We start from the raw sequence: 55257 nt of genomic DNA, 5'->3' as shown, positions 1-55257 counted from the left end.
GGGCATGCCCAGGCTGACGCCCCGCTCCGAGGAACTGGTGGTCACCGGTCGACGCCTCCCATCACGGGGTCGATGGACGCAACGGCGACGATGACGTCGGCGACCTGGCCGCCCTCGCACATCGCCGCCATGGCCTGCAGGTTGGTGAAGGACGGGTCACGGAAGTGGACCCGGTAGGGACGGGTGCCGCCGTCGGAGACGGCGTGCACCCCGAGTTCGCCCTTGGGCGACTCGACGGCCGCGTACGCCTGTCCGGGCGGGACACGGAAGCCCTCGGTGACCAGCTTGAAGTGGTGGATCAGGGCCTCCATGGAGGTGCCCATGATCTTCTTGATGTGGTCGAGGGAGTTGCCGAGTCCGTCCGGTCCGAGGGCGAGCTGGGCGGGCCAGGCGATCTTCTTGTCGGCGACCATGACCGGGCCGGGCTGGAGCCGGTCCAGGCACTGCTCGACGATCCTGAGCGACTGGCGCATCTCCTCCAGGCGGACCAGGAAGCGGCCGTAGGAGTCGCAGCTGTCGGCGGTCGGGACGTCGAAGTCGTACGTCTCGTAGTCGCAGTACGGCTGGGCCTTGCGCAGGTCGTGCGGCAGGCCGGTGGAGCGCAGGATCGGGCCGGTGGCGCCGAGGGCCATGCAGCCGGCCAGGTCGAGGTAGCCGATGTCCTGCATACGGGCCTTGAAGATGGGGTTCCCGGTGGCGAGCTTGTCGTACTCCGGGAGGTTCTTCTTCATCTTCTTCACGAACTCACGGATCTGGTCCACCGCCCCGGGCGGCAGGTCCTGGGCGAGTCCGCCGGGCCTGATGTACGCGTGGTTCATGCGCAGGCCCGTGATGAGCTCGTAGATGTCGAGAATCATTTCACGATCACGGAATCCGTAGATCATGATCGTGGTGGCGCCCAGCTCCATGCCGCCGGTGGCGATGCACACCAGGTGGGAGGACATCCGGTTCAGCTCCATCAGGAGCACCCGGATGATCTTGGCGCGCTCGGTGATCTGGTCCTCGATGCCGAGGAGCTTCTCGACGGCCAGGCAGTAGGCGGTCTCGTTGAAGAAGGACGTCAGGTAGTCCATGCGCGTCACGAACGTGGTGCCCTGCGTCCACGTGCGGTACTCGAGGTTCTTCTCGATGCCCGTGTGGAGGTAGCCGATGCCGCAGCGGGCCTCGGTGACCGTCTCGCCCTCGATCTCCAGGATCAGACGGAGCACTCCGTGGGTGGACGGGTGCTGGGGGCCCATGTTGACGACGATGCGCTCGTCGTCGGCGCGGGCCGCGGACTGGACGACCTCGTCCCAGTCGCCGCCGGTGACCGTGTATACGGTGCCCTCGGTGGTCTCGCGCGCCGAGGCGGCGGAGGCCGCGGATGCTGACTGCGTGCTCACGAGTACGACCTCCGCTGGTCCGGAGCCGGGATCTGGGCGCCCTTGTACTCGACGGGGATGCCGCCGAGGGGGTAGTCCTTGCGCTGCGGATGGCCCTGCCAGTCGTCCGGCATCATGATCCGCGTCAGGGCCGGGTGACCGTCGAAGACGATCCCGAAGAAGTCGAAGGTCTCGCGCTCGTGCCAGTCGTTGGTCGGATAGACGGAGACCAGGGACGGGATGTGCCGGTCGCTGTCGGGGGCGCTGACCTCGAGGCGGACGAGCCGGTTGTGCGTGATCGAGCGCAGGTGGTACACGGCGTGCAGCTCGCGGCCCTTGTCGCTCGGGTAGTGGACGCCGCTGACGCCCGTGCACAGCTCGAAGCGCAGGGCCGGGTCGTCGCGCAGGGTGCGGGCGACGCGGACCAGGTGCTCGCGCTCGATGTGGAAGGTGATCTCGCCCCGGTCGACGACCGTCTTCTCGATCGCGTTCTCGGGGAGGAGTCCCTGCTCCTCCAGGGCGCCCTCCAGCTCGTCGGCGACCTCGTCGAACCAGCCGCCGTAGGGCCGGTTCGCCGGTCCCGGGAGTCGGACCGAGCGGACCAGACCGCCGTAGCCGGAGGTGTCGCCGCCGTTGTCGGCGCCGAACATGCCGCGCTGGACGCGGATCTCCTCGCCGCCCTGGCCGCGCTGGCCGGGGAGGTTGGAGGCGGAGAGGTCCTTCTCGGGGTTCACCCCGTTCGCGGACCCGTTTGCGCCGTTGGTGCCGTTCGCGTCGCTCACCGCAGCAGCCCCTTCATCTCGATCGTGGGCAGGGCCTTGAGCGCCGCCTCCTCCGCCTCGCGGGCCGCCTCCTCGGCGTTCACACCGAGCTTGGAGGTCTGGATCTTGTGGTGGAGCTTGAGGATCGCGTCCATCAGCATCTCGGGCCGGGGCGGGCAGCCGGGGAGATAGATGTCGACGGGGACGATGTGGTCGACGCCCTGCACGATCGCGTAGTTGTTGAACATGCCGCCCGAGGAGGCGCAGACGCCCATGGAGATCACCCACTTGGGGTTGGGCATCTGGTCGTAGACCTGCCTGAGCACCGGCGCCATCTTCTGGCTGACCCGGCCGGCGACGATCATCAGGTCCGCCTGGCGCGGCGAGCCGCGGAAGACCTCCATGCCGAAGCGCGCGAGGTCGTAGCGGCCGGCGCCGGTGGTCATCATCTCGATGGCGCAGCACGCCAGGCCGAAGGTGGCGGGGAAGACGGACGCCTTGCGCACCCAGCCCGCGGCCTGCTCGACGGTGGTCAGCAGGAAGCCGCTCGGCAGCTTTTCTTCGAGTCCCATGTCTCTAAAGGCCCCTCAGTCCCATTCCAGGCCGCCGCGCCGCCATACGTACGCGTACGCGACGAAGACGGTGAGCACGAAGAGCAGCATCTCCACGAGCCCGAAGATCCCCAGGGCGTCGAAGGTGACGGCCCAGGGGTAGAGGAAGACGATCTCGATGTCGAAGACGATGAAGAGCATCGCCGTCAGGTAGTACTTGATGGGGAAGCGCCCGCCGCCGGCCGGCGTGGGGGTCGGCTCGATGCCGCACTCGTAGGCCTCGAGCTTGGCGCGGTTGTACCGCTTCGGACCGATCAGCGTGGCCATGACCACGGAGAAGATCGCAAAGCCTGCCCCGAGGGCTCCCAGTACGAGGATGGGCGCATAGGCGTTCACCGCTCCTCGCTCCTCTCAGTCGGCACTGACTGGTGGCGGTTGCACTGGGCTCACACCCGCCTCACCGGTCCCACGAGCCCCGCTCGTCCCGGGCGAAGATCGAGAACATGTGAAGCAGGTCACAAGCCCAACTGCCTCGCATCTTATGCCCGACGCTCTGTGATCTGCGACACGGGGTATTACACAAGCTTTGTGATCTCCACCACCTGACGAAGGATCATGAAGTCGGATGATGGGTGATCTTCGTACGCGAAGCGTTCAGGTGATCACCAGAAGTGACATTTTCGCTCGTCGCCGCAGGCCACAGGGGGCGTCTCCATATCAAGAGAGTTCCGCTGCATGCAAATTGGTGCTGGACCCGGCGCCCTGATAGAGGACCGCATTCACACATCAGGGGGAGCTCCGAGGCGGGATGTGGACGGGCGGCGAATGCGTGCACACGTTCACGAGCTCCCGCCCGCGCATGACGCCACCCATCCGGTAACCGTTCCGTGACCTCCGCCACATCCATGAGAGCGGCCTGAGAACCGGGCTTGGCCATCCATCCGAACCAGTGGTAGGTGCGGGGCAATTCGGACGTAATGATCAAAGACCGTGATCAAGGGCTTGATCACGGTCGTCCGTAATGTCCGTTACGGCGTCAATAAAGAGCGACACGCCCGGGCTTCGAGGTCTCGATTGAACAACTGTGGCGCAGCACACGTTTCTTGAAGATATGAAGGAGCCCCTGGTACCGGTTATTCCCATGTCCCACACCGCTCACATACGCAGCCACCGGAAGCCCCGCCGCAGCGGCGCGTCGACCATCGCCGTGCGGGCCGGAGTTGCCGGTGGCGTCCTCGGCACCCTGGCAGTCGCCGGGGCGTCCGGTTCGGCGAACGCTGCCGAGCCGGTGACGCAGACCCTCGAACTGCCCACCCTGACGGCCGACCTGGCCGCTCAGGTCGCCCAGTCCGCGGACGCCACGCAGCAGGCCGCCGCGAACTACCAGCTGCAGGCCGAGCGTGACCAGGCCGCCGCAAACGCCGCGAAGCAGGCCAAGGCGGACCTCGCGGACGCGAAGCAGAAGGCGGCGGAGGCCAAGAAGAAGGCTCAGGAGGCCGCCCGCAAGGCAGCCGCCGAGCGTGCCTCGCGCAGCGCGGAGCGGACGACGCTCTCCACCACGGCGAGCACCAGCACCTCCACCAGCACGTCCACGGCCACCGGTTCGGCCGCGGCGGTCCTCGCCTTCGCCAAGGCGCAGATCGGCAAGAGCTACGTTCTGGGTGCCTCCGGCCCCAACGCGTGGGACTGCTCCAGCCTCGTCCAGGCCGCCTTCAAGCAGGTCGGCGTCAGCCTGCCGCGCGTCTCCCAGGACCAGTCGACCCAGGGCACCCAGGTCTCGCTGAGCAACCTGCAGCCGGGCGACATCCTCTACTGGGGCAGCGCGGGCAGCGCGTACCACGTGGCGATCTACGCCGGCGACGGCATGTTCGTCGGTGCGCAGAACCCGTCCACCGGCATCGTGGAGAAGCCACTGTCGTACGACCCGCCGACCGGCGCCGTGCGGGTGCTCTGAGCACTCCGCACGCCACTCACGCGCGTAGGGCCGCAGCCGCTCGGGGGCAGCGGCCCTTCGGGCACATCCCGTGCCCTCATCCGCGATTCCGGTCATCTCCGGGGCGATCCGTGCGAATTCCCCCCATTGGGCTCATCCCAGGTCGAAGGTGTTGGGTATACCGAGCCGGTAGCGCAGCTCGTCGACGCGTTTGAGCGGTTCCATCTCGGGCGGGCGGAACAGCTCCCAGATCCGGCAGCGCTCGATGTCCGAATTGTCCGCGTCCAGGAGGGCGTTGACGGCTCGGCGCGCGGACTCGTTGGCGCCCTCCATCGTCGCCAGGTCCACATCCGTGCGGACGTAGTCGCCGGCGAGGAAGAAGTTGGGTACCGCCGTCCTCGCCGTCGGACGGTTGTAGAGCGTCCCCGTGGGGTGGATGAGGAGCTGTTCCCGGTTCTGCGGGTCGGGGCCGCCCAGGCCCGTGACCGCGGGGTCCATGAACCAGCCGAGCCGGTCCTCGTCCCTGAGCGTCGTCCTGCCGGAGTCATTCACCCCGTCCTTCAGCTGGGCCCAGAGTTCGGCGACGATCTCCTCTTTGGTGCAGGCGCGGGCCGTCTTGCCGTACAGGATGCCGGGCTTGTCCCATTCGGAGATGATCGCGGACAGGCAGTCGTGGGCCTGCCCGTCCCCGTAGTCGCGCGCGAAATCCCGCACGTCCCAGAACTGGGCCTGGCCGACGCCCGTCACCGCCCAGGGTGAGTCGAGGCAGTTGATGTGCCCGTGGACCACGGGTGTGGGCGTGCGCAGATAGAACTGGACGCCGGTCATCCAGTCGGTCTTCAGGGCGTCGCAGCGGCCGAGCCGAGGGTCGGCGGCGCGCAGGGCCCGGCCCCAGGTCTTGCGGGCGTGTTCGACGGGCAGCGCGCAGACGTACTGGTCGGCGGTGACCGTGCGCTCCTGGCCGCCGTCCCGGGCCGAGACGCGGATGCCCTCGTACACCACCTCCCGCACCTGGGTCCCGAGCACGAACTCGACACCGAGGGAGCGCAGGTGCTTCTCCCAGGGGTCGATCCAGGCCTCGCTGGTGGGGGCGTTGAGGACACGGTCGATGTCGGCGTCGCCGTCCATGCCCCGGCCGAGCAGACCCCACAGGAGCAGGGCCTCGATGATGACGCGGCCGACGATGGGGGCACCTCCCTGCTCGAGCGAAGCCGAGAGCTTGGGGGAGGGTGGAGGCGATCTCGGCGCGGGTGGCCACCAGGTTGCGGGTCTGGCCGATGCCGAGGAGAACCTGGTACTCCCTGCTCATCTCGCCGGCCCGGATGAAGTCCCACCACGCCGTCTTCTCCCACTGGTCCTCGCGGCGGGCGTCGCAGCTGGTGAGATGGACCAGGAGGCGGTCGGCGAAGTAGGCGGCCTCGTGGGCCGGCAGGCGGCCGCCGAGATCCAGGACGGACAGGATCTGGTCGCGGAGCCAGGACGGGGTGATGTCCCCGGGCGCGGGCGGGGTGGTGACCCGTCGCAGGGGGAAGTGCAGGTCCGGGCGGCCGGAGCCGCGGGCGAACAGGGCCTCGGTGCCGCTGCGGAGGTTGTCGTGGACGCCGTTCGCGTTGCCGGGGACGGGGATACGGCGCATCGTGTCCGGCAGGTTCCGGTAGAAACCGGGGAAGAAGCGGAAGCCGTGTTCACCCGGGAGCGGTCTGCGGCCGCCGGCGCCCGTGGCGGGGACGTCCATCGAGCGGGCCTTGCCGCCGAGGTGGTCGTAGTACTCGTAGACGGTGACGGCGTAGCCGCGTTCGGCGAGTTCGTGGGCGGCGCTGAGGCCGGAGACTCCCCCGCCGAGGACGGCGACCCGCTTGCCGGCGGCCGGGGTCGCCGCGGCCGCCGTCGAGGCCGCTCCTAAGGCGGCGGCACCGGCCACACCCCCGGCGACCGCTCCCCCGGCCGCCGTCAGGAAGCGCCTCCGGGAAGGGCCCACGTGTCCGGCGGGCCCCTATGACTGCTGCGCGTGTTCTGTTGTCATGAGTACCGGAGGGTAGGGAGGGGCGCCGGAGGCCGGAAGCCCGCAGCCCTGTCACCCACAGCATCCTCACAAACACAAGGAGACACAGCGATGCCACGCGTATTCGTCCAGGGCAGCCCCGCCGACCACTACCCGCGTCACGCCCCCGAGGCCAAGCGCGGTGCGGTGCGCCGTATCACCGAGGTCGGCGAGGAGGTCCTGCACAAGCCCTGCCGGGATGTCACGGAGTTCGGGCCCGACCTCGCCGCGCTCATCGACGACATGTTCCTCACCATGTACGTCGCCGAGGGGGCGGGACTGGCGGCGAATCAGGTCGGGGTCGATCTGCGCCTGTTCGTGTACGACTGCCCCGATGACGAAGGAAACCGGCATGTCGGACACATCGTCAATCCCGTGCTCGAGACGCCCCTGAGCGGCCGGCGGCTGCTGGACGAGGGCGAGGGGTGCCTGTCGGTGCCGGGCGCCGTCATGGCCGTACCGCGGCCGGACCGGGCCGTCGTGCGCGGGCAGGACAGGGACGGCAGTCCCCTGGTCATCGAGGGCACGGGGTACTTCGCGCGCTGCCTCGCCCACGAGACCGACCACACCAACGGGTACATCTACCTGGATCGGCTCTCCAAGCGGGAGAAGAAGGACGCGCTGCGGCAGATGGCGGACCGGCGGGAGGAGGTGTTCGCCCGCCGGACCGCCAACGCGGCGGCTCTCAGCGCCTGATCACGCCTTCGGGGCCACCTTGCTCAGGCCGTTGATGATGCGGTCCATCGCGTCGCCGCCCGTCGGGTCGGTGAGGTTCGCCAGGAGCTTCAGGGTGAACTTCATCAGCTGGGGGTGGGTGAGACCGCGCTGGGCGGCGATCTGCATGACCTTCGGGTTGCCGATGAGCTTCACGAAGGCGCGGCCGAGGGTGTAGTAGCCGCCGTAGGTGTCCTTGAGGACGCGCGGGTAGCGCTGCAGGGCGATCTCGCGCTGGGCGGGCGTGGCCCGCGCGTGGGCCTGGACGATGACGTCGGCGGCGATCTGGCCGGACTCCATGGCGTAGGCGATGCCCTCGCCGTTGAAGGGGTTCACCAGGCCGCCGGCGTCACCGACGAGCAGCAGGCCCTTGGTGTAGTGGGGCTGGCGGTTGAAGGCCATGGGGAGGGCGGCACCGCGGATGGGGCCGGTCATGTTCTCGGGGGTGTAGCCCCAGTCCTCCGGCATGGACGCGCACCAGGCCTTGAGGACCTCGCGCCAGTCCAGCTCCTTGAAGGCGGCGGAGGTGTTGAGCACGCCGAGGCCCACGTTGGAAGTGCCGTCGCCCATGCCGAAGATCCAGCCGTAGCCGGGCAGCAGACGGTCCTGGGGGCCGCGGCGGTCCCACAGTTCCAGCCAGGACTCCAGGTAGTCGTCGTCGTGGCGCGGCGAGGTGAAGTACGTGCGCACCGCGACGCCCATCGGGCGGTCCTCGCGGCGGTGCAGGCCCATCGCCAGGGACAGCCGGGTGGAGTTGCCGTCGGCGGCGACGACGAGCGGCGCGTGGAAGGTGACCTCGCGCTTCTCCTCGCCGAGCTTGGCCTTAACGCCGGTGATACGGCCCGTGCGGTCGTCGATGACCGGCCCGCTGACGTTGCACAGCTCGAAGAGCCGCGCTCCCGCCTTCTGGGCCTGGCGGGCGAGTTGCTCGTCGAAGTCGTCGCGCTTGCGGACGAGACCGTAGTTCGGGTAGGCGGCGAGATCCGGCCAGTCCAGCTGGAGTCGCGAGCCGCCGCCGATGATGCGCAGGCCCTTGTTGCGCAGCCAGCCGGCCTCTTCGGAGATGTCGATGCCCATCGCCACGAGCTGCTTGACCGCGCGCGGGGTGAGGCCGTCACCGCAGACCTTCTCCCGGGGGAACTCGGTCTTCTCCAGCAGGAGGACGTCGAGTCCGGCCTTGGCGAGGTGGTACGCGGTGGTGGAGCCGGCTGGCCCCGCGCCCACGACGATCACATCGGCGGTGTTGTCGGAGAGGGGCTCGGTCACGGCGGGATCTCCCCAAGGTTCGAAATCTGCGTGCCGACGGGCACTGGACATGGGCAGTCTATTCAGCAGAATTGATCACCGGCTGAAGGGCTGCCCCGTGAACCGAGCTCTCCCCGCAGTACAGCTGCGAGTGCCCACCGACGAGGACGCGTTCGCCTGGCACCGGGCCTTCGCCGACCCCGAGGTCATGGAGTTCCACGGCGGCAGGTCCGCCGAACTCTCGGTCTACGAGGAGCTGACCGCGCGCCAGCGCCGGCACGACGCGGAGCGGGGGTTTTGTCTGTGGTCGGTGCTGGACGACTCCGGTGACCTCGTCGGCTTCACCGGGGCCCAGCCGTGGCCGCACGAGTGGGGGCCGTCGGGCGAGATCGAGATCGGCTGGCGGCTCGGCCGGGCGCACTGGGGCCGGGGATACGCCACGGCGGCCGCCGAGGCGACGCTGGAGCGGCTGCGGGCGGCGGGGGTACCGCGCGTGGTGGCGATGGTCGACGCGCGCAACGAGCGCTCCATCGCGGTCACCCGGCGCCTCGGCATGCGGCTCGCGGAGACGTTCGTGACCCCGTCCTCGGCACGCGAAGGGCGCTGCTACCGACTTGATCTGTGACTCAGTGTAATCAAGTGTTACAGAAAGCCACATGACGCTTCCGGGCGGCACGCGACCGGGTTACCCTGCCAGTACCGCTGGGGGTGACATCTGTGCGTATAACACCCAAAACACCCGAAGTGCGCGTTCCTCGTCTGGTCGGCCTCATGGCCGTGGACGCGCGCGAGACGGCCCAGGCGCGGGGTCTGTTCCTGAACGCGCCGGACCGACCGGACTTCCACCTCGCGGTCGTCGACTACGTCGTACGGCAGTACCCGCAGCCCGGCGCCGAGGTGCCGCGGGACTCCATGGTGTACGTGTGGTTCGACTTCGGTGAGGGCGAGGGCGGCGGGGGCGTGCGCGAGCCACGCATCCCACGGCCGCCCAGGGGCGGAATGCAACGCGAACTGGGCGAGCCCGGGGACACCTTCGAGATGATCGACCGGTGAGACGCCGACACCCGCCGCCGGGGCTCAGCTCTCCTTGAAGCCCCGGTGCAGCGCGACCACACCGCCAGTCAGGTTGCGCCAGGCCACCTTCGACCAGCCCGCCTTGCGCAGCCGCTCGGCGAGCGCGGGCTGGTCGGGCCAGGCGCGGATGGACTCGGCGAGGTAGACGTACGCGTCCGGGTTCGAGGACACCGCGCGCGCGACCGGCGGCAGGGTCCGCATCAGGTACTCGGTGTAGACGGTCCGGAACGGCGCCCACGTCGGGTGCGAGAACTCGCAGATCACCACCCGGCCGCCGGGCCGGGTCACCCGGTACATCTCGCGCAGTGCGGCGTCCGTGTCCTGCACGTTGCGCAGCCCGAAGGAGATCGTGACGGCGTCGAAGGTGTCGTCCTTGAACGGCAGCCTCGTCGCGTCGCCCGCCGTGAACGGCAGCCAGGTGTGCCTCTTCTTGCCGACCTGGAGCATCCCCAGCGAGAAGTCGCAGGGGACCACGTACGCCCCCGTCTGCGCGAAGGGCAGCGAGGAGGTCGCCGTACCGGCCGCGAGGTCGAGGACCTTCTGCGCGGGGCGCGCGTCGACAGCCTTCGCCACCTCCTTGCGCCAGCGCCGGTCCTGGCCGAGCGACAGCAGGTCGTTCGTCAGGTCGTACCGTTCCGCCACGTCGTCGAACATCGAGGCGACTTCGTGCGGCTGCTTGTTCAGGGAAGCGCGGGTCACCCGCCCATTCTTGCAGCACGGCATCCCGGGATCAGTCGCGGCTTACCCGCCGGCCCGCGGGGTGCGGGGCGATGGTGATGTCGGTGTCCTCGGCGAGGGTGTCCTCACTCATGCCGCCGGCCTGGAGGACGGCTTCGCGGCGGAACGCGCCGATCGCGCCCTGGATCGTCGGCATGCGGCGCATCCCCGGTACGAGCCGTGATCAGCGGCCGCGGTACACCAGCCGCCCTCCGATCACGGTCGCCACGCAGGTCCCGGCGCCGCGCCGGACCAGTTCGGCGCGGTCCGCGACGTCGAACACGGCGAATCGGGCGGGGCCGCCCGGCACCAGCATCGGCAGCAGGATCAGCGGGGTCGGGGACAGCGCCGCCGGGCCCGGGAGACGGTCCGGCCGCTGTCCCATCGCGAGCCCGGCTCTGCGCACCGCGTCGACCACGGCCCGCGACCGCAGCTCCCCGGCCACCGCCACGGTGCCGTGCGCCAGCATCCGCTGCACCCCGCGCCGCGCGCTCGCGCCGAGGCGGGCGGGGTCGGCGCGGAGGATCTCCCGCGCCCGTTGCCCGCCGATGGGCTCGGTACCGAGGGCATCGGCCTCGCGCGGGTCGGGATGGTACGTGGCCTCCAGCAGCTCCGGGCCGTACGGGTTCAGCAGCCCCGGCGTCAGGATGCCGGGCCAGCGCCGCACCCTCGCCCGCGGGTGGGCGGCGGCCAGTTCCCGGTACGGGCCGACGGCGGCGACGGACGCCCCATCGACCAGAACCGCCGCCTCGGGCGACTGCTCGGCGACGTGAAGTGTCAGCACGGAACCCCTGGTCGGCTCTAGTTGGACGCGAGCAGCTTCAGTTCGGGATGTGCCGTCCCGCCCTCGATCGCCGTGGACGAGATGTGCGACATCACCCGCTCGTCGACGGGGTCGTTCGCCGGGTCGTCGTGCACGACGAGGTGCTCGTAGGTCGTGGCGCGCTGGGCCGGGACGCGGCCCGCCTTGCGGATGAGGTCGATGATCTCGAGCCGGTTGGATCGGTGCTTGGCGCCGGCCGAGGAGACCACGTTCTCCTCCAGCATGATCGAGCCGAGGTCGTCCGCGCCGTAGTGCAGGGACAGCTGGCCGACCTCCTTGCCGGTGGTCAGCCACGAGCCCTGGATGTGCTGGACGTTGTCGAGGAAGAGGCGGGCGATCGCGATCATCCGCAGGTACTCGAAGAGCGTCGCCTGGGTGCGGCCCTTCAGGTGGTTGTTCTCGGGCTGGTAGGTGTACGGGATGAAGGCGCGGAAGCCGCCCGTGCGGTCCTGTACGTCCCGGATCATGCTCAGGTGCTCGATGCGCTCGGCGTTCGTCTCGCCGGTGCCCATGAGCATGGTGGACGTGGACTCCACGCCCAGCCTGTGCGCGGCCTCCATGATCTCCAGCCAGCGCTCGCCGCTCTCCTTCAGGGGCGCGATGGCCTTGCGGGGGCGGGCGGGGAGGAGTTCCGCGCCGGCACCCGCGAAGGAGTCGAGGCCCGCCTCGTGGATCCGGGTGATGGCCTCCTCGACCGACACCCCGGAGATACGGGCCATGTGCTCGACCTCGGAGGCGCCCAGCGAGTGGATCACCAGCTGCGGGAAGGCGTCCTTGATGGCCTTGAAGTGCTTCTCGTAGTACTCGACGCCGTAGTCGGGGTGGTGGCCGCCCTGGAACATGATCTGGGTGCCGCCCAGCTCCACGGTCTCCGCGCACCGGCGCAGGATGTCGTCGAGGTCGCGGGTCCAGCCCTTGGCGGTGTCCTTGGGGGCCGCGTAGAAGGCGCAGAACTTGCACGCCGTGACACACACGTTCGTGTAGTTGATGTTGCGCTCGATGATGTACGTCGCGATGTGCTCGACACCCGCGTACTTGCGGCGGCGTACGGCGTCGGCGGCGGCGCCCAGCGCGTGCAGCGGGGCGTCGCGGTAGAGGACGAGCGCCTCTTGCGGGGTGATCCGCCCACCGGCAGCGGCACGGTCGAGGACAGACTGGAGGTCGGCCTTCTCGGTCACCAGGGGTCCCTTTCGTCAAGGGTTGTGGACGGACTGATCCAGCCTACGCCAGGCGTTTCGGCCGTCTGCGCTCAGGCCGCGTACGCGCCGATCAGCAGCCCGGCGAAGGCTCCGGCGATGAGGAAGGGCCCGAACGGGATCACCGTCTTGCGGCCCGCTCGTCGCGCGACGACGAGGGCGCCGCCGTACAACGCCCCGAGCAGGAAGCCGGCGAAGGTGCCGAGCAGGACCGTCGGCCAGCCGTACCAGCCGAGGACGGCGCCCATGCCGAGGGCCAGCTTCACGTCGCCGAAGCCCATGCCGGCCGGGTTGATCAGGTACAGCACGTAGTAGCCGCCGCCGAGCGCGAGGGCGCCGTACAGCGCGGTGAGCCAGTGACCGGCGTGCTCGGGCAGCAGCGCGACGAGGCCGAGCAGGACGAGCCCGGCGGCCGCGAGCGACAGGGTCAGCGGGTCGGGCAGCCGCCGCACCCGCAGGTCGACGGCGGCCAGCAGCACCCACACCGGCGCGAGCAGCAGCCAGACCCCCAACTCGGGCCGGGTGCCGGTGGCGGCGGCGAGGGCGGCGCAGGTGAGGGCGGTGGCGGTGGTCAGGGCGGCGGACGCGTCGTCCGCCGCCCGCGCGCACTCGCCGCACCGTGCCCGTCCGAGCCATCCGCGGATCGGGTGGCCGTCCGGGCACCGCTCCCGCCACGGCTCCTCGTCCGGGGCGGCGAAGCGGTAGGCGGCCCGGGGCAGCAGCGCGCCCGCCACCGCGCCCCACAGCGCCGCGACGAGGACCAACGCGCCCGTGCTCATGGGGAGATCCTAGGGAGTGCGGCCGGTCGGGAAGGCCGGACTCAGACAGCCGGCATCGCGTAGACCTCCTGACCGCCGGTCACCAGCAGCCGGTTGCCCGACCGGGCGATCTGCCAGTAGTCGGTGGCGTCGGTGTTGTCGACCCAGGTCCAGCGGACCTTGCCGGTTCCGGCGTCCAGGGAGATGATGCCGCCGCCCAGCGCGCCGGCGGCCGCGTACAGCGTCGTCCCGGCCTTCAGGAACGTCTCCCTGGGCACGCGGTTGCCCTCCTCGCAGAGCCAGATCCGCTTGGCGTCCTTGACCTCGACGGCCCAGATGCCGCGGTCGTAGTCGGTGGCGTAGAGGACGCCGTCGATGACGGTGGGGTTGTGGAAGCCGCGGCGGCCGTTCGGCGAGAGCGTCCAGCGCGTCTTCCCGGTCTCGATGTCCACGGCGGTCAGCTGCTCGCCCGGCAGGAATACCAGCCCGTTCGCGGCCGTGGGCTGCCAACTCCAGTCGTCGCCGACCTTCTTGGTCCACAGCTGCCCGCCCGTGGCGGTGTCGCGCACGGTGAGGTTGTAGTTGGAGTCGGCGTAGACGAGGTACTTGCCGGAGACGGTGCCCTCGACGTCGTAGTCCTTGGTGCCCCAGTCGCGCCGCTGCAGCCACGTGGTCCGGCCCGTGGTGTGGCTGACCGCGGCGACGGCCGTGCGGTACTTGGTGGCGCTCTTCGCCTGGCCGTAGTCGGTCAGCGTGACGTAGACGTTCTTGTCGTCGATGGCGATGGTCCGCTCGATGCTCAGCTTCTTGCCGAGCCGGCTGCGCCAGGCCTCGTCGCCGGTCCGCACGTCGTAGGCGACCAGGACGCCGTCGAAGTCGCCGTCGGCCAGGAACACCTTGCCGCCGTGGAAGAGGAGCGGGGCTCCCGAGCGGCAGATGCCCTTCCTGGACCAGCGCGGCTTGCCCGTCTGCACGTCGTACGCCACCAGCGGGTCGCCGCTGACCAGGAGCAGTCCGTCGTAGGCGAGGAGCGGTACGGAGGTCGCGGTGCTGTCCTCGGCGGCGCTCTTGTGCCACAGCGGCTGCGGGGCCACCCCGGGAGGCGGGGTGGTGAAGGTCTCGGCGGCCGGCTTGCCGGAACTGCCGTGGCCGCCCGGGCCGTCGGGCGTGGCGGTGCCGTCGTCCTTGCGGGACAGCCACCAGGCCGTGCCCCCGCCGACCACGGCGACGGCGGCGGCCCCGCCGAGGGCGTAGGAGAGGGCGCGGCGGCGGGTGGGGGCCGGGGAGGAGGCGTCCGTGGCGCCGAGCCGGACGGTGCCGGGCTGCGGGGTGTCGTGGCCGGGCGCGGGGGTGCCGTGCGCGGACGCGGGGGTGCCGTGCGCGGACGCGGGGGTGCCGTGGGCGGGCGCGGGGGTGCCGTGGGCGGACGCGGGGGTGCCGGCCGGCGGGTAGCCGTATCCCGCCGCCGGCGTACCCGCCGGGGGCACCGCGGCGGCGGCCGGCATCGTCGGGGCCGGGCCGAAGAAGGGTGCGGCGGCCGGTGCGGCCGGCTGCTCCGGTGCCTCCAGGTCGAGGTCCAGGATCCCGGCCGCGTGGGTGGCGATGGTGGACGCCACCGCCGAGGGCAGCCAGTCGCTGAGCACTCCCTCGACGCCCTGCGGGGCCAGCGCCGTCACGATCTCGGCGGGGCCGGGCCGGGCGGCCGGGTCCTTCAGCAGACAGGCCCGCACCAGACCGAGCAGGGACTGCGGTACGCCCGTCAGATCCGGTTCGCCGTGGACGACCTGATAGAGCATCGCGGCGTGCGAGGCGGCGCCGTCGCCGAAGACGTTGCGGCCCGTGGCGGCGAAGGCGAGGACTGCGCCCAGCGAGAAGACGTCGCCGGCCGGGCCGACGTCCTGGCCCAGGGCCTGTTCCGGGGGCATGTAGCCGGGCGAGCCGACCACGACTCCGGTCTGGGTCATCCGGTTGCCGTCCACCGCCCGCGCGATGCCGAAGTCGATGACGCGGGGGCCGTCGGCGGCCAGGAGGACGTTGGACGGCTTGAGGTCGCGGTGGATGAGACCGGCCGCGTGGATCTCCTGGAGGGCGGCCGCGAGCCCGGCGCCCAGCGCGCGCACGGTGTGTTCCGGCAGCGCGCCGTGCGCGGCCACGACGTCCGTCAGGTCCGGGCCGAGCACGTACGAGGTGGCCAGCCATGGCAGCGGTGCGTCCGGGTCGGCGTCCACGACCGAGGCGGTGTGGTGGCCGGAGACCGCCTGGGCGATCTCCACCTCGTGCCGGAAGCGCCGGCGGAAGTCGGCGTCGGCGGCGAGGTCGGGGCGTACGACCTTCACGGCGACGGTGCGGCCGCCGGGCGAGCGGGCCAGGTAGACCCGGCCCATGCCGCCGGCTCCGAGCCGGCGCAGCATGCGGTAGCTGCCCAACTCCCGTGGGTCGTCCGGCTGCAGTGTCTCCATGGCGGGCGTTCCCCGTCCTTCCCCGTTGCGATGCTTTGCGCTGCTGTGCTGCGCATTGTGACGCGTTGTCCGGACCAAGGCCGGTGAGGTGGTGCGCCGTTGGCGTTCGCCAACGCAGACACAGTAATGACAGCCGGGGAGGGCGGGCCGACGGGGGCGTGCGGCCTAGCCCACCTTCGACATCCGCGACACCGGGTCGCCCTCGGCCGCGCTCTCCGCGGTGTACCGCAGGTCGTCGCCGACCGGCGTCAACTCCACGGGGTGCGGCGCGGGATCGCAGCCGGCGTGGTTGCCCTCGGCGCCCACCGAGGTCGCCACGATCCGGGTCTTCGTCACCTGCTTGAGGGTGAGCACGTCGGTGCAGACGGCGCCGATCTGGTCGGTCTGCTTGAGTCGCCCCAACTCCTTGCCGACGGCCGCCTGGTGGACGGTGAGCCGGAAGGTGCCCATGTCCAGGCTGCCGCCGAGTCCGGTGGCCCGGCCCTCCCAGGTGCCGAGGTAGCGGGCCGGGATCGCGCCCGGCGCGGCACTCGGCTCCTGCGAGTAGCCGTCGGCGGGTGACGACGCCGAGGAGGAGTCGGTGGCGGGCGGCGCGCCGCCCGCCGTGTCGTGCTCCCCTTCGGCCCACGGCCGCAGCAGCACCCCGAGCCCCACGGCGGTCGCGGCCAGTGCCCCCGCGACAGCCAGCGCGACGGTGCAGCTCGCCCGCCGCCCGCGCCCGCTCTCCCCGGGCCCGGAGGCCGCCGCCACGCTGACGCTGACCTTCCCGGGAGCCGCCACCGCGTCCTGCGGCGCAGTCCCCGACGGCACGGCCGGAGCCTCGCTCGGCGCAGGGGGAATCATCACCGGGGCCGGTCCGAACTCCCCCGCGACCAGAGCCGGCTCACGCGGGACCACACCGGATTCCCCGCCCACCGAAGGACTGCTGAACCGCACCGGCCCCGACGGCGCCGGCTCCGTCGTCTCCAGGTTCAGCAGGTGTACGGCGCTGCGGCTGACCTGTTCCACCAGCGCGCCCGGCAGCCAGCCGCCGGCGACCAGGCGGGCGGCGCCCTCGGAGGCGAGCCGGCGGGCCAGTTCGGCCGGAGCCGGGCGGGCGGTCGGGTCCTTCGCCAGGCAGGCGGCCGCGGCCTCCCGCAACTCACCGGTCAGATCGCCGAGTTCCGGCTCCTCGTGGACGACCTTGTAGAGCAGCGCGGCCGAGGAGTCGCCGGGGAAGGGCGGCTCACCGGTCGCCGCGTACGCCAGGACCGCGCCGAGGGAGAAGACGTCCGCCGCGCCCGTGACCCCCTTGCCGAGGATCTGCTCGGGTGACATGTAGCCGGGTGAGCCGACGGAGACGCCGGTCGAGGTCAGGGACGCCGTACCGTCCGTGGCGCGCGCGATGCCGAAGTCGATCAGCAGCGGGCCGTCCAGGGTCAGCAGGACGTTGGAGGGCTTCACGTCCCGGTGGACGAGGCCCAGTTCGTGCACAGCCGCCAGCGCCTCGGCGAGGCCCGCGCCCAGCGCCCGTACGGTGTGCGGGGGCAGCGCGCCGCCGTCCCGGACGGCCGTGGCGAGGGAGGGGCCGGCCGCGTAGGCGGTGGCGACCCAGGGCACGGCGGCCTCCGGGTCCGCGTCGAGGACGGGCGCGGTCCAGGCCCCGCCGACCCGGCGGGCGGCCTCCACCTCGCGCCGGAAGCGGGCCCGGAACTCCTCGTCCAGCGCGAAGTGCGGATGCACGATCTTCACGGCGACCGTGCGGCCGCCCGCGCTGCGGCCCAGGTAGACCCGGCCCATGCCGCCGGAGCCGAGCCGGCCGAGCAGCCGGTAGGGCCCGACGGCGGCCGGTTCGTCCGCTGCGAGCGGCTGCATGGCGTCCCCCTCTTCCCCCGGGGCGTCCCGCCTCTCCCCCGGTACGCCTCACTGCCCGCAGCGTAGTGCCGTGGCGATTACGGCTGAAGCAGGTCCACCTTCACGTCCGCCGGGAAGCCGGTCGTCGGGCCCACCCGGCGGGCGAACTCGGTGACCGCGGCCAGCTGCGGCCCGCCGAAGCTGAAGTCGAGGGTGGTGAAGTACTGCTCCAGGGTCGCCTCATCGAAGGCCTCCCAGCGCGAGGCCTGTTCGGCGACCTTGCCGACCTCCTCCAGGGAGAGGTTGCGGGAGGCGAGGAAGGCCTCGTGGACCTGGCGGGTGAGGGCCGGCTCGCGCTCCAGGTAGTCGCGCCGGGCCGCCCAGACCGCGAAGACGAAGGGCAGGCCGGTCCACTCCTTCCACATGGCCCCGAGGTCGTGCACGTCCAGGCCGAGCTTGGGTCCGTAGTGCAGGTTGGCGCGCAGGGCCGCGTCGCCGATGAGGACGGCGGCTTCCGCCTCCTGCATCATCAGGCCGAGGTCGGGCGGGCAGGTGTAGTACTCGGGCCGCACGCCGTACCGCTCGGCCAGCAGGAGCTGGGCGAGGCGGACCGAGGTGCGGGAGGTCGAGCCGAGGGCGACCCGGGCGCCGTCCAGCCGGTCGAGCGGGACCTGCGAGACGATCACGCAGGACATCACCGGGCCGTCGCAGCCGACGGCGATGTCCGGGAAGGCGACCAGGTCGTCGGCGTTGCGCAGGAACTCGACGAGGGTGACGGGCCCGATGTCGAGGTCGCCGCGCACGAGCTGCTCGCTGAGCTTCTCCGGGGTGTCCTTGGTCAGCTCGAAGTCGAGGAGCGTGCCGGTTCTCGCGAGCCCCCAGTAGAGGGGCAGGCAGTTCAGGAACTGGATGTGGCCGACGCGCGGCCGGGTGCGAGAATTGTCCACATCGCGAGACTAGACCCCGTGCTGTACCGTGCTGAGACCGGCCCCACCGTCAACCCACCCGTGCGGCGGTTCAAACATTCGGGTGACGTGATCTTGACCTCTATTGCTTTCGGCTGCCTGCGTGCTAGGCTCGCCGCAAGTTGCAGTTTGGTTTCCCTTGCAGTACAGAGCCTGCGGAGCATGTGACCGCGGGCTCTCGTCGTTTTCAGACGAATGCGTTGTGCAGCACAGTTTCGCACTTGCAGGTTCTGGAGCAGGGCAACCCTTTTGAGCCCAAGGAGGGCTTATGGCTACCGGAACCGTGAAGTGGTTCAACGCCGAAAAGGGCTTTGGCTTCATCGCCCAGGAGGGCGGCGGCCCCGACGTCTTCGTTCACTACTCCGCGATCAACGCCTCCGGCTTCCGCTCCCTCGAGGAGAACCAGCAGGTGAGCTTCGACGTGACGCAGGGTCCGAAGGGTCCGCAGGCGGAGAACGTCACCCCCGTCTGATCACTGCCTGATCGCAGAACCTGAGTGCAGTACCCAAGGAGCCCCGCGCCGCAAGGTGACGGGGCTCCTGCCTTTCCCGTTCATTTCCGGTTCACATGTGCTGCATGATCAGTACGAACTTTGTCCCGGCGGTGAGCGCTTCGTAAGCGTGCGGCACATCACCGCGGTAGGACATGTAGTCCCCGGGCGCCAGTTCGACCGCCTCCCCGCGCGGCCCCGCCTTGACACCTCCCTCTGTGACCACGATGTGCTCCGTCGTCCCGGGAATGTGCGGTTCGGAATCCCGTACGGTCCCGGGCTCCAGCCAGACGTAATAGATATCCCTGCGCGCGCCCGGCGGGCTCGCCGACAGCAGCGTGGCCAGATAGCTGGACCGCTCGGAGTGCACGGTGGGTCCCGCGCCGGCCCGGATCACCTGGACGGCGGGCGTGGGCGGCTCCACGAGAGCACTGAAGGGCACCCCGAGGGCCACGGCCAGCGCCCAGATCGTCTCCATGCTCGGATTCCCGCTCGCCGCCTCCAGCTGGGACAGCGTGGACTTCGCGATCCCGGCGCGCTTGGCCAGCTCGGACAGGGACAGCCCGGTGCGGGTGCGCTCGCGCCTGAGGGACGCGGCGATCCACTCCATCGGGAGCCGGGCGGGCGGCCCGGACGGTGCCTCGGACATGTCGTTCGCTCCATCGGTACGATCGTTCGCCTTGACGGACAGGGCGTTCAGTGTTCATTGTAGAAAACATGCGTTCGCTTCTCCGAACACGCTCACCCCGCCGGACAGGCATCGGCGCACCCGAGACCGGCTCGCTGGTCCGCGACAGCTCCCTCGTCTGGCTGGCCAGCGGCATCGTCGGCGTCTCCTTCGGCGCGGTCTCCGTCGCGGGCGGGCTGCCGGTATGGGTCCCGGTGCTGATGTCGCTGGTGGTGTACGCGGGATCGGCCCAGTTCAGCGCGGTCGGGGTACTCCTCGCCGGAGGCGGCCCGCTGGCCGCCGCGGCCACCGGGCTGCTGCTCAACACGCGTACGGCGGCCTTCAGCCTGGCGGTGGCGGAGACCATTGGTACCGGTCGCGCGACCCGTTTCCTCGGCGCGCATCTCGTCACCGACGAGACGGTCGCATTCGCCCTCGCCCAGCCCGACCCGGGGCGGCGGCGCAGGGCGTTCTGGATCTCCGGGCTCGGCCTGTTCGCCGTGTGGAACATCGCCGTGCCGGCGGGGGCCCTCGCCGGCCGCGCCCTGGGCGACACCGCCCGCTACGGCCTCGACGCGGCCTTCCCCGCCGTCCTGGTGGCCCTGGTCCTGCCGACCCTGCGCGCCGACGCGACGGTACGGCGCTGTGCCCTGCTCGGCGCCGCCCTGGCCCTGGCGGCGACGCCCGCGGTACCGGCCGGGGTGCCGGTGCTGCTCGCGCTGGCCGGGCTGTTCCTGCACCGCCGCCCCGCCGGAGCCGCCGTATGAACGCCACGGTCGTCATGATCCTGGCCCTGGCCGTCGGCACGTACGCCTTCCGCCTGGTGGGCCCGCTGCTGCACGGCCGGGTCACGGTCCCGGCCCGGGTGCAGGAGCTGGCGTCGGCGGGCGCCACCGTCCTGCTCGTCGCCCTGCTGGCCACGGGCGCCCTGACCGAGGGCGGCGGCTTCGCGGGCTGGGCCCGCCCGACAGGGGTGCTGGTCGGAGGCGTCCTGGCGATGGGGGTCCCCCCGCTCGAGCGAAGCCGAGAGCGGGGGAGTCGGGCGCCGTTCGCAGTGGTGGTCCTGGGCGCGGCGGCGACGACGGCGCTGCTGCGGCTGGCGGGGGTGACGTAGGCCGGGGCTGTCAGAAGCCCTGGCTGTCAGTGGCCCTGGCTACGGTCCCTCCCCATGACCGACTCCCACGACATGACCGACTCCCACGACTTCCTCGCCGCCACCCGTACCTTCTACGACACCGTCGCCGACGACTACGCCGAGCAGTTCCGGGACGCGTACACGGGCAGGCCCCTCGACCGGGCCCTGCTCGCCGCGTACGCCGAACTCGTCGGCTCCGGCAGGCCGGTGGCCGACCTCGGCTGCGGCCCCGGGCGTGTCACCGCGCACCTCGCCGCCCTCGGCCTGGACGTCTTCGGGCTCGACCTGTCCGAGTCCATGCTCGCCATCGCCCGCCGCGAGAACCCCGGGCTGCGCTTCGAGCAGGGCTCCATGCTGGACCTCCCCCTCGCGGACGGCGCGCTGGCCGGTGTCGTCGCCTGGTACTCGACCATCCACACGCCGGTGGACGAACTCCCTGCTCTGTTCGCCGAGTTCCACCGCGTCCTGTCCCCCGGCGGCCACCTCCTGCTCGCCTTCCAGGCCGGCGAGCACACCCGCCGCCACGACCGTCCCTGGGGCCATCCGGTGGCGCTGGACTTCCACCGGCGCCGCCCCGAGCACCTGGCGGAACTGCTCACGGACGCCGGTTTCGCGCTCGGCTCCCGCACGGTACGCGAAGCCGACACCGCCCTCGGCGAACCGGCCCCCCAGGCCTTCCTGTTCGCCCGGAAGCCCACCTAGGAACAGTTGAAACCAGGAGTACCGGGAGCCCGCCCCGTGCCGGGAACCGGCGGGGACGGCATGGGGATCGCTCGCCCCCAGCATCGGTTGCGGCGTCGGGGAGAGGCCCGGCGACCGGATCACGATCCGTCTCTTCCTGGGGGTTCGACCTATGCGCGCCATCGCACTGCGTACGAAGACGGTTCTGACCGCGCTCACCGGCGCAGGCGTCCTGGCACTCGGCACCGCTGCGGCCGTTCCGGCGGCTGGGGTGCAGGACGCCGTGGTGCGCATCGCGTCCGAGCTGTCGGGGCACCAGGGACAGGGCGGGCCGGCGATGGCGGACGACCAGAACCCCCGCCTCGCCCACTCCTGACCACGCCGCAGCCTCGACGGCACCGGCCGGGTTCACGCCCCGTCGGTGCCGTCTCCGTCTTCTACAGGCAGCGCCCGGCTTCCGTCACGCCCATGGCGTCGTACAACGCCTCTGCCTCCCTCAGATGCCGACGCGCCGCCGGTTCGTCGCCCAGGGCTTGCGCCGCCTCCGCCATGCCGTGCAGGGCGCGGGCGATCTCAATGCGATAGCCGAGCCGCGAGGCCACCTCATAAGCGTGGCGGTGCAGTTCCATAGCCCGCTCAGGTGCCTCGCGTCGCAGATGGACCAGGCCCACCACGTTCACCACGGTCGCCTGGCGCAGGGCCGGGCCCTCGGCAGTGACCAGGTCCAAGGCACGCTCGGCGTGTTCGGCGGCCGAGCGGGTTTCGCCGAGACGCTGGCAGACCCGCGCCCAGTGAGCGAGGACGAGGGCCACGTTCGCGGGCTTCCGGGACTCGTCACACAGCTCCAGCGCCTGGGCGAGGCAGGCCCGCGCGCGCTCGTCCTCACCGGTGCCGAGGTGGGCCAGCGCCAGCCAGGTCAGCGAGTGGATCTCGTTGCTTCGCGCGCCGATGCGCCGGTTCAGTTCGGTGGCCTGGGCCGCGTACCGGGCGCCCTCGGCGTAATGGCCCGCCCAGATCTGCACCGTGCTGAGGTTGGCGAGCGCCTGTGCCTCCATTCGGGCCTCGCCCAACTCCCGGTGCAGGGCGATGCCTTCGGCCAGATGAACACGGGCCTCTTCGAACTCGCCGACCGCCCCGTACAACAGCCCGAGCACGTCGAGGGTGAACGCCTTGGTGAAGCCGCCGTCGTCGCAGTTCAGCCCCATGACCTCCTGCGCGGTGGTGATGCCGTCCTGAAAGTCGCCGAGCCACCAGTGGGCCACGGCCAGGTTGGTCAGGCTCAGGCCCAGCAGCACCGGGTCGCTGAGCTGCCGGCAGGCGTCGACCGCGATCCGGCCCACGATCCGGAACTCCTCGTAGTGCCCGCGCAGGTCCAAATAGAAGAGGACATTGCGCGCCAGCATCGCAGCCAGGCGGTGCAGGCCCTGCGTGCCCGCCTGGGCGACGACCGAGAGCAGCGCCTCGTACTCGTGGTCGAACCAGCGCAGCGCCCCGTCGTCGCTGTCCAGCCTCGGCAGTTCGAGCCTGCCCCGCTCGGGCGGGTCGTCGAAGCGGCTACGGCCGGGGAAGAGCGTCTCGCAAGCCACCTCGGTGGCAAGCGCGTAGTACGACACCAAGCGCCCGAGGGCGGCCCCCTCGTCGTCCTCCGCCTCCCGCACACTCATCGCATACGTCCGCACCAGATCATGGAAGCCGTACAGCCCCGCCTCGTGCTGTTCCAGCAGATGCGCGTCGAGCAGGTGCTCCAGGACGTCCTCGGCGTCGTGGACGTCGGTGCCGAGCAGTGCCGCGGCCGAGTGGACGTCGATGGCGCTGCCGGGGTGCAGGCCGAGCAGCCGGAACGCGACGCGCCGGTCCTCCTCCATCGCCTGGTACGACAGCCGGAGCGTGGCCTCGACGCTGCGTTCCCCGGCGCTCATCTCGCGCAGCCGCCGGGTCTCGTCGGCGAGCCGGTCGACCAGGTACTGAACGGTCCAGCGGGGGCGGTTGCGCAGTCGGGCAGTGGTGATGCGCAGGGCGAGGGGCAGGCCGCAGCACAGCCGGGCGAGCTGGTCGACGGCCCGGGGTTCGGCGGCGGTGCGGTCGGCGCCGAGCATCCGGGTGAGCAGAGTGGTGCTGTCGTCGGCCGAGAGCAGGCCGAGCGGGAGCCACTCGGCGCCGTCGAGTTCGAGCATGCGCACCCGGCCGGTGAGGATCGCCAGGCAGTCCTCGGAAGTGGGCAGCAGCGGCCGTACCTGGGCGGCGTCGGCGGCGTTGTCGAGGAGGAGCAGCAGCTTCCGCTGGGCGGAAACGGTTCGCCACAAGGTGGTGCGCCGCTCCAGGTCGTCCGGTATCCGGTCGTCCGGGATGCCGACGGTGCGCAGCAGGGAGTGCAGGACCGCGCCCGGCTCCTGCGCCTTCTCGCCGGGGCTGAATCCGCGCAGGTCGACGAAGAGCTGCCCGTCGGGGTAGTCCGGCGCGAGCAGGTGGGCGGCGTGCACGGCCAGGGTGGTCTTGCCGCTGCCGCCCATGCCGTCCACGCCGACGATCCGGGCGCACCCGCCGGCCGGGGCCCGGCCCACCTCCAGTAGCCGGGCCAGCTCCTCGTCCCGGCCGGTGAAGTCCGGCAGGTCGTAGGGCAGGGTGCAGGGCGCGGGCTCGGCCCCGGACGGCCGGTCGAGGGGAGCCGGTACGAGGTGGGCGGCACGGTCGGCCACGGACTGCGGTACCCGGGGCGCCACCTCGGGGCTGTCGCGCAGAATGGCTTCGTACAGCCTTGTCAGTTCGGCGCCCGGGTCGATGCCCAGCTCCTCGACGAGCAGTTCACGCACCCGGCCGAACTCCTCCAGCGCCTCGGCCTGCCGACCCGCCCGGTACAGGGCGACCATCAGCCGCCCGCGCAGGGTCTCCCGCAGCGGGTGGGCGGTGACCAACTCGCGTAGGGGTCCGATGAGTTCGGTGGACTGGCCGAGTTCCAGCTGTAGCTCGAAGTACTGCTCCGCGACGGCCATGTGCCGTTCCTCGAGCGCGGCGGAGGCCGCGGAGATCACCGAGCCGCCCGTTCCGGCCATGACCGGGCCCCGCCACAGGTCCAGACAGGCTCGCAGATGCCCGACCGCCTCAGCGGGCTGCCCGGCGGCCACCGCCTGCCGGGCCTCGGCCGAGCGGCGGCCGAACTCGTGCAGGTCGAGCTGGTCCTCGCCGAGGACGGCCCGGTATCCGGCGCCGTCGGTGACGATCAGCCCGGCACCGCCGGGTATTCGGGTGCGCAGTGCCGCGACGGCCTTGCGGATCTGGTGGCCGGCGGTCTGCGGCGGCTCGTCGTCCCAGGCGGCGGCCACCAACCGGGGCACCGGCACCATGCGCCCCGGCTCCAGTAAGAGCGTGACCAGAACGCGTTCCTGGGTCGGGCTGCCGAGTCTCAGTCGGCGCTCGCCGTACCAGCCCTCCAACGAGCCGAGGATGTTGAAGCGCACGACAGGCTGAGCGGATACCGCCGACTCCACGAACCCGTCCCCCCCCGCCCCATTGCGTTGCCCGGCCCGAGATGTTCGGGACAATCCTAGGTTGTACCCGAACGGGCCACGCTGGAAGGCGACTTCACGTTACCGTGCGGTGCGTCTCGGCCGAGCCAAAAGCTAACCCTTCACGCAAGTTGAAGGAGAGAGGATCGCGCATCACCGGCCAAAGCCGGGTCATGGCAGAGAATCGCGCTCTCCACCTGCCGCAGGGCCGGAGATGGCTGGATGCCGAGTTCGTCGTCGAGGTGGCGGCGCATCCGGCGGAAGACGTCGAGGGCGTCGGCCTGCCGTCCCGAGCAGTACAGGGCGATCATGAGCTGCTCGCAGAACCGCTCCCGCAGCGGGTGGTTGGTGTGCGCCTCGGTCAGCTCGGCGAGGACCGCCGCGTGCCGGCCGAGCCGCAGCTCGGCGTCGAAGCGCAGCTCCATGGCCCGCATCCGGTACTCGTCGTAGCGGGCACCGGCCAGCTGGCACAGCGTCCCGCCCGCGAACCCGCCGAAGACGGGGCCGCGCCACTGCGCCAGCGCGCCGCCGAGCAGCCGCGCGGTGCGCTCCGCGTCCTGCGCGGAGGCCGACTCGGCCTGACGTACGGTCCGCACGAACTCGGCGGCGTCCAGCTCACCCTCGGTCACCACGAGCCGGTAGCCGGAGGGGTGGATGGTCACCCGGGATCCGGATCGGCCGGGCTCGAGGCTGCGCAGTCTGCGGCGCAGCCGGCTGACATGGGCCTGGAGGGCGTTGGCCTGGTTGTCGGGGACGGAGTCCCCCCACATCTCCTCGACCAGGCTCTCCCCGGACACCGGCTGGCCCTCGCTGATCAGCAGGGTCTGCACCAGGGTGCGCTGCAGGTCGCCGGAGATCTCCGCCGGGCCGGACACGGTACGGATCTGCAGTGCCCCGAGGATCGAGAACTTCAGCATCCTGACTCCGCCTCCCGTTGACGTCGCTGGCGTCGTCGTCCTTCTTCCGGCGACGTATCAACAGTGCGGTCGGCCCGTACCGGATCGTTCCCGATCCGTTCCCGGTCGCCGGTCAGCCGCCGTCGCCGACGACCAGGGCGGTGAGGGAGGCGACCCGGCGGGCCGCCAGTTCGGGCGAGTCGGCGTGCACGACGAGGTGTCCGGGGCGCAGCGCCTCGGGCGGCGAGACATACCGGACATGCGGGAGTATCCCGACCTCGGTGGTCTGCAGCCGCCACGGCGGGCTCAGCAGGGCCGCGGCCGCGAACCGGTTCGGCCGCACCGCGTCGACCAGCCGCCCGGCCAGCACCTCGATGGCGCCGGCCGCCAGGTCGAACCCGCCGGCCACCTTGACCAGTTCGGGCACCGGGTCGTCCCCGAGTCCCGCCCGGCAGCCGGTGATCACCGGTCCGCGCGGGGTGAGGGCGACGCTGATGTGGGCCGGCCCGTACTGGTATCCGGTCAGGTCCAGCAGCGCGGTCACCACCGCGCGCACCTCGGCGGCGGTGTCGTCGGTGAGCGGGGCGGGGTGGAGCAGGCCGTAGGGGGTGCTCGCGGTGATCCCGACGGCCTGGTGCATGCCGTGCACGCTCAGCGTCTCCACGGTCAGCCGCAGATCGCCGGGCGCTACCTCGGTACCGCCGGGGGAGAGCCGGTTGTCGCGGACCAGGCGCTGTACGGCCGCCGGGTCCGAGAGCACTCTGAGGGCGCGGGCCGGGTTGACGCACAGCCCGGCCTCGGCGGCCTCCGCGAGCGGTGCGCGCAGGGCCGCCTCGTCCGTTGCGTCGACCCGGATCGAGCGCACTTGGACACCAGCGTGCGCGGCCTCGCGGACGAGGCGTTGGTCAGGGTTCAGCAGGAAGATCCGGCGGACGTCGTTGTCTTCTTTCATGCCTCTGCTCGTGGTGACGGAGTCGGCGAGGGTGGAAAGGCAGGCTACGAGCGGGCGTTACCGATCCGATCCCGGCCGGTTCCCGAGGTGGTGCGTGGGCCCAAGACGCTCACTTCTTCTGTGTGGTTGACCAGTTGACGACACACCATGGACACGGGTGCATCCCTCCTACGCTACCCGCTCCTCGGCACTTGCCGGGGGCTGATTCACGGCAAAAACAGAACAGCCGGTTTACTGCGCTGTCCGGGCATTTCAGGGCACCGCCGGTGGGCCGCAGCGCTCGACGACCGTGTCCGCGAAAGCCCTTGCGGGCGGGCTGAGCGCGTCCCAGCGGCGGACCGCCCAGCCGACCGGCAGGGGTCGCAGCCCCGGCAGCGGCACCAGCCGGAGCGCGCCCTCGCCGGGCACGGGCAGCCCCGGTACGGCGGGGACGACGGCCCGCCCCACCCCCAGCTCGGCCAGCAGCAGCGCGGTGTCCCAGTCGGCGACGCTGGTGTCGTGGCCGAGCCGGACGCCCCACTCGGCGCAGGCGTCCTCGAGATGGGCGGCGGAGGCGGAGTTCGGCGGCAGCCGGATGAGCCGTACGTCGACCAGATCGGCCGGATCCAGACGGGTGCGCGTGGCCAGCGGGTCGTCGGCGGGGACGGCGAGCACCCAGGGCAGCTCGACCACGGCGCGCTGCTCGATGCCGCGCACCGCGGGTCCGAGGGTGATCCAGGCCAGGTCCAGGGTGCCGTCGGTGAGCGCGTCGAAGCTGCCGCGGCCGGAACTGACCGTCCGGAACTCCAGGCTGACCTGCGGGTGACGGCGCCGGAAGGTGATGACGGCCTCGGACATGAAGTGCCGGACGGTGGTGGCGCCGGTGGCCACGCGGACGTGTCCGCTGTGCCCGTCGAGGAGGTCGCGCAGCTGCCGTACCGCCAGGTCGAGGCCCGAGATGCCCTCGGCCGCCGCCGCTTCGAGGATCCGGCCGGCGCGGGTGGCCACGACCCCGCGCGGCTGCCGCTCCAGCAGGGCCACACCGGTCTCCCGCTCCAGCCGTTTGACGTGCTGGCTGACGGCGGACTGGGTGCAGCCCAGCTCCCGCGCGACGGCACTGAGGCTCCCGGCCCGGCACACCGCCACGAACACACGAAGGTCGTCGAGGGTCACAACACCCAAGCTAACACTGGGGTTTACGGAGAAAACCTTAGGATTGACTGGCTCCGGCGGCCGTACGAGGATCGATGCCGGGCCGCGACCGACCCAGGCGGCAACCCGCTCCACGCTCCTCGCCGAGTCCGGACCGAGGCGGGGCCGGCGGGAGCGGGTGCCGACCGTTTCAGCGTGCGTAGAGGCTCTCCACCTCGGCCGCGAAGTCCTGCATGATCTGCCGCCGCCGCAACTTCATCGAGGGGGTCAGATGGCCCGCCGTCTCGGTGAAGTCCACGGGCAGCACGGCGAACCGGCGGATCGACTCGGGCCGGGACACCAGCTTGTTGGCCTCGTCCAGTGCCCGCTGCAGGACGGCCTCCAACTCCGGGTCGCCGACCAGGAGTTCCGGTGGCACGGGGTGCTTGCCGTGCATCTGGCGCCAGTGCGTGATGCCGTCGGGGTCCAGGGTGATGAGGGCGGCGACGTAGGGGCGGGCGTCGCCGACGAGCATGCACTGGGAGATCAGCGGGTGCTGACGCAGCCAGTTCTCCAGCGGCGCCGGTGCCACCGACTTGCCGCCGGCCGTGATCAGCAGCTCCTTCTTGCGGCCGGTGATGGTCAGATAGCCCTCGTCGTCCAGCTCGCCGAGGTCGCCGGTGGGCAGCCAGCCGTCCCGGGTCGCGGGGACGACTCCGCCCGCCTGCGGGTCCCAGTAGCCGCGCAGGACGTGATCGCCCGCGATCAGGATCTCGCCGTCCGCCGCGATCCGCACCCGGGTTCCGGGCAGCGGCCAGCCGACCGTGCCCAGGCGGGGCTTGAGCGGCGGGGTCACCGTCGAGGCGCCGGTGGTCTCGGTGAGGCCGTAGCCCTCGAAGATCTCGATGCCGGCACCGGCGTAGAAGGCGGCCAGGCGGCGGCCGAGGGGTGAGCCGCCGCAGATGGCGTGCTTGACCTTGCCGCCCATGGCGTTGCGGATGCGCCGGTAGACGAGCGGGTCGTAGAAGGAACGGGCCGTCTTCAGAGCCCGGTTGGGGCCGCCGCCGGTGCCGGTCTGGCGGGCCTCCAGCGCCTCCCCGTAGCGCACGGCCACCGCGGCCGCCCGATCGAAGGCGGCCACCCGGCCACCCGTCTCCGCCTTGGCCCGCGCGGAGTTGTAGATCTTCTCCAGCATGTACGGGATGGTCAGCAGACAGGTCGGCCGGAAGGCGGCCAGGTCGGGCAGCAGGTCCTCCGCCTTCAGGCTGGGCGCGTGCCCGAGCCGTACCCGGGCCCGGACGCAGGCGATCGCCACCATCCGCCCGAAGACGTGGGACATCGGCAGGAACAGCAGCACCGACACCTCCTCGCCCGACTTCGCCTTGAAGATCGGGTAGAGGAGCTCGATGGCGTTGTCCACCTCGGCGAAGAAGTTGCCGTGCGAGAGGGCGCAGCCCTTGGGCCTGCCGGTGGTGCCGGACGTGTAGATGAGCGTGGCGAGCGTGTCGGGCCCCAGCATCCCTCTGCGGACGCCCACTTCGCCGTCCGGCACCTGGGTGCCCGCCTCCGCCAGCCGCTCCACGTGCCCGTTCTCGATCACCCACAGGTGTCGCAGGTCCGGCATGCGCTCCAGCTCGGGGCCGATGGCCGCGGCCTGCCCTGGGGTCTCCGCGACCAGGGCCTTCGCGCCGGAGTCGTGCAGGATCCAGCGGGTCTGGAAGACGGAGGAGGTGGGGTAGACGGGGACGGTGACCAGGCCGGCCGCCCAGGCGGCGAAGTCGAGCAGCGTCCACTCGTACGTGGTACGGGCCATCACGGCGATCCGGTCGCCCGGCACCAGCCCCTCCGCGATCAGTCCCTTCGCCACCGCGAGCACCTGCCCGGCGAACTCTGCCGCGGTCACGTCCGCCCAACTGCCGTCGGCGAGCCTGCGGCTGAGCACGATCGCGCCGGGGGCCGCATCGGCGTTGTCGAACGGCAGGTCCGCGAGCGAGCCGTGCTTCACCGGCGGCGCGAACGGCGGGACGTACGCCTCCCGTACGGCACCGTCCAGCCGCCGGGTCTCGGGTTCCACCAGGACCGGGAGGCCGTCGTAGTCGGTGGCCGAGACGGTGGCGCCGGAGGAGACGGGGGTGTTCGGGTACGGCGTGGACACGGGCGGCTCCTCGGGCGTGCAGCGGCGAACTGCTTGCTGCATGACGTACGTACCTCGTGCGGCGAGGTGTTCACCGGCGGCCCCTGAACAGGGGTTACCGCTGGTTAGGCAGGTGATCGTACGAGGCCTCTGTGGGGGACTCGTGCGGGTTCGGGGATGGTCCGGAGCCGGGGGTGTGCAGCGTCAGGGGGTACGTGAGGGGGCGTCAACTCCCCTGCCGCATCCACTGCCCGCCCGGGACTCATCTCGACCTCCCCCCTCGCTCATGACATAGACTTACCCCGGGTAACCTTACTCCAGAGTAAGGACTTTGGACCGAGTCGCGCGGGAGTTGGACATGGCCGACCGCCGCCTGAGCTTCACCCTGACCGCCGCACCCGCGCTGGCCCCGCTGCTGGCCCGGGGCGCCCTGCGCTCCCCCTTCAAGCGCCCGTCCCCGGACGCGGACTTCCCGCGCACCCGCCTGGTGCTGCCCGGCCTGCGCGTCGACCTGGCCCGGCTGGCCGCCTACGAGCGGGTGTGCGGCTTCGCGACCGGCTCGACCGACGGCACGGACGCGCTGCCCGTCACCTATCCGCACGTCCTCGGCTTCCCGCTGGCCATGCGCCTGATGAGCGGCCGGGACTTCCCGCTGCCCCTGCTCGGCCTGGTCCACACCTCGATCGAGATCGTCCGCCGCACCGCCCTGCCCGCCACCGGGGAGTACGAACTCGCCGTCCACATCGAGGGGCTGGCCCCGCACCGGCGCGGCACGGAGGCCACGGTGGTCACCGGGCTACGGGCCGGCGGGGATGCCGTGTGGGAGTCGCGGAGCACCTACCTCGCCCGGCACCGGACGCCGGGCCGGCCCGACGGATCCCGGGACGAGCACCCGGCCCCGCTGCCGGTCCTGGCCGAGTGGCGGCTCGCCGGGGACGTCGGCCGCCGCTACGGCGCCGCCTCCGGTGACCGCAACCCCATCCACCTGCACCCCCTCACCGCCCGCCTTCTCGGCTTCCCCCGGGTCATCGCGCACGGCATGTGGACGGTCGCCCGCAGCCTGGCCGCCCACGGCACACCGGCCGAGGCCGTCGTCCGGGCCCGCTTCCACGCACCCGTGCTGCTGCCGGGCACGGTGACCTACGGCGCCGACGCCACCGGCCGCTTTTCCCTGCGGGGCTCGGGCGGGCGGCTCCACCTGTCCGGAGAGGTACGGCCGCTGTGAGACGGGGCGTCGCGGGTCAGGCGCCGACAGCGCTAGACCTCTCCAGCCGGCGGAGTCCAATGGCGGCCCCGCATCAAGTTGCCCAGGCCCGACCAGGCGAAGTTCATCAAGGTGGACGCGGCCTGCCTGGCGGTGACGCCGTCCGTCGCGTTGGCCCATGCGGCCAGGGATTCCGCTGCTCCGACCAGGGCCTCGGCGAGCCCTGCGACCTCGCGCTCGGGGAGGTCGGGGTCCCGGTGCGCTTCACGGGCGGCCTCCGCGATCAGCTGGGTCACGAACGCGACGATCTCCTCGCGCATCGCGCTGACCTCGGCGGCGAAGCTCTCGCCGTGGGTGCGGGCCTGGAGGTGCAGCACGGACCAGCCGTCGGGGTGCTCGGCGGTGTGCGCGAAGAACGCCTGGAGCCCGTCCCACAGCTGGCGGTCGGCGGGCAGCCCCGAGCGGACGCCGGCGCGGACGGCCTGGGTGAGGGCACCGGCCTCGCGGCGGATGCAGGCGGTGAAGAGGTCTTCCTTCGAGTTCAGGTACAGGTAGACCAGCGGCTTGGACACGCCCGCGAGTTCGGCTATCTCGTCCATCGAGGCGGCCATGTAGCCGCGTTGCCCGAAGATCCGCACGGCGGCATCGAGCATCTGCTGCTCCCGAACCGCCCTCGGCATCCGTTTGGTCTTCACGGCACCCATGCGGGCAAGCCTAATTGGGCGCGGCTGCCCCGCCCTGCGCCCGCGCGGAGTCGTCCGCCACGTCCTCCTGGCTGCGGTTGGCATCCAGGTTGGCCTTCATCCGGTCGACCCTGTTCACGATCTGCACGGAGGCCCGGTCCCGCTCCCTGCGCAGCACCACGAAGCTGATCGGCGCCGAGAGCACCAGCGAGAGCAGCAGGACCCACAGGAAGTTGGAGTCGCCGAAGCCGCGCGGGAAGATCCCGGAGTAGACGGCTCCCCAGACGACCACGAAGCAGCCGGCGAAGATGCCGAGGCGCATCAGCGTGTAGCGGAGCATCTCAATCCACTCTTCCGATTCCAAAAAGGGGCACCGTCCAGTGAAGCACGGTGCGGACCCGATCTTGCAGCGGGGTCAGGGCAGCTGCAGCAGCATGAAGATGTCGTCCCGGTCGTCGCCGGGTGCGACCCGGATCGCGCCGGGTATCCGGCCGACCTCCTTGTAGCCGCAGGAGCCGTAGAACCGCTCCAGGCCGAGGCCGCCCCGGCAGGTGAGCCGGATGGCCTCGATGTCGTCGAGGCCGCGGGCGGCGTCGGCGGCGGCCTCGAGGAGGGCACGGCCGTAGCCCTTGCCCTGGTGCAGGGGGTGGACCATCACCGTGTACAGCCACACCCAGTGCCGCATCAGCCGGTGCGTGTTGTACGTGAGGAACGCGGTCGCCACGACCGCTCCCCTCCCGTCCCGGCCGACCAGCAGCCGGGTGCGGCCCTCGGCCATCGCGACGAGGTGCCTGACCAGCTCGGGGCGTATCTCGTCCGCGGTCACCGGCGGCACGAAGCCGACCGAACCGCCCGCGTTCGACACGTCCGCCCAGAGCGTGAGCACTTCGTCCCTGAGGGCGGGCGAGACCGCCGGGTCCAGCTCGAACGACAGCGTCACCGGCTCACACCCGCATCGGCTGCGGCGACTCCCGGCGCAGCGGGTCCGGGCCGTCGTACTCGCGGATGATCTCGTACCGCGTGTTGCGCTCCACCGGACGGAAGCCGGCGTCGCGGATGAGGTCCAGCAGGTCCTCGCGGGTCAGCTTGTTCGGGGTGCCGTAGTTGTCCGCATCGTGCGTGATCTTGTACTCGACCACCGAGCCGTCCATGTCGTCGGCGCCGTGCTGGAGCGCGAGCTGGGCGGTCTGGACGCCGTGCATGACCCAGAAGACCTTGACGTGCGGGACGTTGTCGAAGAGCAGCCGGGAGACCGCGAAGGTCTTCAGGGCCTCGGCGCCGGTCGCCATCTGCGTGCGCGCCTGGAGGCGGTTGCGCACCTTGCCGTCCTTCATGTCCACGAAGTCGTGCTGGTAGCGCAGCGGGATGAAGACCTGGAAGCCGTTCGTCTCGTCCTGCAGCTCGCGCAGGCGCAGGACGTGGTCCACCCGGTGGCGGGGCTCCTCGATGTGGCCGTACAGCATGGTGCACGGGGTCTTCAGACCCTTCTCGTGCGCCAGGCGGTGGATGCGGGACCAGTCCTCCCAGTGGGTCCTGTGGTCCACGATGTGCCGGCGGACCTCCCAGTCGAAGATCTCCGCGCCACCGCCGGTGAGGGACTCCAGGCCGGCGTCGATCAGCTCGTCGAGGATCTCGGAGGCGGAGAGCCCGGAGATGGTCTCGAAGTGGTGGATCTCCGTCGCCGTGAACGCCTTCAGCGAGACGTTCGGCAGGGCGGCCTTCAGCTCCCGCAGCGAGCGCGGGTAGTAGCGCCACGGCAGGTTCGGGTGCAGGCCGTTGACGATGTGCAGCTCGGTGAGGTTCTCCGACTCCATCGCCTTGGCGAGCTTCACCGCCTCCTCGATGCGCATCGTGTACGCGTCCTTCTCGCCCGGCTTGCGCTGGAAGGAGCAGTAGGCACAGGAGGCCGTGCACACGTTGGTCATGTTGAGGTGCCGGTTGACGTTGAAGTGGACGACGTCGCCGTTCTTCCTCGTCCGCACCTCGTGCGCGAGACCGCCCAGCCAGGCCAGGTCGTCCGACTCGTACAGCGCGATGCCGTCCTCGCGGGTCAGCCGCTCACCGGAGCGGACCTTCTCCTCCAGCTCGCGCTTGAGCCCGACGTCCATGCCAACACCTTTCTACGACAGCCCGACCCACGGTACGCCTACACCTCTTCGGGAAGTTCCCCGACCCGGTTCTCCCACTTCGTGGACAGCACGATCGTGGTACGGGTGCGGGACACGCCCTTGGTCCCGCTGAGCCGCCGGATGATCCTCTCCAGCCCGTCCACGTCGGTCGCCCGCACCTTGAGCATGTAGGAGTCGTCGCCGGCGATGAACCAGCAGTCCTCGATCTCGGGGAGTTCCTTCAGCCGCTGGGCCACGTCCTCGTGGTCGGCGGCGTCGGACAGCGAGATGCCGATCAGGGCGGTCACGCCGAGGCCGAGGGAGGCCGCGTTCACGGTGGCGCGGTAACCGGTGATGACACCGGCCGCCTCCAGCCGGTTGATGCGGTCGGTGACGCTGGGTCCCGACAGGCCGACGAGGCGTCCCAGCTCCGCGTAGGAGGCCCGGCCGTTCTCCCTCAGGGCCTGGATGAGCTGCCTGTCCACCGCGTCCATGCGATCGAAGCCTTCCCCTGGAAAAGTTCTGAACGTTCGAAGTGATGAGAGGTACTGCGACTTGCTCGACTACCGGACCGCTGAGCCGCCGCCCAGTTCGCCCTTCCAGCGCCGGTACAGACCGTGACCGACGCCCGCCGCGTCCAGCACGCGCCCGGCGACGAAGTCCACCAGATCCTGGATGTGGGTCGCGCCCGCGTAGAAGGCGGGCGAGGCCGGCACCACGCTCGCCCCGGCGTCGTCGAGTGCGACGAGGTGCCGCAGGGTCTGACCGTTCAAAGGGGTCTCCCGTACGGCCACGACCAGCGGCCGGCGCTCCTTCAGTGTGACGCTCGCCGCGCGCTGGAGCAGATCCTTGGACAGCCCGAGAGCGACACCGGCGACACAGGCCGTCGAGGCCGGGACCACGAGCATGCCCTTCGCCGGGTACGACCCCGAGGACGGCCCGGCCGCGAGATCCCCCGCGCTCCAGTACCGCACCCCGCTGACGTCCACGTCGAAGGTCCCGGGCTTGCCGTCGGCGCCCCGGGCCAGCCATTCCCGCAGGTCATCCTGCCAGTGCGCGTCCCGGAACGAGATCCCCGTCTCGTCCAGCAGCGTCAGCCGCGAGGCCCGGCTGACCACCAGGTCGACCGCCTCCCCGGCGTCCAGCAGGGCCCGCAGCACGGCTGCCGCATACGGCGTCCCGGAAGCTCCGGACACCCCCACGATCCAAGGCGCGCGCTGCGTTTCTCCTGCGTTCACACCTTGAGCGTACCGGCGGGACGGGGAGGGTTCAGGACCGGTCGGCTGTCTTGGGATCCACGGGGAGGCGGGCGGTGTCCACAGTGAGGCTTCCGAGCTTCGTCTCCACCGTCAACTTGCCCCCGTAGGGAAGCGTGTCCCGGCCGAGGTATCCGTCCGGGCCGGGATTCCACAGCGTGACAAGGTGCCCCGTGCGGGGGTCGAAGATCAGGTAGTTCGGGATTCCACGAGCCGCGTACTGCTTGTTCTTGACCTCGTAGTCGTTGCGGACGCTGCTCGGAGAGACGACCTCGATCGCCAGCTCCACCAGGTCGGCCGGGTAGGAGGTGAGATTGCGGTTCTTCTCGGCTTCGGGGATGACCGCGAGATCGGGGCAGAACTCGAAGTCGTCGCTGAAGGGGACCGCCACGTCGCTGATGAAGCCCCACTCCGAGCCCAGCTGAGGTTCGAGCTGCGTCCACAACCTCATGATGGTCTCGTTGTGGAACGGCCTGAGCGGACTCATCACGATGTTGCCCTCGACAATCTCCATCCGGTACCCGCGGAACATGTCCTCGTACCGGGCGAGCTGCGAGTGCAGGCGGTCACTGTCCGAGACGGTCACGTCGGCCTCCCTATCTCTGCACTCGATGGTAGGCCGCACCGTATTCAGACGGTCAGACCTCGAACCAGGAGATCCAGCAAGGCGCACACGAACAGGGCAATGCCGATGAAGCCGTTGACGCTGAAGAACGCCCTGTTCACACGGGACAGGTCATGCGGACGGACGATGCGGTGCTCGTAGCCGAAGGCGGCCGCGACGATCACCAGGCCCAGCCAGAAGAAGGCACCGGCGTGGGTGGTCAGGGCGTACCAGACGAACAGGGCCGTGGTGACGGCGTGGCACGCCCGGGCGCCCCAGACCGCCGCCGGGATGCCGAAGCGGGCCGGGACCGACATGACGCCGATCTCGCGGTCGGTCTCGACGTCCTGGCAGGCGTAGATCAGGTCGAAGCCGCCGATCCAGATGCCGACGGCGAGGCCCAGGATCACCGCGTCCCAGGACCACTCGCCGGTGATCGCGAGCCAGCCGCCGACCGGGCCCATCGCCTGGGCCAGGCCCAGGATGGCCTGCGGGAAGTTCGTGAACCGTTTGCCGTACGGGTAGACCACCATCGGGATGACCGCGATGGGGGCCAGGGCCAGGCAGAGCGGGTTCAGGAGGGCGGCCGCGCCCAGGAAGATCACCAGGGCGACGAGGGCGCCGGTCCAGGCGTGCTTCACCGACATCGCGCCGGTCACGAGTTCGCGGTGGGCCGTCCGGGGGTTCCGGGCGTCGATCTCGCGGTCGATGATCCGGTTGACCGCCATGGCGAAGGTGCGCAGGCCGACCATGCAGACGGTGACGAGGAGGAGCCGTCCCCAGTGGATGTTCTTGTCCCACTGGTACATCGCCGTCAGGGCGGCGATGTAGGCGAAGGGGAGCGCGAAGACCGAGTGCTCGATCATCACCAGGCGCAGGAACGCCTTGGTGCGTCCCGGCTGCGGGAGTGCCGCGGAGGCGCTGCTCACAGGCCGTACTCCTTCCAGCGGCGGTCCACCAGGGCCGCCGTGTCCAGGTCGGACTCCACCATGTCCGGCCATCCGCCGTCGCGCGTGTAGCCCTCCTCGGGCCACTTCTTCGTCGCGTCGATGCCCGCCTTGCCGCCCCAGAACTGCTGGTAGGAGGCGTGGTCGAGGTGGTCGACGGGCCCTTCCACAACGGTCAGGTCGCGGGCGTAGTCCGTGTTGCCGAGGGCCCGCCAGGCGACCTCGTGCAGGTCGTGCACGTCGCAGTCGGAGTCGACGACCACGATCAGCTTGGTGAGGGACATCATGTGGGCCCCCCAGATCGCGTGCATGACCTTCTGCGCGTGCTTCGGGTACTTCTTGTCGATCGAGACGATCGCGCAGTTGTGGAAGCCGCCGGCCTCGGGCAGGTGGTAGTCCACGATGTCCGGGACGATGATCTTCAGCAGGGGGAGGAAGAAGCGTTCCGTGGCGCGGCCGAGGGGGCCGTCCTCCGTGGGGGGCCTGCCCACCACGATCGACTGGAGCAGCGGGCGCTTCCGCATCGTCACGCAGTCGATCTTCAGGGCCGGGAACGGCTCCTGCGGCGTGTAGAAGCCGGTGTGGTCGCCGAAGGGGCCCTCCGGGAGCATCTCGCCGGGCTCCAGCCAGCCCTCCAGGACGACCTCCGCGTTCGCGGGGACCTGGAGCGGGACCGTCCTGCAGTCGACCATCTCGATGCGCTTGCCGGCGATGAACCCCGCGAAGAGGTACTCGTCGATGTCGCCGGGGAGGGGCGCGGTGGAGGCGTAGGTGACGGCCGGGGGGCAGCCGAAGGCGATCGCCACCGGGAGACGCTCGCCGCGCCGCGCCGCCACCTGGTAGTGGTTCCGGCTGTCCTTGTGGATCTGCCAGTGCATGCCGATGGTGCGCTTGTCGTGCCGCTGGAGGCGGTAGAGCCCGAGGTTGCGGATCCCGGTCTCCGGGTCCTTGGTGTGGGTGAGCCCCAGGTTGAAGAAGGAGCCGCCGTCCTTCGGCCAGGTGAACAGGGCCGGGAGCCGGTCGAGGTCCACGTCGTCCCCGTGCAGGACGACTTCCTGTACAGGGGCTTCCTTCACCTTCTTCGGCGGCACGTGCGTCATCGCGCCCAGCTTCCCGAACGCCTCGCGCACGCCCACGAACCCGTGCGGCAGCTCGGGCCGCAGCAGTCCGCCGATCTTCTCGGAGATCTCGCCGTACGACTTCAGGCCCAGCGCTTTCAGCAGCCGCCGGTCGGTCCCGAAGACGTTCATCGCGAGGGGCATCGCCGAGCCCTTCACGTTCTCGAAGAGCAGCGCCGGTCCCCCGGACTTCTGCACCCGGTCGACGATCTCCCCGACCTCCAGATACGGGTCGACCTCGGCCTTGATGCGCTTGAGGTCTCCCTCGCGCTCCAGCGCCCTGAGCAGGGAGCGAAGATCGTCGTAAGCCATGTGTCCCAGTATCTGTCACCCGCTAACCTGGGCCCGTCACCGGGGCCTACTCACATCTCCAGGAGAGCGCACACCGATGCTCAGGTATCTGCCGTTCCTGCTGGTCCTGGCGTTGTGGATCTACGCCTTCGTGGACTGTCTGAACACCCCCGAGGAAGAGGTGCGCCACCTGCCGAAGGTGGTGTGGGTGATCATCATCCTGCTCTTCGGCGAGGTGCTGGTGGGCCCGGTCGCCTGGCTGGTCACCGGCAAGGTGCGGCGCACCCCCGGGACGGGCTCCGCACCTTCCCCCTTTTCAACGGGACACCGCACCACCGCCGCCGGCTGGGTCGCCCCCGACGACAACCCCGAGTTCCTCAAGTCCCTCGACAAGGACGACCCGAAGAGCGACTGACACATGGAACTCCGGCTGCTCGTCACCTTCGAGAAGGTCGCCACGGTCCTGAGCTTCACCCGTGCGGCGGCCGAACTGTCGTACGCGCAGTCCAGTGTGACGAGCCAGATCCGCACGCTGGAGTCCGACCTGGGCGTCGAGTTGTTCGACCGGCTCGGCAGCCGCATCCGGCTCACCGAGGCGGGCGAGCGGCTGCTGCCCTACGCCCGGCGGCTCATCGAGCTGGCCGAGGAGGCCCGGGCGGCCGTCACCGGAGCCGAGGAGCCGTCCGGCACCCTCACCGTCGGCACCATGGAGTCCCTGACCTCCTACCGGCTGCCCCCGCTGCTGGAGTACTTCCACCACCGCCACCCGAAGGTGCGGCTCGCCCTGCGCACCACCATCGGCGACGAGACCCGGCAGGCGCTGCGGCAGGGGACGTACGACGTCGGTTTCCTGATGGAGGAGGAGACCGGGCATCCGGGTCTGGAGAGCGCGGTGCTGGCGGTGGAGCCGCTGGCGCTGGTCGCGGCGCCCGGACACCCGCTGGCCGAGGGGCCGGTCACGACGGCCGACCTGACCCGGCAGCCCCTGCTGGCCACCGAGCCGGGCTGCGCCTACCGGGACCTGTTCGAGCGGGAGCTGACGGCGTTGAAGCCGGTGGAGTTCATGGAGTTCGGCACGATCGAGGCCACCAAGCGCGCGGCGGCGGCCGGCCTCGGGATCGCGCTGCTGCCCGAGGTGACGGTCGCCGCCGAACTCGCGGGGGGCTCCCTGGTACGGCTCGGCTGGGAGCCGCCGTTCACGCTTCGCACGCAGTTGGCGTGGCGGTCCGGGAAGCGGCTTCCCGCTCATGCGCGGCTGTTCGTGGAGCAGGCGCGGCGGCTCGTGGCCGAGCAAGGGTGACCTTCAGGCTCGCCGTCACGATCAGCGGGACGCCCAGCGCCTGGACGAGGCCGATGTGGTGGCCGTACACCGCCCAGTCCATCACCATCGCCACGGCCGGGTAGACGAAGGCGAGTACGGCGATCTTCGCGGTGGGCAGCTGGGCGTAGGCGGCGTACATGAGGACGTACATCACCCCGGTGTGGATGAATCCCAGCCCGAGCAGCCAGCCCCAGTCCCAGCCCGGCATGGGGGTACCCCCTGCTCGAGCGAAGCCGAGAGCTTGGGGGACCATCGCGCCGAAGTCGGCGAACGGGAGCAGCAGCGGGATGCCGACCAGGACCTGGACGAGGGCGATCAGATGCGGGCGCACGCCGGTGATCCGCTTGGTGACCAGGGTGGACAGGCCGTAGAGGAGGGCGGCGAGCAGGGCCTGGCCGATGCCGGTGAGGTAGGCGCCGCCGCCGGTGAAGTCGGCGGGGGTCACGCCGGAGACCAGGATCAGGCCCGCGAAGGCGACGGCGATCCAGCCGACCCGGGCGGCGGTGAGCCGTTCACGGAAGAGGAGGGCCCCGAGGAGGACCACGTAGAAGGGCTGCGTGTGGTAGACCACGGTGGCCACGGAGATGGACGTGTTCTCGTACGACTGGAACAGCAGCACCCAGTTGAAGACGATGAACACCCCGCCCAGGACGGCGAGTCCGAGCGTGCGCGGGGTGAAGCCGTGGTCGCGCAGCCAGCCGCGGGCGACGACGTAGCCGCCGAGGGCGAGGGCGCCGAACAGGACGCGGAAGAAGACGACGTCGAAGGGCGGGGCACCCGACTCGACGACGAAGACACCGAGGGTGCCGGACAGCATCATCGCGGTGGTCAGCTGGGCCGTGCCCTTGTGCTCTGGGGTCATGCCGTCGAAGTTACGGACGAGCGTCATCGCCGGTCCACGAGCCAGTGGGGCGTCCTCCCGATGGGCCCATCGGCTCTGCCGATTGAGCGAGTGATGGTACATCAGGGACGAAAAGCGACGGGCAACAGGCTGGTTATCAAAGGAAGTTGCACAACTTTTTTCTACCTACCCGAGAGTAATAACCGCCTTCACAATGAAGGCATTCACTCGAACGACCCCTTCACATACAAGGTGTGAACTGACGGGTACACAAGAATGTCGACTCGTCTATTCGAACACTCGCGGCGCGCCGGCCACGCGGTCTCACGTGGCCCTCAGCGACGCCCGATTGACCCACACGAGTGATACGGGTTCCGGCCCCGACACCCGGTAGTCTCCTCCCTAGCTCTTCTCTGCACCGGTGCCTGTGGGCGCCGTACGGGTTCAACAGGCCCGGTTACCCAACAGAGAGGAGCAGGTCCGTGGCTAGCTCTGACCAGCCAAGCGACCGGGACGACGCAGTCCCCCCTGATCCGCGGGACCCGGACCCTCCGGTACCGGTGACGGCGGGCCGGGAGAGCGCCGGTCCCCCGCGCGGCTGCCCAGAGCCGGACCTCGGTGACGCGTCGCGCGCACGTCGGGTACGCGTGGTCGGCGAGTGCCTGTACTGGCTCGTCCGGCTGATGCTCGACCTGTACGACAACGGCGGATGAGGTTGGGACCTCATCCGCCGTCAGTTACCGAATAGCCGGTACGTGGGCCCGTGCTCAGGTTCCCGCCGGACACGGGCTCACGGTCACTTTTCGGTAAGTCGTCAGGGGAGCAGCACGCTCCAGGGACACTCCCACTGTAGGGACCCCCGAGAAATCCACCCCCCGCTTGCGCGCTAATCCTGGTGGCTGTGCCGCCGCCCGGAAACCCAAAGTAGCTCTAAACGGTACCACGGTATAGGGACTGAGCTGCAAAAAGTTCCCCGGGCACTCGCCAGGATGAATTGCTTTGCACGAAGGTGGTCCTGAACGGTACCGACCGTGATTAGCAGGGTTAGTTGAAGTACTAACGGACTGACGAGAGGGGTCGGCGACAGTGGCTCGTGGAACGGCGAACTTCGACGGCGACGCCCTGCGCATGGCCCGCCTGACCCGCCCGGTCGACGGCAGGCTGCTCAGCGCCGAGGCCGTGGCCAGACTCCTGGGCACCTCCAAGAGCCGCATCCTGGCCTACGAGAACAACGTCTCCAAGCCGGACCCCAAGCGCATCGCCCAGCTCAGCGACCTGTTCAACATTCCGGCACGCGAACTGCGCACCAAGCGCGCGCTGGCCGACATCCACGGCCTTCGCTGCCAGAGCGGCCTGACCATCGCCGAGGCGGCCGCACTGGTCGGCATCAGCCGCAGCAGTTACACGAACATCGAGCGGCAGGCCCTGCTGCCCGTGCGGGACGACGGAACCGTGCGCATGAACCTGGCCCGCGTCTTCGGCGTCTCCCCCGCGGTCATCGACCGTGCCCTGCTGCGCCACCCGGCGGCCGAGGCGCGCCAGACCGAACTGGCCGAGCAGTTGCGTGTCGTCTTCCAGCGGGCCCACCGGGAGCACACACCCGCCGTCATCGACACCGAAGACGTGCTGCTCCAGCACATCGCGTCGCTCCTGCAGCGACCGGCCCGCGTGGCCTGCCGCCTCGTCAACGCCGAACTCGACGCCTACCGCGAGCTGTTACGGGAACACGCCCGCATGAAGGTCGACGAGGCCTTCGCGCAGACGGCTGCCGCCGCCGCCAAGGCCCGCAGGCGCCGCACCTGGCTGGAGACGCGGATCGAGGACGCCGCGCCGACCGCCGCCAAGGCCCTGAGCAGGTTCCTGTCCGAGGCCGTGAATGTCCGCCAGTGGCGCCTCATGGTCGCCCTCGCCAATGCCGGACTCGACGGCATCGCCTTGTCCAGCACGACCCGTTACGCCTCCGCCGACGACCTCCGAGCCCTCCAGATACGCCAGCAGGCCACAGTCGTCCAACGCGGCGAGCAGACGTACGCCGTGCCCACCCAGAACGGCCTCACCACGGTCCGGAACAACTACGCCCGCTACGGCCACATGTATCCCCGGGTGCCGGTCCCAGGGCTGAGCCACTACTGGGAGCAGCGCCGGCACCCCAAGATCGTCATGCGCCCCGCAGGACGACCCGCCCAGGAACCGTCCTGAGCCACCGGGGACTCGCATCGCCGCGTACGTCCGCCGTACGCCCTCCGTACCTCCGCCGCTTCAGTCGCCCCTGAGCACCAGGTCGAGCAGCCCCGGGAAGCGGGCGTCGAACTCGGCCCTCCTGAGCCGGTTGACACGCTTGGGCCCTTCGTCACGCTGCTCGACCAGCCCCGCCCCACGCAGCACCGCGAAGTGGTGGCTGAGGGCCGCCTTGCCGACCGGCACGTCGAAGCTGCCGCAGCTGCGGGACCACTCGGCGGAGCCGGCCAACTCCCTGAGCAGGGTGAGGCGTACGGGGTCGGCGAGGGCGGCGAGCGCGGTGAGGACAGGCACGTCGTGCGGGTGGGTGTGCTCCGGGGCGGTCCGGTGACTGCTCGCGGCCATGCCGCCTCCCCACTGCCGTGTCCCGCTCGCACGCTTGCCGAGTGTTCGATGAAAATCATACACTCGCGAGTGTTCGCTTTTCGTTGAACACTCTCCCCGAGCCGGAGGTACGGCATGCGCACGGTCGAGTTCCAGGAGTACGGCGGTCCCGAGGTGCTGAGGGCGGTGACGGCCGAGGTGCCCGAGCCCGGACCTGGCCAGGTCAGCATCGACGTGGCCTACACGGGCGTGAACTTCGCCGACCTGAAGGCCCGCGCGGAGGGCTACCGGGTGCCGCGGCTGCCGTACGTCCCCGGCCTCGAGGTCTCCGGCCGGATCCGCGCGCTCGGCGCGGGCGTCACCAGCCTGGCCGTCGGCCAGGAGGTGGCGGCACTGACCGAGGGCGGGGCGTACGCGGAGGTGGTCGTGGCCGACACGACCACCGTCTTCCCGCTCCCCTCGGGCGTGGACCTGCGCACGGGGGCCACGCTCCCGACGGTCCTGCCGACGGCCCACGCCCTGATCCACACGGTCGGCCGGCTCCAGCCCGGCGAGACGGTCCTCGTCCAGGGAGCGGCGGGCGGAGTCGGCACGGTGGCCGGCCGGCTGGCCCGGGCGGCGGGCGCCGGGACGGTGTACGGCGTGGTGTCCTCGGCGGCGAAGGCGGCCTACGCCAAGGAGCACGGCTACGACGAGGTGTTCGTCGGTGCCTTCCAGGACCCGGTGCGGCAGGCCACCGGCGGCCGGGGCGTGGACCTGGTCCTGGACCCCGTCGGCGGCGACACCCTGCGCGCGGGCCTCGCCTCCCTCGCCCCCTTCGGCCGCCTGGTCTCCTTCGGCAACGCCGGCTCCGCCGAGCCGTGGACCGTGGGCCAGCCCGAGCTGTACCCGCTCGGCATCTCGGTCGCCGGCTTCTCCATCCTGACCCTCGCGAGGACGGCCCCGGCCGAGCTGCGCCGCCTGTCCGAACAGGCCTTCGCCAAGGTGGTCGACGGCACGGTGTCCCTGCCGGTCACGGCCGAGTTCCCGCTGGCGGACGCGGCCGAGGCACACCGGCTGATGGGCGCCCGGACGAGCACGGGGAAGCTGCTGCTCCGCGTGAACGCCTAGGCGCCCCGCCTCACGTCCTCGCCCAGCTCTGGGAGGCGGCCCCCGACTTGCAGGTCGCCTCGGCCACCCCGCCGCCGAAGGCGAGGTCGAGGCAGCCGCCGTCGTAGACGGTGCGCAGGGAGTTGCCGGAGCCCGTCTTCCACAGGCGGGCGCTGCTGCTCTGGGAGCAGTCGCCGACGAAGACGGCCTGGCCGTTGCCGTTCGCGCTCAGGCACGCGCCGGTCGACACGTTGATGACCTTGACGCTGCCGCCGGAGGCACTGCGGAAGGTCCACTTGGCGGACGAGTCCGAGCAGTCACCGAGGCCCGTGGAGCCGTAGACCTGGATCAGGCACTTGCCGTTCTCGCCGTTCTTGAGCCGGAAGGAGCCCGTGCCGGGGCTGGTCGTGGAGGTCCCTCCGGAAGAGGAGCCGCCGGACGAGGAGCCGCCCGAAGAACCCCCGGAGGAGCCGCCGGAGCTGCTGGAACCGCCGGACGAGCCACCCGTGCCGGATCCCGAGGTACCGCCGGTGGTGCCGCTGCCACCGCCCGCCGAACCCGAGCCGCCGGAGTCGCCCGAGCCGTCGGAGGCACCCGAGCCCTCCTGGCCGCCGCCCGAACCTCCCTTGCCCGGCTTCTTCTTGCCCGCGGGAGAAGCCGACCCCTTCCCGTCCGGCTTCCCGCTGCCCGACGGGCTCGCGGAGGACTGGCCGGGCGCCGGATCGGCCGACGCGGAGACGGAGGCCTCGGGGGTGCCCGCGGTGTCCTTCCGGCCGGAGTCGGTGGCGTACGGCAGGAGCTGTAAGGCCAGCGTCGCCGTACCGACGACGACCACGGCCGGCACGACGGCCAACAGGATGCGCGTACGACGCCGTTCGCGGGGCCGCTCGGCCGGCCGCTGTTTCTCGCCGGGCCGTACGACCACCTCGGGCTCCGACCCGGCCTCCGGTTCCGGCCCGGACGCCGGTTCCACCTCCGGCACCTCCGGCACCTGCGCCGCGAACGCCGCCCGCGCGGTCAGCCGTTCGGTGAGGGACCCGGGCCACAGCGGGGGCTCCGACGGGCCCCGCCCGGCGGCCAGTTCGACGAGTTCGGCAGCGGTGGGCCGGCCCTCGGGATCCTTGTCCAGACAGGACGCGACGACGGCGGCCAACTCCGCGTCGGCCTCCCGCAGTTCCTCCAGATCGGGCTGCTCGTGCACGATCCGGTACAGCACGCCGTGCCCGGACTCGTCGCCGAAGGGCGGTCGGCCGCTGCCCGCGAACGCGATCACCGATCCCAGCGCGAACACGTCCACCGCACCGGTCAACCGCCGTGCCCCCGAGGCCTGTTCGGGAGACATGTAGGCGGGAGTGCCCACCACCATGCCGGTCCGGGTCAGCTGGCTCTGCTCGGCGGCCCGGGCCACACCGAAGTCGATGAGGGTGACACCCTCCAGGGTCAGCATGACGTTGGACGGCTTGACGTCCCGGTGCACCATGTCCAGTTCGTGCACCGCCGCCAGCCCCGCCGCGGCCTCCCGCAGCAGCAGCCACAGCGCCCCTGGCGGCAGCGGCCCGCCGTGCACCTCCACGGCCTCGCGCAGGGTCAGCCCCGGCACGTACGCGGTGGCGAACCACGGCGGCCGGGCGGCCCGGTCGCCCGCGAGCAGCGGCGCGGTGGCCCCGGCGGGCAGCCGGGAGAGGTTGTCCAGCTCGTGCCCGAAGCGCCGGACGAAGTCCTGGTCCTCGCCCACCACGGAGGGCAGCACCTGTTTGACGGCCGCGTACCGGCCCTCGTGCACACCCAGGTAGACCCGCCCCATGCCGCCGGCCCCGAGCCGGCCGAGCAGCGGGATCGGTCCGATCCGCCGAGGATCGTCGTCCTCCAGCGGCTCGACCCCGTTCTGTTCCCCGTTCACGTCTCTCCCCCTGAGTTCAGCGTGCCCACGAGCCGCGGCCTAGCAGGCACTACCTACCAGGCAGTAAACTGTTCCGAAATAAGTTTCTAGAAAAGTATTCCAGAATGAGGCGCAAACAACAGCGGGGTGAAGCCACCGTAGAGCAGCTGCTGGACGCCGCGCTGCGCGTGTACGCAGAGGCGGGCGACCAGGGCCTGACGGTCGGTGCCGTCACGAAGGCGAGCGGGGTGAGCCTGGGCAGCCTCTACCATCACTTCGGCAGCATCGACGGCCTGATGAACGCGCTGCTGCTGCGCTGGCTGGGGCGGCTGCTGGACGAGCTGGTCAAGGCCCTGGAGGGCACCCGCACCGCCCACACCGGCATCCGGGCGCTGGTCACGGCCTACCTGGGCTTCGTCCAGGAGCACCGGGAGGCCGCCCTGCTCCTGCACTCCTCCTACGCCGACCGCGCGGGCATGGCCGACGGCAAGCGCCTGCGCGACGCCCAGGAGGCCCGCCTGTCCCCCCTCGCCGCCTGGGCCCAGACGTACGTCGACTCCGGCGAACTCGCCCCGTTGCCACCGGCGTTGCTCGAATCGCTGATTCTCGGCCCGGTGATCGGCATCTCCCGCCGCTGGCTCTCCGGCATCGACGACGTCGACCTCGACGAGGCGGCGGTGATTCTGCCCGACAGGATCTGGCGGTCGGTCGGCGCGGAGGCGAAGTGAGCGCCGTCCAGGCGCACATGGAAAGCCGGGCCGGTCCGCACCCGCCTCGAACGGATGCGATACCGGCCCGACCTGCTCGACGGAACCAGCCGCGGATCAGCTCCAGCGCTGGCGCGGGGCGCCCGTGTCGGAAGCGGTGATGACGGCCCCGCTGGACGCCAGCCCGAGGGTGCGCCCGGTGGCCTTGTTCTTCAGCCGCCAGCCCGAGGAGTCCTTGCTCTCGTACCACTTCTGGTAGTTGCCGCCGTTGCACGCACCGATGTAGACGGCACCGTGGCTGTTGCTGTCGAGGCACTTCCCGGTGAGGTGGTGCTTCATGGTGAAGGAGCCGTCGGACTGCTTGCTCTCGTCCCACTTCATGCTCGCCCCGGTGGCAGAGGTCGTACGGACCTTGCCGTTGAAGTAGGCCAGGTACTCGCCGTTGCTCTTGTTCCTCCAGGTGACGGCGTGGCCGGCCGCGAACGCCTGCCCCGTACCCGCAAAGGCCAACGCCGGGGCGAGGAATGCCGCCGCGACGAACTTGCCCACCACACGCTTCTTCATGGAGTTCCCCGTTCACAGGTCGAATGTCGTGTCCGGCGACAACGGCTGCCTCACCTGCGGGCATACGACCGGTGAGCGGCGCGTGCGCCGCGTTCACCCAAGGGTGGCGGCGGCCTCGTCATGCCGGATCGATCATTGCGGTCGGTGTCACGCTACTCCGACGCGATCATCCCGAGCAATGCGTTAGCGCAGCCGCGACGACGCCAGGATCGACAGCAGGTGGGCCGGGACCATCAGCCAGGTGATCGCGGCCAGGCCGATCAGCGCCCACCGCGTCACCTCGACGCCGCCCGCGGCCAGGTCCCCGAGCGCCGCCGCCAGCAGGACCAGGGACGCCTCGATGCCGTTCGTCACCCGGTGGATCTTGAAGGCCGCCGCCAGCCGCCGCACCGTGGCCACGCCCTGCGACCGCGGCCGGGTCGACTCGTCGTCGGCCACCCCGAGCCCGCGCCGGGCCCGGGCCACGTCCACCAGATCGGTCGAGGCCTTCAGCAGGACCACCCCGAGCGCGGTGGCGATGCCGAGCGAGAGCCAGCCGCCGAGGCCGTTCTCCGCCGCCCGGAACCCGATCCCCACCATCAGCGCGGCGTCCGCGAGGTACGCCCCGAGCCGGTCCACGTATATGCCGGTCGCGCTGTTCTGCCCCTTCCAGCGGGCGACCTCGCCGTCCACGCAGTCGAAGAGGAGGAACAGCTGCATGAGGACGACGGCCAGGACCGCACCGGTCAGGCCGGGGATCAGCAGGGCCGCGCCGGAGGCGATGCCGCAGACCACCATGGTCCAGGTCAGCTGGTCCGGGGTGACCGGGGTGCGCACCAGCTGCCGGGTGAACCGCAGCGAGACCCTGCGCATGTACAGCCGCCCCGCCCAGTGCTCCCCGTTGCGGCTCGCCAGCTTGGCGTACGGCTGACAGACGTCCCGCAGCTCCTCCAGAACCGGGGCAGCGACCATGGGCGTTCCCTCCCGCGCGATGTGGTCGGGCAAGGGTACAGAGGCACTGGGCCTCGAATGCCCCGAGGCCCCAGACAGGCCGACGCTCAACCGACTGTGATCGAGTCGAGCTTCTCCCGTAGGTAGACATGCGAGTCGATGGGCGGGTACGCCACCCGTCCCACCGGCACCGGCACCGACTCCACCAGCGTCCCGGGGGTGCACTCGCCGAAGTAGACGAGGGACATCAGCTCCTCGGCAGGCTCGTCGGCAGGCGGCGGCAGCACCCGATGCCGCCCCGACCGCCACCGGTCGCCGGTCCAACGGGCCATCAGATCCCCGACGTTGATGGTGAACGACTGAGGATCGTAGGGAGCGTCTTCCCACCCACCCCCATCGGTGTAAACCTGCAACCCGCCCTTCCCGGCCTGCCGGTCGAGGATGGTGACCGTGCCGAAGTCGGTGTGCGGCCCAATGCGGAACTGCCCAGGCGCAGGCGCCCCGACAACCTCCGTGCCCGGGTACCAGTTGACGTTAAAGCCGAACGTGGGATGGTCCATGTGCCGGCTGAAGAAGTCTGGTGCCAGGCCGAGGGCGTACCCGAGCAGGGCCAGCAGTTCCTTTTCCAGCCACGCCATCTTCTGGAGGTACTCCTCGCACAGCGACTGAAGCTCCGGCACCTCGGCGGGCCACACGTTCGGCGCGTACCACTCGGCGTTGACGACCGGATCGTCGAAAGGCTCCTGCGTGGCGAAGGTCAGCGACTCCTTCAGGTCGGGCGGAGTCTCGGTCCCCTCCGCGTACCCATTGGCCTCGGCCCCCGGCCCCAGCCACCCACGCCCGCCGACCTTCGCCTCATAGGCCCGCTTGACCTCGGCGGGTAGCACGAAGAACCTCCGCGCGGCCTCCCGGATGGCACCGCGCAGCCCGGGATCCACCCCGTGCCCGGTGACCAGCAGGAAACCGGCGCTCTGCAGGGCCTGGTCGACGGTCCGGGCGAGGACCGTGCGGGCCTCGGCATCGCCTTCGGTCCAGGTCCGAAGGCCGATGGTCGGGATACGCGATTCACTCACCAATGTCCTCGTTCCATAGAGCCGGGTTGTCCTTGATGAAGTCGCGCATCAACTCGACGCACGCAGGGTCCTCCAGGATCACGATCTCCACACCCTGCTCGGCGAGCCAGTCGTGCCCGCCGTGAAAAGTGCTGGCCTCGCCGATCACGACCCGTGAGATGCCGAACTGCCGCACCAGACCGCTGCAGTACCAGCAGGGCGAAAGGGTCGTCACCATGGTCGAACCGCGGTAGGTGCGCTGGCGTCCCGCCGCACGAAACGCGGCTGTCTCCGCGTGCATGGAAGGGTCGTCGTCCTGGACTCGGCGGTTGTGGCCACGACCCAGGAGGGTCCCGTCGGGGCCGTAAAGGGCAGCGCCGATCGGGATACCGCCCTCGGCGAGCCCGGCGCGAGCCTCGGCAAAGGCGGTGGCGAGCCAAGCACGGGCCTGTTCCTTGCGCATGCCTCCACTGTCCCGCACCAGCCCGACGGATCGCCAGCGCGCACCCAACAGCTATCAGCGCTGCCCGTTCACTCGAATTGAGTAACAACGCGCAATCGAATACCGGACGTGCGTCCGATCCGTAAGTTGGTCCTCGTGAGGACAGTCGTGCAAATCAAGTTGCTGCCATCAGCAGTACAAGCCAAAGCGCTTCAGGAAACGTTGCGTACGGCCAATGAGGCAGCCAACTGGGTCTCTCGACTGGCCCACCGCCAGCGCGTGACGGAAAGGACAGAACTCCAGCGCCTTGTCTACGCACAAGTGAAAGGCGATTACGGCCTGTCAGCCCAACCTGCGATCCACGTGATCCGTAAGGTCGCAGGAGCATACGCCGCACCCAACGGGCATCCCGCAGGCTGGCTGGGGGTTGATCTCGGAATCGCGAACATCGCTACGACGAGCGATGAGGGCACATCGTTCGCCGGGGAGGAACTCAACAGGTATCGGGCCCGCAATGTGCGTACTCGTGCGGAGCTGCAAGTCACCGGAACGAAGTCAGCCAAACGCAAGCTGAAGCAGCGTGCCGGACGAGAGGCTCGGCATGCCACCCAGGTCAATCACAAGATCGCCAAGAGTATCGTGGCCGAGGCTCAACGCACCGGGCGCGGAATCGCGCTGGAGAATCTTACCGGCATCCGCGAACGGGCACGGCTGAGAAAGCCCCAACGGGCCACATTCCACTCCTGGTCGTTCGCTCAGCTCGGCCGCTTTATCGCCTACAAGGCGAAGCGCGCCGGTGTTCCGGTCATCCACGTCGACCCTGCGTACACAAGCCAGCGTTGCTCGTGGTGCGGCCACATCGACAAGGCGAACAGACCCTCCCAGGAACTCTTCATCTGCCGGTCGTGCGGCATCGTTGCGCACGCCGATCACAACGCGGCCCACAACATCGCGAGTCTCGCCAAAGTCATCTGGGGCGCCGTCAACCGCCCTCATGCGGCGCAATCGTCACCGCCAGTGGCGACTGCAGCTGCAAGCCCACCCCGAAGAGGAGCGGGTCGTTGACCATCAGCTGGTGCCTGATCACTGTCGGTTAATCACTTCCGCGTTCGGCCCGCCATCCGTTCCGTTGAAATGCCCCGGTCGGGCATGTCCCGGCCGCGTCCGACGGCATTCCCTTGCAGGGGGCCCACATCACAGGGCCCCCTTCTGCGATCGGAGACGCGTGCGAATCACTGACATCCAGCGCTGCGAGGTCCGGCCGGGACGGCTCGTCGAGTGGACGCTGAGTCCGGCCACGGTCGCCACGGCGAAGGGGCTGCCGGAGGACTCCCGGCCGCCGGCCTACATCCAGGAGTCGCACATCAGAACGGCCAAGTCCGTACGGGACGGCGGGCTGTTCGTGCCGACCTGGATCGGTACGGCCTTCGACCTGCCGGGCCGGGTCGACCTCGACGTGCTCCAGGAGTCCCTGCGGGCCTGGACACTGCGGCACGAGACGCTGCGCAGCGGCTTCCGCTGGGCGGGCGACCGGCTGCGCCGGTTCACTCTCGACGCCGGTGACGTGTCCCTGCGGCGCGAGACGGTCGGCGACTTCGGCGACGCGGACGCCCTGGCCCGGCATCTCCAGGGCCGCTTCGACGCCGTCGCGGACGCCCTGCGCTGGCCGAACCTCATCTACTCGGCGGTCGTGCGGGACGACTCGACCAGCGTGTACATGGCTTTCGACCACAGCAACGTGGACGCCTACTCCCTGCACGGCATCCCCGCCGAGATCCACGAGCTGTACGCGGCGGGCCTGCGGGGACGCGGACCCGTGGTGCGGACACCGGCCGCGAGTTACGTCGACTTCTGCGAGCTGGAACGGGCGGACGCCGACCGCGTCGACGGCGGCCACGAGATCGTGGCGCGCTGGCGGGAGTTCGTCCGGCGGTGCGGCGGAACGCTGCCGAGCTTCCCCGTCGACCTCGGCCTCGAACCCGGTGGTCCGCTGCCGCCGCAGAAGATGATCTGCGAGCCGCTCGCGGACGCGGACTCGGCCGCCGCGTTCGAGGCGTACTGCCGGCCCCAGGGCGGCAGCCTGGTCGGTCTGCTGGCGGCCACCGGAATGATCGTCCACGAACTCGGCGGGCAGTCCGTGTACCGGACGGTGGTGCCGTTCCACACCCGGGTGAAGTCCCGCTGGAGCGACTCGGTGGGCTGGTTCGTGGGCGGCGCCCCGATCGAGGTGCCCGTGGCCGGCACTCCCGATCTGCCCAGCACGCTGCGGGCCGTGCGGGCCGAACTGCAGGCCAACCGGTCGCTCGCGCGCATGCCGCTCGCCCGGGTGTTGAAGCTGCTCGGCGCGGACTTCCGGCCGACCTCCCCCGACCTGTACTCGATCGTCTCGTTCCTGGACGCCCGCGGCATCCCGGGCGCCGCGGGATGGGCCGAGCAGAAGGCGTACGCGCTGATGCGGGTGTCGTACGGCGACCAGGTGTGCGTGTGGGTCAGCCGGCTGCACGACGGCCTGTGGGTGGCGAGCCGCTACCCGGACACCGACGTGGCGGCCAAGAACGTGCGGCTGTACGTCGAGCGGCTGCGGGATCTGGTCACGGCGACGGTGTCGCACCCCCGTCAAATTCGTAACCCAACGGACATCACTGACCCTGGTCAGTGACAACTTCCCCTTTCTACACTGCTGTTGAGGGGGGAATGCGGTGCACAGACGGTTGCACGGGCGCGGAGCGCTGTTCGACGTCGATCCGGCCGGTCTCGCGCCCCGGCTCGTGGGCCTGCGCCCCCACCAGCACCGTGGTCATCCGTTCGAGCACCCGGGCGAGCTGCCCTTCGTGGTGCTCACGGGCGCCCGCGGTCTGGGCAAGAGCGCGGTGCTGGCCGAGTTACGGGAGGCCTACAAGGGCCACACGCCGGTCGCGCTGATCCACTGCGCGGAGGAACAGTTCGCGAGGCCGCCCGCGGAGCGGCCCGCCGAGTCGTGGTCGCCGGTGGCGCAGGCGCTGCTGGTGATCGCCGAGCAGCTGGCGGCGCCGGTGACGGGCGCCGGGCGGATCACCTTTCCACGGCTGATGTCGGGCCTGGTGGCGGTGGCCGCGAGCGGCTGGGGCGATGCCGACTCGGAGCGGATCCGCCGGGAGGTCGAGCGGATCCTGCTGCTGAACGAGAGCGGTTCGTGGATCAGCGGTCTGGCCGGCCGCTGGGCCGGGAAGGTGGCGGCCAAGGTGGTCGCCGCGGCCACCGGCACCGGGCCGCTGTTGTCCGGGGCGATCGAGGCGACCCTGGAGTCCGTCGCCGAGGGCTTCACCAGCCGACGGCACCAGAAGGCGTCGGTGTGGTACCGGACGTATCCGAACGCGGGCGGGCACGCCCAGCGCGGGCTCATGCTGCTGTCGGGGCACTTCCGGGCGGACGGCACCTCCCGGGAGCACGCCGAGCGGTATCTGGTGCGGGCGCTGCTGGCCGACCTGACGGAGGCGTACGCGGGGGTGCTGCCGCGCATGCAGCGGCTCGGGCGGCCCCTGGTGCTGATCGACGACGCGCAGACCGCGCCGGGGCCCGGCCTCGTGGAGGCCGTGCTGCGCGACCGTGCCGAGGGCATCGCGGACCAGGTGGCGTTCGTCGCGGCCCGGCGCGGCGAGGGCCGCGAGGAGCTGCGCAGCGCGGTGCGGCGGGAGCTGCCCGAGCTGGCCCGGCGCAGCGGCTGGACCCCGGACGCGGCCCCCTCCTCGCGGGCGCTGCTCGTCGCGCTTCCCCGGCTGAGCCCGGACGACACCCTGCACATCGTCGGCGCCGTCTGCGACGACGTCCCGGTTCCGCCCCAACTCCCGCACGCAACTCACCGGTTGACCGGTGGCAATCCGCTGGGCATCGTCCTGCTCGCCGAGTCCGCCGCGCAGAACCGGGCCGGCTCGCTCGGCGAGCTGCTCACCGCGGACGTACGGCTGGACGAGGACCAGGAGGCCGCCCCCGCCTACCAGGCGCTGCTGGACCGGCTGGTGCCCGCCGAGCACCTGGACGAGCTGACCGTGCTGGCCGCCGCCCACGACCACGACTCGGCCTGCGCGCTGGCCGCGGCCCTGCTGCCGGACACGTTCGGCCCGGCGGACGTACGGGCCCTGCGGACCCGGCTGGCCGAGGAGGGGCTGCCGGCCGAGCCGGGCCGGTTCGTCGGTGACCCCTTCGTACGCACCCTGCTGCTGCTGAGGCTGCATCTGCGGGACGCGGACCACGCGTCGTGGCGTACGGCGCACGAGACGCTGATCGCGCACTACCCGGACCCCGAGCAGGCCCGTTACCGGCTCCATCACGAACTCGCCCTGGGCAGCTCGGAGTCGGCGGTCGCCCAGCTGCGCGACACCTTCCACACCGCGGACATCCGGACCTGGCTGCGCACCCTGCGCTTCGTGGCGTCCGCGCCCTATTTCCACGCGCACGACGCCGAGGGCCGCGACTTCACCGGCCAAGGCGACCGGCGGGCCGCGATCGCGCTCGGCCGCACGGACGCCGGGCAGGAGCCGCCCGAGGGCGTGGACGCCGTACTGCACCTGCGGATACGGCGGTTGCTGCACGCGGTGTGGCAGCTGGGCGATCCGCTGGTGCTGCCCGACCCGAAGGTGTGCGACCGGCTCCGCTTCGAGCTGGAGCAGCTGTCCAACCTGCGGCCGGCGGCCAACGCGTGGCTGTGGCGGGCGTCCCGGGACTGGCCGGCGGCGGCGCTCGCCGGGCGTCCGATGGCCGACCCCGACGACCTCGACGACCCCGACGACACGGACGACGGCCCGGACGACCGGAGCGGGGAGGCGTGATGGCGCGCAGAGGCGTGGGCACCTGGGTGCGCGAGAGCGTGTGGGAGATTCCGCTGCGCCGCTATCTGGCCCTGCTGCTGACGGCGGCCCTGGTGACGGGGCTGGTGTTCGCGGGCCGGGCGCTCATGCACGAGGACCGGTCCTGCGCGCCCGGGGTGTCCAGGCCGCAGGACAGCGACGAGTGCGTGGGCGTGGCGACGGGCTCGTACGACTTCGGGCACGCCCAGCTGAAGGACGTCGTACGGGCGATGGCGCGGGAGAACGACCGCCTCAAGCCCGGCAGTTACGTCACCGTCGCGCTGATGCTCCCGTACAGCTCCACCTCCGCGACCAACCTGAACGACATACAGCACCAGCTGCAGGGCGCCTTCCTCGCGCAGTACCGGGCCAACCACGAGTCCAACGGGGAGGCGCCCGCGATCCGCCTGGTGCTGGCCAACCCCGGCGCGACCGGGGACCACTGGCAGCAGACGGTGGACCAGCTGAAGCGGATGACGGCGAGCGCGGACCGGCTGCGGGCCGTGGCGGGAATCGGGCAGAGCACCGACAACAACAAGAAGGCCGTCCAGGCGCTGACCCGGCTCGGGATCCCGGTGGTCGGCTCCTCGATCACCGCCGACGACCTGGCCAACGGGCAGGGCGGCACGGACCCCTACCCCGGGCTCGCCCGGGTGTCGCCGACCAACACCGACGAGGCCCGCGCGCTGGCGTCCTTCGCCAAGGTGAGCGCGGGCAAGGCGCTGCTGGTGTACGACAAGCCGGGCGACCCGTACACCCGGACGCTGCAGGAGTCGTTCGCGGCGCTGATCAAGGGCTCGCCGTACGAGCCGCAGCCGTTCACGCCGCCCGCCGACC

The 55257-nt window shown here is 70.9% G+C and carries 57 protein-coding genes and 1 pseudogene (2 of these 58 running past the window's edge); 20 read left to right on the top strand and 38 right to left on the bottom strand.

Annotation, left to right across the window (positions count from 1 at the left end; genetic code table 11):
- The 5 genes in view from nuoE to ACWC5O_RS23615 are tightly spaced (at most 15 nt apart) and all read right to left on the bottom strand, a layout consistent with a single transcriptional unit that may run on beyond the window.
- A protein-coding gene (gene nuoE, locus ACWC5O_RS23635; RefSeq protein ID WP_450585274.1) for an NADH-quinone oxidoreductase subunit NuoE crosses the window boundary here: on the bottom strand, positions 1-45 show its start. It extends 738 nt beyond the left edge of the window; the window shows 45 of its 783 coding nt (coding positions 1-45); it begins with the start codon at positions 43-45; its stop codon lies off the left edge, out of view.
- Positions 42-1382, bottom strand: coding sequence for an NADH-quinone oxidoreductase subunit D (locus tag ACWC5O_RS23630; protein WP_450585276.1), 1341 nt, complete (start codon positions 1380-1382; stop codon positions 42-44). The genes nuoE and ACWC5O_RS23630 overlap by 4 nt, the downstream gene beginning before the upstream one ends.
- Positions 1379-2143, bottom strand: a complete 765-nt coding sequence (locus tag ACWC5O_RS23625; RefSeq protein WP_450585278.1) for an NADH-quinone oxidoreductase subunit C — start codon at positions 2141-2143, stop codon at positions 1379-1381. The genes ACWC5O_RS23630 and ACWC5O_RS23625 overlap by 4 nt, the downstream gene beginning before the upstream one ends.
- Entirely contained in the window at positions 2140-2694 is a 555-nt protein-coding gene (locus ACWC5O_RS23620; RefSeq protein ID WP_023547484.1) for a NuoB/complex I 20 kDa subunit family protein, read from the bottom strand. The genes ACWC5O_RS23625 and ACWC5O_RS23620 overlap by 4 nt, the downstream gene beginning before the upstream one ends.
- A 15-nt stretch (positions 2695-2709) precedes the next feature.
- Positions 2710-3069, bottom strand: a complete 360-nt coding sequence (locus ACWC5O_RS23615) for an NADH-quinone oxidoreductase subunit A (protein WP_003992243.1) — start codon at positions 3067-3069, stop codon at positions 2710-2712.
- A 745-nt stretch (positions 3070-3814) separates the two neighbouring features.
- Here ACWC5O_RS23615 and ACWC5O_RS23610 point away from each other — a divergent pair.
- Positions 3815-4627: a C40 family peptidase gene (locus ACWC5O_RS23610; protein WP_450585280.1), complete on the top strand. Its 813-nt coding sequence runs from the start codon at positions 3815-3817 to the stop codon at positions 4625-4627.
- 132 nt (positions 4628-4759) lie between these two features.
- Here the strand turns inward: ACWC5O_RS23610 and ACWC5O_RS23605 are convergent, their stop codons facing one another.
- Together ACWC5O_RS23605 and ACWC5O_RS23600 are read right to left on the bottom strand one after the other, a co-directional pair.
- Positions 4760-5734, bottom strand: coding sequence for an FAD-dependent oxidoreductase (locus tag ACWC5O_RS23605; RefSeq protein WP_450585282.1), 975 nt, complete (start codon positions 5732-5734; stop codon positions 4760-4762).
- Between the two features lie 232 nt (positions 5735-5966).
- Positions 5967-6527, bottom strand: a pseudogene (locus ACWC5O_RS23600) (FAD-dependent oxidoreductase); the annotation flags it as partial.
- A gap of 192 nt (positions 6528-6719) precedes the next feature.
- On the opposite strand from ACWC5O_RS23600, the gene def reads away from it, so the two are divergent.
- Positions 6720-7343 (top strand): peptide deformylase, encoded by a 624-nt coding sequence (gene def / locus ACWC5O_RS23595; RefSeq protein WP_450585284.1) that lies wholly within the window; start codon positions 6720-6722, stop codon positions 7341-7343.
- On the opposite strand, the gene ACWC5O_RS23590 is transcribed toward def, so the two are convergent.
- Positions 7344-8678, bottom strand: coding sequence for a geranylgeranyl reductase family protein (locus ACWC5O_RS23590; protein WP_450585286.1), 1335 nt, complete (start codon positions 8676-8678; stop codon positions 7344-7346). It abuts the gene before it with no gap.
- Between the two features lie 46 nt (positions 8679-8724).
- Here ACWC5O_RS23590 and ACWC5O_RS23585 point away from each other — a divergent pair, with 46 nt between their 5' ends.
- Both ACWC5O_RS23585 and ACWC5O_RS23580 read left to right on the top strand, forming a co-directional pair.
- Positions 8725-9231 carry a GNAT family N-acetyltransferase gene (locus ACWC5O_RS23585; protein WP_450585288.1) on the top strand — a complete coding sequence of 169 codons (507 nt, stop codon included), beginning with the start codon at positions 8725-8727 and terminating at the stop codon, positions 9229-9231.
- Positions 9232-9350: 119 nt separating this feature from the next.
- Positions 9351-9659 (top strand): PASTA domain-containing protein, encoded by a 309-nt coding sequence (locus ACWC5O_RS23580; RefSeq protein ID WP_450585290.1) that lies wholly within the window; start codon positions 9351-9353, stop codon positions 9657-9659.
- A gap of 24 nt (positions 9660-9683) precedes the next feature.
- Here ACWC5O_RS23580 and ACWC5O_RS23575 read toward each other — a convergent pair whose 3' ends face one another.
- The 8 genes from ACWC5O_RS23575 to ACWC5O_RS23540 form a co-directional block, all read right to left on the bottom strand.
- On the bottom strand, positions 9684-10379 hold the full coding sequence (locus ACWC5O_RS23575) for a demethylmenaquinone methyltransferase (RefSeq protein WP_450585292.1): 696 nt from the start codon (positions 10377-10379) through the stop codon (positions 9684-9686).
- Between the two features lie 31 nt (positions 10380-10410).
- Positions 10411-10554: a hypothetical protein gene (locus ACWC5O_RS23570; RefSeq protein WP_450585553.1), complete on the bottom strand. Its 144-nt coding sequence runs from the start codon at positions 10552-10554 to the stop codon at positions 10411-10413.
- Positions 10555-10581: 27 nt separating this feature from the next.
- On the bottom strand, positions 10582-11181 hold the full coding sequence (locus ACWC5O_RS23565) for an imidazolonepropionase-like domain-containing protein (protein ID WP_450585294.1): 600 nt from the start codon (positions 11179-11181) through the stop codon (positions 10582-10584).
- Between the two features lie 17 nt (positions 11182-11198).
- Positions 11199-12398, bottom strand: a complete 1200-nt coding sequence (gene mqnC / locus ACWC5O_RS23560) for a cyclic dehypoxanthinyl futalosine synthase (protein WP_450585296.1) — start codon at positions 12396-12398, stop codon at positions 11199-11201.
- 71 nt (positions 12399-12469) lie between these two features.
- Positions 12470-13195, bottom strand: coding sequence for a prepilin peptidase (locus ACWC5O_RS23555; protein WP_450585298.1), 726 nt, complete (start codon positions 13193-13195; stop codon positions 12470-12472).
- 41 nt (positions 13196-13236) lie between these two features.
- Positions 13237-15633 carry a protein kinase domain-containing protein gene (locus tag ACWC5O_RS23550; RefSeq protein ID WP_450585300.1) on the bottom strand — a complete coding sequence of 799 codons (2397 nt, stop codon included), beginning with the start codon at positions 15631-15633 and terminating at the stop codon, positions 13237-13239.
- A gap of 165 nt (positions 15634-15798) precedes the next feature.
- Entirely contained in the window at positions 15799-17487 is a 1689-nt protein-coding gene (locus tag ACWC5O_RS23545) for a serine/threonine-protein kinase (RefSeq protein ID WP_450585302.1), read from the bottom strand.
- Positions 17488-17564: 77 nt separating this feature from the next.
- A complete protein-coding gene (locus ACWC5O_RS23540; protein ID WP_393467362.1) occupies positions 17565-18413 on the bottom strand; it encodes a menaquinone biosynthetic enzyme MqnA/MqnD family protein in 849 nt (282 codons plus the stop codon).
- A 286-nt stretch (positions 18414-18699) separates the two neighbouring features.
- Between ACWC5O_RS23540 and ACWC5O_RS23535 the strand changes: the two genes are divergently transcribed.
- Positions 18700-18903: a cold-shock protein gene (locus ACWC5O_RS23535; protein ID WP_003992177.1), complete on the top strand. Its 204-nt coding sequence runs from the start codon at positions 18700-18702 to the stop codon at positions 18901-18903.
- Positions 18904-18994: 91 nt separating this feature from the next.
- Here the strand turns inward: ACWC5O_RS23535 and ACWC5O_RS23530 are convergent, their stop codons facing one another.
- The gene (locus tag ACWC5O_RS23530) at positions 18995-19570 is read right to left on the bottom strand and encodes a helix-turn-helix domain-containing protein (RefSeq protein WP_450585304.1); all 576 of its coding nucleotides are present in this window, start codon (positions 19568-19570) and stop codon (positions 18995-18997) included.
- A gap of 68 nt (positions 19571-19638) precedes the next feature.
- Between ACWC5O_RS23530 and ACWC5O_RS23525 the strand changes: the two genes are divergently transcribed.
- From ACWC5O_RS23525 to ACWC5O_RS23510, 4 genes are all read left to right on the top strand, one after another.
- Entirely contained in the window at positions 19639-20355 is a 717-nt protein-coding gene (locus ACWC5O_RS23525; RefSeq protein ID WP_450585306.1) for an AzlC family ABC transporter permease, read from the top strand.
- Positions 20352-20702: an AzlD domain-containing protein gene (locus tag ACWC5O_RS23520; RefSeq protein ID WP_450585308.1), complete on the top strand. Its 351-nt coding sequence runs from the start codon at positions 20352-20354 to the stop codon at positions 20700-20702. The genes ACWC5O_RS23525 and ACWC5O_RS23520 overlap by 4 nt, the downstream gene beginning before the upstream one ends.
- A 72-nt stretch (positions 20703-20774) precedes the next feature.
- On the top strand, positions 20775-21425 hold the full coding sequence (locus ACWC5O_RS23515) for a class I SAM-dependent methyltransferase (RefSeq protein WP_450585535.1): 651 nt from the start codon (positions 20775-20777) through the stop codon (positions 21423-21425).
- A 151-nt stretch (positions 21426-21576) separates the two neighbouring features.
- The gene (locus ACWC5O_RS23510) at positions 21577-21780 is read left to right on the top strand and encodes a hypothetical protein (protein WP_450585310.1); all 204 of its coding nucleotides are present in this window, start codon (positions 21577-21579) and stop codon (positions 21778-21780) included.
- Positions 21781-21841: 61 nt separating this feature from the next.
- On the opposite strand, the gene ACWC5O_RS23505 is transcribed toward ACWC5O_RS23510, so the two are convergent.
- The 5 genes from ACWC5O_RS23505 to ACWC5O_RS23485 all read right to left on the bottom strand — a co-directional run bounded on the left by ACWC5O_RS23505 (position 21842) and on the right by ACWC5O_RS23485 (position 30062).
- Positions 21842-24889: an AfsR/SARP family transcriptional regulator gene (locus ACWC5O_RS23505; protein ID WP_450781055.1), complete on the bottom strand. Its 3048-nt coding sequence runs from the start codon at positions 24887-24889 to the stop codon at positions 21842-21844.
- 140 nt (positions 24890-25029) lie between these two features.
- Complete coding sequence (locus ACWC5O_RS23500) at positions 25030-25824, bottom strand: AfsR/SARP family transcriptional regulator (RefSeq protein ID WP_450585314.1); 795 nt, start codon at positions 25822-25824, stop codon at positions 25030-25032.
- 112 nt (positions 25825-25936) lie between these two features.
- Positions 25937-26755, bottom strand: coding sequence for a hypothetical protein (locus ACWC5O_RS23495; protein WP_450585316.1), 819 nt, complete (start codon positions 26753-26755; stop codon positions 25937-25939).
- Positions 26756-27007: 252 nt separating this feature from the next.
- Positions 27008-27907 carry a LysR family transcriptional regulator gene (locus tag ACWC5O_RS23490; protein WP_450585318.1) on the bottom strand — a complete coding sequence of 300 codons (900 nt, stop codon included), beginning with the start codon at positions 27905-27907 and terminating at the stop codon, positions 27008-27010.
- Positions 27908-28076: 169 nt separating this feature from the next.
- Positions 28077-30062, bottom strand: coding sequence for an AMP-dependent synthetase/ligase (locus ACWC5O_RS23485; RefSeq protein ID WP_450585320.1), 1986 nt, complete (start codon positions 30060-30062; stop codon positions 28077-28079).
- 295 nt (positions 30063-30357) lie between these two features.
- Here ACWC5O_RS23485 and ACWC5O_RS23480 point away from each other — a divergent pair, with 295 nt between their 5' ends.
- Positions 30358-31224 (top strand): MaoC family dehydratase, encoded by an 867-nt coding sequence (locus tag ACWC5O_RS23480; protein ID WP_450585322.1) that lies wholly within the window; start codon positions 30358-30360, stop codon positions 31222-31224.
- A 32-nt stretch (positions 31225-31256) separates the two neighbouring features.
- On the opposite strand, the gene ACWC5O_RS23475 is transcribed toward ACWC5O_RS23480, so the two are convergent.
- The 9 genes from ACWC5O_RS23475 to ACWC5O_RS23435 all read right to left on the bottom strand — a co-directional run bounded on the left by ACWC5O_RS23475 (position 31257) and on the right by ACWC5O_RS23435 (position 38231).
- The gene (locus ACWC5O_RS23475; protein WP_450585324.1) at positions 31257-31907 is read right to left on the bottom strand and encodes a TetR/AcrR family transcriptional regulator; all 651 of its coding nucleotides are present in this window, start codon (positions 31905-31907) and stop codon (positions 31257-31259) included.
- Between the two features lie 10 nt (positions 31908-31917).
- The gene (locus tag ACWC5O_RS23470; RefSeq protein WP_450585326.1) at positions 31918-32226 is read right to left on the bottom strand and encodes a DUF4229 domain-containing protein; all 309 of its coding nucleotides are present in this window, start codon (positions 32224-32226) and stop codon (positions 31918-31920) included.
- Positions 32227-32301: 75 nt separating this feature from the next.
- A complete protein-coding gene (locus ACWC5O_RS23465) occupies positions 32302-32826 on the bottom strand; it encodes an N-acetyltransferase family protein (protein ID WP_450585328.1) in 525 nt (174 codons plus the stop codon).
- A gap of 4 nt (positions 32827-32830) precedes the next feature.
- Positions 32831-33994 (bottom strand): aminofutalosine synthase MqnE, encoded by a 1164-nt coding sequence (mqnE, locus tag ACWC5O_RS23460; protein WP_389187322.1) that lies wholly within the window; start codon positions 33992-33994, stop codon positions 32831-32833.
- A 38-nt stretch (positions 33995-34032) separates the two neighbouring features.
- Positions 34033-34488, bottom strand: coding sequence for an Lrp/AsnC family transcriptional regulator (locus ACWC5O_RS23455; RefSeq protein WP_097253023.1), 456 nt, complete (start codon positions 34486-34488; stop codon positions 34033-34035).
- 69 nt (positions 34489-34557) lie between these two features.
- Positions 34558-35232, bottom strand: coding sequence for a UbiX family flavin prenyltransferase (locus ACWC5O_RS23450; RefSeq protein ID WP_450585333.1), 675 nt, complete (start codon positions 35230-35232; stop codon positions 34558-34560).
- A gap of 31 nt (positions 35233-35263) precedes the next feature.
- Positions 35264-35836: a Uma2 family endonuclease gene (locus ACWC5O_RS23445; RefSeq protein ID WP_450585335.1), complete on the bottom strand. Its 573-nt coding sequence runs from the start codon at positions 35834-35836 to the stop codon at positions 35264-35266.
- A gap of 44 nt (positions 35837-35880) precedes the next feature.
- Positions 35881-36783, bottom strand: coding sequence for a menaquinone biosynthesis prenyltransferase MqnP (gene mqnP / locus ACWC5O_RS23440; protein WP_450585337.1), 903 nt, complete (start codon positions 36781-36783; stop codon positions 35881-35883).
- Entirely contained in the window at positions 36780-38231 is a 1452-nt protein-coding gene (locus ACWC5O_RS23435; RefSeq protein ID WP_450585339.1) for a menaquinone biosynthesis decarboxylase, read from the bottom strand. The genes mqnP and ACWC5O_RS23435 overlap by 4 nt, the downstream gene beginning before the upstream one ends.
- 76 nt (positions 38232-38307) lie before the next feature.
- Here ACWC5O_RS23435 and ACWC5O_RS23430 point away from each other — a divergent pair, with 76 nt between their 5' ends.
- Positions 38308-38625 carry a PLD nuclease N-terminal domain-containing protein gene (locus tag ACWC5O_RS23430; protein WP_450585341.1) on the top strand — a complete coding sequence of 106 codons (318 nt, stop codon included), beginning with the start codon at positions 38308-38310 and terminating at the stop codon, positions 38623-38625.
- A gap of 3 nt (positions 38626-38628) precedes the next feature.
- Positions 38629-39510 (top strand): LysR family transcriptional regulator, encoded by an 882-nt coding sequence (locus tag ACWC5O_RS23425; RefSeq protein ID WP_450585343.1) that lies wholly within the window; start codon positions 38629-38631, stop codon positions 39508-39510.
- Here the strand turns inward: ACWC5O_RS23425 and ACWC5O_RS23420 are convergent.
- On the bottom strand, positions 39407-40393 hold the full coding sequence (locus ACWC5O_RS23420) for a DMT family transporter (protein ID WP_450585537.1): 987 nt from the start codon (positions 40391-40393) through the stop codon (positions 39407-39409). The two genes, ACWC5O_RS23425 and ACWC5O_RS23420, sit on opposite strands and share 104 nt — an antisense overlap.
- Positions 40394-40854: 461 nt before the next feature.
- On the opposite strand from ACWC5O_RS23420, the gene ACWC5O_RS23415 reads away from it, so the two are divergent.
- The gene (locus ACWC5O_RS23415) at positions 40855-41085 is read left to right on the top strand and encodes a hypothetical protein (protein ID WP_450585345.1); all 231 of its coding nucleotides are present in this window, start codon (positions 40855-40857) and stop codon (positions 41083-41085) included.
- 373 nt (positions 41086-41458) lie between these two features.
- The gene (locus tag ACWC5O_RS23410; RefSeq protein WP_450585347.1) at positions 41459-42571 is read left to right on the top strand and encodes a helix-turn-helix transcriptional regulator; all 1113 of its coding nucleotides are present in this window, start codon (positions 41459-41461) and stop codon (positions 42569-42571) included.
- Between the two features lie 60 nt (positions 42572-42631).
- On the opposite strand, the gene ACWC5O_RS23405 is transcribed toward ACWC5O_RS23410, so the two are convergent.
- Positions 42632-42955, bottom strand: coding sequence for an ArsR/SmtB family transcription factor (locus tag ACWC5O_RS23405; RefSeq protein WP_450585349.1), 324 nt, complete (start codon positions 42953-42955; stop codon positions 42632-42634).
- 114 nt (positions 42956-43069) lie between these two features.
- Here ACWC5O_RS23405 and ACWC5O_RS23400 point away from each other — a divergent pair, with 114 nt between their 5' ends.
- Positions 43070-44044 (top strand): quinone oxidoreductase family protein, encoded by a 975-nt coding sequence (locus ACWC5O_RS23400; RefSeq protein ID WP_450585351.1) that lies wholly within the window; start codon positions 43070-43072, stop codon positions 44042-44044.
- Positions 44045-44054: 10 nt separating this feature from the next.
- On the opposite strand, the gene ACWC5O_RS23395 is transcribed toward ACWC5O_RS23400, so the two are convergent.
- A complete protein-coding gene (locus ACWC5O_RS23395; protein WP_450585353.1) occupies positions 44055-45923 on the bottom strand; it encodes a protein kinase domain-containing protein in 1869 nt (622 codons plus the stop codon).
- A gap of 104 nt (positions 45924-46027) precedes the next feature.
- Here ACWC5O_RS23395 and ACWC5O_RS23390 point away from each other — a divergent pair, with 104 nt between their 5' ends.
- A complete protein-coding gene (locus ACWC5O_RS23390; protein WP_450585355.1) occupies positions 46028-46630 on the top strand; it encodes a TetR/AcrR family transcriptional regulator in 603 nt (200 codons plus the stop codon).
- A 96-nt stretch (positions 46631-46726) separates the two neighbouring features.
- Here ACWC5O_RS23390 and ACWC5O_RS23385 read toward each other — a convergent pair whose 3' ends face one another.
- The 4 genes from ACWC5O_RS23385 to ACWC5O_RS23370 all read right to left on the bottom strand — a co-directional run bounded on the left by ACWC5O_RS23385 (position 46727) and on the right by ACWC5O_RS23370 (position 49618).
- Positions 46727-47173 (bottom strand): RICIN domain-containing protein, encoded by a 447-nt coding sequence (locus ACWC5O_RS23385; RefSeq protein ID WP_450585357.1) that lies wholly within the window; start codon positions 47171-47173, stop codon positions 46727-46729.
- A gap of 183 nt (positions 47174-47356) precedes the next feature.
- Positions 47357-48124 (bottom strand): CDP-alcohol phosphatidyltransferase family protein, encoded by a 768-nt coding sequence (locus ACWC5O_RS23380; RefSeq protein ID WP_450585359.1) that lies wholly within the window; start codon positions 48122-48124, stop codon positions 47357-47359.
- A gap of 86 nt (positions 48125-48210) precedes the next feature.
- Entirely contained in the window at positions 48211-49176 is a 966-nt protein-coding gene (locus ACWC5O_RS23375; protein ID WP_450585360.1) for an isopenicillin N synthase family dioxygenase, read from the bottom strand.
- A complete protein-coding gene (locus ACWC5O_RS23370) occupies positions 49169-49618 on the bottom strand; it encodes a nucleoside deaminase (protein ID WP_450585362.1) in 450 nt (149 codons plus the stop codon). The genes ACWC5O_RS23375 and ACWC5O_RS23370 overlap by 8 nt, the downstream gene beginning before the upstream one ends.
- A gap of 147 nt (positions 49619-49765) precedes the next feature.
- Here ACWC5O_RS23370 and ACWC5O_RS23365 point away from each other — a divergent pair, with 147 nt between their 5' ends.
- From ACWC5O_RS23365 to ACWC5O_RS23350, 4 genes are all read left to right on the top strand, one after another.
- Positions 49766-50662 (top strand): RNA-guided endonuclease InsQ/TnpB family protein, encoded by an 897-nt coding sequence (locus tag ACWC5O_RS23365; RefSeq protein WP_450585364.1) that lies wholly within the window; start codon positions 49766-49768, stop codon positions 50660-50662.
- 160 nt (positions 50663-50822) lie between these two features.
- The gene (locus tag ACWC5O_RS23360; protein WP_450585366.1) at positions 50823-52256 is read left to right on the top strand and encodes a condensation domain-containing protein; all 1434 of its coding nucleotides are present in this window, start codon (positions 50823-50825) and stop codon (positions 52254-52256) included.
- 40 nt (positions 52257-52296) lie between these two features.
- A complete protein-coding gene (locus ACWC5O_RS23355) occupies positions 52297-54402 on the top strand; it encodes a hypothetical protein (protein WP_450585368.1) in 2106 nt (701 codons plus the stop codon).
- Positions 54402-55257, top strand: partial view of a hypothetical protein gene (locus ACWC5O_RS23350; protein ID WP_450585369.1) — the 5' portion only. It continues 692 nt past the right edge of the window; only the first 856 of its 1548 coding nucleotides appear in the window; it begins with the start codon at positions 54402-54404; its stop codon lies beyond the right edge, outside the window. The genes ACWC5O_RS23355 and ACWC5O_RS23350 overlap by 1 nt, the downstream gene beginning before the upstream one ends.

Source organism: Streptomyces sp. NPDC001450 (assembly GCF_053597295.1).
Note: the sequence above shows the minus strand (reverse complement) of the source record. Positions and strands in the feature narration are given on the sequence as shown.

Bases quoted from the DNA above. Each gene is read 5' to 3' on its own strand.
- ACWC5O_RS23620 (WP_023547484.1), bottom strand. From the start codon at position 2,694: ATGGGACTCGAAGAAAAGCTGCCGAGCGGCTTCCTGCTGACCACCGTC.
- ACWC5O_RS23610 (WP_450585280.1), top strand. From the start codon at position 3,815: ATGTCCCACACCGCTCACATACGCAGCCACCGGAAGCCCCGCCGCAGC.
- ACWC5O_RS23605 (WP_450585282.1), bottom strand. From the start codon at position 5,734: ATGGACGGCGACGCCGACATCGACCGTGTCCTCAACGCCCCCACCAGC.
- def (WP_450585284.1), top strand. From the start codon at position 6,720: ATGCCACGCGTATTCGTCCAGGGCAGCCCCGCCGACCACTACCCGCGT.
- ACWC5O_RS23590 (WP_450585286.1), bottom strand. From the start codon at position 8,678: ATGTCCAGTGCCCGTCGGCACGCAGATTTCGAACCTTGGGGAGATCCC.
- ACWC5O_RS23570 (WP_450585553.1), bottom strand. From the start codon at position 10,554: ATGCCGACGATCCAGGGCGCGATCGGCGCGTTCCGCCGCGAAGCCGTC.
- ACWC5O_RS23555 (WP_450585298.1), bottom strand. From the start codon at position 13,195: ATGAGCACGGGCGCGTTGGTCCTCGTCGCGGCGCTGTGGGGCGCGGTG.
- ACWC5O_RS23550 (WP_450585300.1), bottom strand. From the start codon at position 15,633: ATGGAGACACTGCAGCCGGACGACCCACGGGAGTTGGGCAGCTACCGC.
- ACWC5O_RS23545 (WP_450585302.1), bottom strand. From the start codon at position 17,487: ATGCAGCCGCTCGCAGCGGACGAACCGGCCGCCGTCGGGCCCTACCGG.
- ACWC5O_RS23535 (WP_003992177.1), top strand. From the start codon at position 18,700: ATGGCTACCGGAACCGTGAAGTGGTTCAACGCCGAAAAGGGCTTTGGC.
- ACWC5O_RS23530 (WP_450585304.1), bottom strand. From the start codon at position 19,570: ATGTCCGAGGCACCGTCCGGGCCGCCCGCCCGGCTCCCGATGGAGTGG.
- ACWC5O_RS23525 (WP_450585306.1), top strand. From the start codon at position 19,639: ATGCGTTCGCTTCTCCGAACACGCTCACCCCGCCGGACAGGCATCGGC.
- ACWC5O_RS23520 (WP_450585308.1), top strand. From the start codon at position 20,352: ATGAACGCCACGGTCGTCATGATCCTGGCCCTGGCCGTCGGCACGTAC.
- ACWC5O_RS23515 (WP_450585535.1), top strand. From the start codon at position 20,775: ATGACCGACTCCCACGACTTCCTCGCCGCCACCCGTACCTTCTACGAC.
- ACWC5O_RS23510 (WP_450585310.1), top strand. From the start codon at position 21,577: ATGCGCGCCATCGCACTGCGTACGAAGACGGTTCTGACCGCGCTCACC.
- ACWC5O_RS23500 (WP_450585314.1), bottom strand. From the start codon at position 25,824: ATGCTGAAGTTCTCGATCCTCGGGGCACTGCAGATCCGTACCGTGTCC.
- ACWC5O_RS23495 (WP_450585316.1), bottom strand. From the start codon at position 26,755: ATGAAAGAAGACAACGACGTCCGCCGGATCTTCCTGCTGAACCCTGAC.
- ACWC5O_RS23485 (WP_450585320.1), bottom strand. From the start codon at position 30,062: ATGCAGCAAGCAGTTCGCCGCTGCACGCCCGAGGAGCCGCCCGTGTCC.
- ACWC5O_RS23480 (WP_450585322.1), top strand. From the start codon at position 30,358: ATGGCCGACCGCCGCCTGAGCTTCACCCTGACCGCCGCACCCGCGCTG.
- ACWC5O_RS23475 (WP_450585324.1), bottom strand. From the start codon at position 31,907: ATGGGTGCCGTGAAGACCAAACGGATGCCGAGGGCGGTTCGGGAGCAG.
- ACWC5O_RS23470 (WP_450585326.1), bottom strand. From the start codon at position 32,226: ATGCTCCGCTACACGCTGATGCGCCTCGGCATCTTCGCCGGCTGCTTC.
- mqnE (WP_389187322.1), bottom strand. From the start codon at position 33,994: ATGGACGTCGGGCTCAAGCGCGAGCTGGAGGAGAAGGTCCGCTCCGGT.
- ACWC5O_RS23455 (WP_097253023.1), bottom strand. From the start codon at position 34,488: ATGGACGCGGTGGACAGGCAGCTCATCCAGGCCCTGAGGGAGAACGGC.
- ACWC5O_RS23435 (WP_450585339.1), bottom strand. From the start codon at position 38,231: ATGGCTTACGACGATCTTCGCTCCCTGCTCAGGGCGCTGGAGCGCGAG.
- ACWC5O_RS23430 (WP_450585341.1), top strand. From the start codon at position 38,308: ATGCTCAGGTATCTGCCGTTCCTGCTGGTCCTGGCGTTGTGGATCTAC.
- ACWC5O_RS23425 (WP_450585343.1), top strand. From the start codon at position 38,629: ATGGAACTCCGGCTGCTCGTCACCTTCGAGAAGGTCGCCACGGTCCTG.
- ACWC5O_RS23420 (WP_450585537.1), bottom strand. From the start codon at position 40,393: ATGACCCCAGAGCACAAGGGCACGGCCCAGCTGACCACCGCGATGATG.
- ACWC5O_RS23405 (WP_450585349.1), bottom strand. From the start codon at position 42,955: ATGGCCGCGAGCAGTCACCGGACCGCCCCGGAGCACACCCACCCGCAC.
- ACWC5O_RS23400 (WP_450585351.1), top strand. From the start codon at position 43,070: ATGCGCACGGTCGAGTTCCAGGAGTACGGCGGTCCCGAGGTGCTGAGG.
- ACWC5O_RS23390 (WP_450585355.1), top strand. From the start codon at position 46,028: ATGAGGCGCAAACAACAGCGGGGTGAAGCCACCGTAGAGCAGCTGCTG.
- ACWC5O_RS23385 (WP_450585357.1), bottom strand. From the start codon at position 47,173: ATGAAGAAGCGTGTGGTGGGCAAGTTCGTCGCGGCGGCATTCCTCGCC.
- ACWC5O_RS23380 (WP_450585359.1), bottom strand. From the start codon at position 48,124: ATGGTCGCTGCCCCGGTTCTGGAGGAGCTGCGGGACGTCTGTCAGCCG.
- ACWC5O_RS23370 (WP_450585362.1), bottom strand. From the start codon at position 49,618: ATGCGCAAGGAACAGGCCCGTGCTTGGCTCGCCACCGCCTTTGCCGAG.